Genomic DNA, 42,438 nt, shown 5'->3' with positions numbered 1-42,438 from the left:
CGCAGTTCTACTTCCGCACGACCGACGTGACGGGCATGGTGAAGCTGCCGGAAGGCACCGAGATGGTGATGCCGGGCGACAACATCTCCATGGAAGTCGAGCTGATCGCTCCGATCGCCATGGACGAGGGTCTGCGCTTCGCCATCCGCGAGGGTGGCCGCACCGTCGGTGCCGGCGTCGTCGCCTCCATCATCAAGTAAGTCCGTGTTTCGCGAGAGGGGGCCGGCCTGCGGGCTGGCCCCTTTTTGCATGGCCGACCGACGAAAAGAACGGTGCGACGCGCCGAACCGCCCCATCCGTGTCATCCCCCTGTCACAAGGGGGAAAATGTGGGTTGACAGCAGGGCGGCTTGGGCATACACGTTACGCCCTCTGGAATTGGGGTTGGTAGTAGGCACGTCCGGCCTAGACGCAGCCCGATCACGAACGGCACCGCAAGTTCCCCCTTGCACTGGTTGCTGCCCGGAACATCCATCCGCATTGCGATGCGGGGGATGTTCTTTTTCGTATCGGCCGTCAGACCGGACAGGACAAACCACCGCCCACCGCTTCGGTGAACCGGCGCAGGGTTGCCTGTCGCTGCCGGTGCCCGGAGAAGGTTTTGGGGTACCGGTGGCGCAGTGGCGCCACCGAAACGAGGTGCAAGGGACGTTTGGACATGGACAGCCAGAACATCCGCATCCGCTTGAAGGCGTTCGATCATCGCGTGCTCGACCAGTCGACCAGCGAGATCGTCAACACCGCCAAGCGGACCGGTGCTCGGGTGCGGGGCCCGATCCCGCTGCCGACGCAGATCGAGAAGTTTACGGTCAACCGCTCGCCGCACGTCGACAAGAAGTCGCGCGAGCAGTTCGAAATCCGCACCCACAAGCGTCTGCTCGACATCGTCGATCCGACGCCGCAGACGGTGGACGCGCTGATGAAGCTCGACCTCGCTGCCGGTGTGGACGTCGAAATCAAGCTCTAAGTCGTTGCCGTTGAGGGACCTCTCCCTCTGAGGATGTCCCTGGTCAGGAGATAAAGAACAATGCGATCCGGTTTGATCGCGCAGAAAGTCGGCATGACCCGCGTCTTCACGGACGATGGGCAGCACGTGCCGGTGACTGTGCTGAAAGTCGATAGCTGCCAGGTCGTCGCCGTTCGCACCGAGGACAAGGATGGCTACACCGCCGTCCAGCTCGGCGCCGGCGCCATCAAGGTGAAGAACGTCACGAAGCCGCAGCGCGGGCATTTCGCCAAGGCGCGCGTCGAGCCCAAGCGCAAGCTGGTCGAGTTCCGCGTCGATGCCGACGCGCTGATCGAGGTCGGTGCCGAGCTCTCGGCTGCGCATTTCCTTCCGGGCCAGTTCGTCGACGTCACCGGCACTTCCATCGGTAAGGGCTTCGCCGGTCCGATGAAGCGCTGGAACTTCGGTGGTCTGCGCGCGACGCACGGCGTGTCGGTGTCGCACCGCTCGCACGGTTCGACGGGTAACCGCCAGGACCCCGGCAAGGTCTTCAAGAACAAGAAGATGGCCGGTCATCTCGGCGACGAGAAGGTCACGGTTCTGAACCTGAAGGTCGTGTCGGTCGATGAGGACCGCGGTCTGATTTTCCTCAAGGGTGCCGTTCCGGGCGCCGAGGGAGCTTGGCTCCGCATCCGCGACGCGGTGAAGAAGAAGGCTCCGGAAGGTCTGCCGTTCCCCGCCGGGATCAAGGCTGCGCCGGCCGCTGAAGCCGCCGCCGAGCCGCAGGAGTGATGGCCATGAAGGCGACCATTAAGAACCTGAACAACGAGACCGTCGGCGAGATCGAGCTGGCTGACGACGTCTTCGGCCTTCCGTCCCGCACGGACATCCTGGCCCGCATGGTCAACTGGCAGCTGGCCAAGCGCCGCGCCGGTACGCACAAGACCAAGACGGTCAGCGAGATTTCCGGCACCGGCAAGAAGCCGTACCGGCAGAAGGGCACCGGCCGCGCCCGTCAGGGCTCCATGCGGTCCGCCCAGTTCCGTGGCGGCGCGACCATCTTCGGCCCGGTCGTCCGCTCGCACGAGCACGACCTGACCAAGAAGGTCCGCAAGCTGGCCCTGAAGACCGCGCTGTCCACCAAGGCCGCGGAAGGCAAGCTCCTGGTGCTCGACGCCGCTTCGGCCGAGACGCACAAGACCAAGGAACTGGCTGCCCGTCTCGCCACGCTCGGCCTGACTTCGGCCCTGATCATCGATGGTGCCAACCTGAACGAGAACTTCGCTCGGGCCTCGCGCAACATCCCGCTGATCGACGTGCTGCCGGAGCAGGGCGCCAACGTCTACGACATTCTTCGCCGCGATACGCTGGTCCTGACCCGCAACGCGGTCGAGCAGCTGGAGGCTCGCCTGAAATGAGCAAGCAGTCGAAACCTGCGGTGAGCCAGGAGCGGATGTACGACCTCATCCTGGCTCCGGTGATCACCGAGAAGTCGACGATGGCGTCGGAGCACAATCAGGTGACGTTCCGCGTGCCGCTGTCGGCGACCAAGCCGGAGATCAAGGCGGCTGTCGAGGGTCTGTTCAACGTGAAGGTGACGGCGGTCAACACCCTGGTTTCCAAGGGCAAGACCAAGCGCTTCCGCGGCACCATCGGCCGTCGCTCGGACTTCAAGAAGGCCGTCGTGACCCTCGCCGAGGGGAACAAGATCGACGTGACCACGGGCATCTGAGCGGGAGTGTGATCCGATGGCTCTGAAGCAATATCGCCCGATTACGCCGTCGCTCCGCCAGCTGGTCATCGTCGACCGCTCGGAGCTGTGGAAGGGCAAGCCGGTCAAGTCCCTCACTGAGGGTCTGACCAAGTCTGGCGGCCGCAACAACACCGGCCGCATCACCGCGCGCCGGATGGGTGGCGGTCACAAGCGCGTCTACCGTCTGGTGGACTTCAAGCGCCGCAAGTTCGACGTTCCGGCGACGGTTGAGCGCCTGGAGTACGATCCGAACCGGTCGGCCTTCATCGCCCTCATCAAGTATGAGGACGGCACCCTGTCCTACATCCTGGCGCCGCAGCGCCTGAAGGTGGGCGACACGGTGGTGGCCGGCGAGAAGGTGGATGTGAAGCCCGGCAACGCCATGCCGCTGAAGAACATCCCGGTCGGTTCGGTGCTGCACAACGTCGAGCTGAAGCCCGGCAAGGGTGGTCAGTTGGCCCGGTCGGCCGGCACCTACCTGCAGTTGGTCGGCCGCGACGGCGGTTACGCCCAGCTCAAGCTGCCCTCGGGCGAGCTGCGCGTCGTCCGTGGCGAGTGCATGGCCACCCTCGGTGCCGTGTCCAACCCGGACAACATGAACACCAACAAGGGCAAGGCCGGTCGCAGCCGTTGGCTGGGCATCCGTCCGTCGGTCCGTGGTGTCGCCATGAACCCGATCGACCACCCGCATGGTGGTGGTGAAGGCCGCACCTCGGGTGGCCGTCATCCGGTCACGCCGTGGGGCAAGCCGACCAAGGGCAAGAAGACTCGTCACAACAAGAAGACGGATGGCCTGATCCTGCGCCGCCGTCATTCGAAGTAAGGAGGGCGGACGATGGCACGCTCCGTTTGGAAGGGCCCGTTCGTCGACGGCTACCTGCTCAAGAAGGCGGACAAGTCGCGGGCCTCGGGCCGCAACGAGATCATCAAGATCTGGTCGCGCCGCTCGACGATCCTGCCGCAGTTCGTGGGTCTCACGTTCGGCGTGTACAATGGCCACAAGTTCCTGCCGGTTCTGGTGACCGAGAACATGATCGGCCACAAGTTCGGTGAGTTCGCTCCGACGCGCACCTTCTACGGGCACGCGGCGGACAAGAAGGCGAAGAGGAAGTAAGCCATGGGCAAGCCCTCCAACCCCAGCCGTATCGCGGAGAACGAGGCGATCGCCTCCAATCCGATGATCCGCACCAGCCCGCGCAAGCTGAACCTCGTCGCCCAGCTCATCCGGAACATGGATGCCAGCAGCGCCGTGGCCGAACTGACCTTCTCCAAGCGCCGCATCGCCGGTGAGGTGAAGAAGGTCCTCCAGGCCGCGATCGCCAACGCCGAGAACAACCATCAGCTCGATGTGGACCGCCTGTACGTCTCCTCGGCGACAGTCGGCCGCGCCCTGGTGATGAAGCGCTTCCACGCCCGTGCCCGTGGGCGCGGCGCGCGGGTCGAGAAGCTGTTCTCCAACCTGACGATCATCGTGCGTGAGCGCGACGCCGCCGCTGCCGAAGGGGCCGAGTAAGATGGGTCAGAAAGTCAATCCGATCGGGCTGCGCCTCGGCATCAACCGGACCTGGGACAGCCGTTGGTTCGCCAAGCGCGACTACGCCAACCTGCTGCACCAGGACCTGAAGCTGCGCGGCTACCTGCAGGGTCGCCTGCAGCAGGCCGGCTGCTCGCGCGTCATCATCGAGCGTCCGGCCAAGAAGGCCCGCGTCACCATCCACTCGGCCCGTCCGGGCGTGGTGATCGGCAAGAAGGGCGCGGACATCGAGAAGCTGCGCACCGAGCTGTCGAAGATGGCCGGCGGCGAGGTGAGCCTGAACATCATCGAGATTCGCAAGCCGGAGATCGATGCCAAGCTCATCGCCGAGAACATCTCCAACCAGCTCGAGCGCCGTGTCGCCTTCCGCCGCGCCATGAAGCGCGCGGTCCAGTCGGCCATGCGTCTGGGCGCCCAGGGCATCCGGATCAACTGCTCCGGTCGTCTCGGCGGCGCCGAGATCGCCCGCCTGGAGTGGTACCGCGAGGGCCGTGTTCCGCTGCACACCCTGCGTGCGGACATCGACTACGGCACCGCGACCGCGAAGACCACCTACGGCACCTGCGGTGTCAAGGTGTGGGTCTTCAAGGGCGAGATCATGGCGCATGACCCGATGGCCCAGGACAAGCGCATGGGCACCGAGCCGGTGTCGACCGATGGCGAGCCGCGGCGCGAGCGTCGCGAGCGTGGTGACCGTGAGGAGCGTGGGGGCCGTGGTCGCGGCGACCGTGACCGCTCCGAGCGGGCTGACCGCTAGTAAGGGGCACGAGCGATGCTTTCTCCGAAGCGTACCAAGTACCGTAAGGCCCACAAAGGCCGCATCCACGGCAACGCGAAGGGCGGCACCCAGCTGAACTTCGGTTCCTTCGGCCTCAAGGCCCTGGAGCCGGAGCGCATCACGGCCCGTCAGATCGAGGCGGCCCGCCGCGCGATCACCCGCGCCATGAAGCGTCAGGGCCGGGTGTGGATTCGGATTTTCCCGGATCTGCCGGTCTCCACCAAGCCCGCCGAAGTCCGCATGGGTTCCGGTAAGGGCACGCCCGAATACTGGGCGGCCCGCGTCCATCCCGGCCGCATCCTGTTTGAGCTGGACGGCGTGCCCGCCGATGTGGCAAAGCAAGCGTTCGCCCTGGCGGCCGCCAAGCTGCCGATCAAGACCAAGCTGGTGACCCGCCTCGGTGGCGGTGAGGAGGTGGCGGCATGAAGTCCGTCGATGTGCGTGCGAAGAGCACGGAGGAGCTGAACGATCAGCTCCTCCAGCTCAAGAAGGAGCAGTTCAACCTGCGTTTCCAGCGGGCCTCCGGCCAGTTGGAGAACACCGCGCGGGTGCGGGTGGTGCGTCGCGACATCGCGCGCATCAAGACGATCCTCGGTGAGCGTTCGCGCTCGGCCGAAGCCGGCAAGTAAGGAGGGCTACCTATGCCTCGCCGCGTTCTGCAGGGCACGGTGGTCAGCGACAAGGGCGACAAGACGGTTATCGTCCTGGTCGAGCGCCGCGTCATGCACCCCGTGTACAAGAAGTTCATTCGTCAGTCGAAGAAGTACGCCGCCCACGACGAGGGCAACCAGTTCAAGGTCGGCGATACCGTTTCGATCATCGAATGCCGCCCGATCTCCAAGCGCAAGCGCTGGACGGTCGTGCTTGAGTCCGCCGCCGTTAGCGGCGCCGCGTAAACGGAAGGGTACAAACCATGATCCAGATGCAAACCAACCTGGAAGTCGCCGACAATAGCGGGGCGCGCCGGGTGCAGTGCATCAAGGTGCTTGGCGGGTCCAAGCGGAAGGTGGCCACCGTCGGCGACGTCATCGTCGTCTCCGTCAAGGAGGCCATTCCGAAGGGTCGCGTCAAGAAGGGCGACGTGCATCGCGCCGTCATCGTCCGCACCGCGAAGGAACTGCGCCGGGAGGACGGGTCCGCGATCCGTTTCGACCGCAACGCCGCCGTGCTGATCAACAAGCAGGGCGAGCCGATCGGCACGCGTATCTTCGGGCCGGTCACTCGTGAGCTTCGCGGCAAGAAGTTCATGAAGATCATCTCGCTGGCGCCGGAGGTGCTGTGATGGCCGCGAAGATCAAGACCAAGGACAAGGTCGTCATCCTTGCCGGCAAGGACAAGGGCAAGACCGGCGAGGTCCTCAAGGTCATCCCGGCGGAAAACCGTGTCGTCGTGCAGGGCGTGAACGTGGTGAAGAAGCACCAGCGTCCGAGCGCCACCTCGCAGGGCGGCATCGTTGAGTTCGAGGCGCCGATCAACGTCTCGAACGTTGCTCATGTCGACCCCAAGGACGGCAAGCCGACCCGCGTCGGTTTCAAGATCCTTGAGGATGGCCGCAAGGTGCGTGTCGCCAAGCGGTCCGGCGAAGTCATCGACGTGTGAGGACCGGACCAATGGCTGCACGTTTGAAGGAAGTGTACGACTCCAAGATCCGCGCCGCTCTCAAGAGCGAGTTCGGCTACGCGAACGACATGGAAGTTCCGCGGATCGAGAAGATCGTCATCAACATGGGTGTCGGCGAGGCCGTCGGCGACTCGAAGAAGATCCAGAATGCGGTGAGCGAGCTCGCGGCGATCACCGGCCAGAAGCCGGTCGTCACGAAGTCCCGCAAGTCGATCGCGCAGTTCAAGCTGCGTGAGGGCATGGCGATCGGGTGCAAGGTCACGCTCCGCCGCGACCGCATGTACGAGTTCCTGGATCGCCTGGTCACGATCGCTCTGCCGCGTGTCCGCGACTTCCGCGGCATCCCCGGCAACAGCTTCGACGGCCGTGGCAACTACGCCATGGGCGTCAAGGAGCAGATCGTTTTCCCGGAGATCGACTACGACAAGATCGATCAGATCCGCGGCATGGACATCATTTTCGTCACCTCGGCGAAGACCGACAAGGAGGCCAAGGCTCTCCTGAAGGCCTTCGACATGCCGTTTGTGGCCTGATTGGCTGGAGCACGACCCCATGGCTAAGACCAGTGCCATCGAGAAGAACAAGCGCCGCGCCAAGATGGTGAAGCAGTTCGCCAACAAGCGCGCCCGCCTGAAGGCCATCGCTACCGACCGCTCCCTCCCGCAGGAAGAGCAGTTCGCCGCCCGTCTCAAGCTGGCCGAACTGCCGCGCAACTCGTCGAAGGTGCGCATCCGCAACCGTTGCGAAATGACCGGCCGTCCGCGGGCGTTCTATCGCAAGTTCAAGCTGTCCCGCGTCACCCTCCGTGAACTGGCCTCCACCGGCCAGATCCCGGGGATGGTGAAGTCGAGCTGGTAAGGAGGGTCGGAGAATGTCTTTGAGCGATCCGCTCGGCGATATGCTGACCCGCATCCGCAATGGTCAGCACGCCCGTATGTCTGTTGTGCAGAGCCCGGCGTCGAAGCTGCGCAGCAACGTGCTTGAGGTTCTCAAGCGCGAGGGGTACATCCGCGGTTACTCCGAGGAGGAGCTGCGTCCCGGCATCAAGAACCTGAAGATCGAGCTGAAGTATCACGAAGGCGAGCCTGTCATTAAGCAGATCGCCCGCGTGTCGAAGCCCGGCCGCCGCGTCTATTCGAAGATCACCGATCTGCCCCGCGTCTTCAACGGCCTGGGCATCGCGATCCTCTCCACGCCGCGCGGCGTGATGTCGGACAATGAGGCCCGCGCCGCCAACGTCGGCGGTGAAGTCCTCTGCCGCGTGTTCTAAGGGGGACCCTCTGATGTCGCGCATTGGCAAGCATCCCGTGCCTGTTCCCGCTGGTGTTGACGTTGCCGTCAACGGCCAGCAGGTGACGGCCAAGGGCAAGCTGGGTTCGCTCAGCCTGACCCTTATCGACGACATCACGGCCAAGCTGGAAGACGGCAAGGTCGTGGTCACCCCGGCGAACGACAGCAAGCGCGCCCGCGTCATGTGGGCAACCTCGCGCACCCTGATCAACAACATGGTCACGGGCGTCAACCAGGGCTTCACCATCAACCTCGAGATCAACGGCGTCGGTTACCGTGCCGCCGTGCAGGGCAAGGAGCTGGTCATGCAGCTCGGCTACTCGCACGACGTCAAGTTCCCGATCCCGGAGGGCATCACCATCAAGTGTGACAAGCCCACGGCGATCTCGGTGTCGGGCTTCGACAAGCAGAAGGTCGGTCAGGTCGCCGCGGAGATCCGCGGTTGGAAGAAGCCGGAGCCCTACAAGGGCAAGGGCATCAAGTACGAGACCGAAACCCTCCTCCGCAAGGAAGGCAAGAAGAAGTAAGGTCCGCCATGCTCAAGCCAAAGCAACTCCACGAGCGCCGCAAGCAGCGCGTGCGCGCGCAGATTGCCAAGAAGGCCGGCGGGCGGGCTCGCCTCTCGGTTTTCCGGTCCAATCTGCACATCTACGCCCAGATCATCGACGACGAGAACGGCCGCACGGTCGCCTCGGCCTCGTCCGTGGAAAAGGAGCTGCGCGAGCAGCTCAAGCACGGTGGGAACGTCGAAGCCGCCAAGAAGATCGGCGCGCTCATCGCCGAGCGCGCCAAGGCGGCGGGCGTCACCGAGGTCGTGTTCGACCGTGGTGGCTACATTTACCACGGCCGGGTCAAGGCCCTGGCCGACGCCGCCCGCGAGGGCGGGCTGTCGTTCTAAGGAGGCTCCGAAATGGCACGTGAAAGAGGCGAGCGGAGCGACCGTGATCGGCAGCCGCGCGATCGCGATCGGGAAGAGAGCGAGCTGATCGAAAAGCTCGTCGGAATCAACCGGGTCGCCAAGGTTGTGAAGGGTGGCCGTCGCTTCGGCTTCGCCGCCCTGGTGGTGGTCGGTGACGGCAAGGGCCGCGTCGGCGTCGGATCGGGCAAGGCCCGTGAGGTGCCGGAGGCGATCCGCAAGGCGACCGACCAGGCGAAGCGCGGCATGATCCGCGTTCCGCTCCGCGAAGGCCGCACGCTGCACCACGACTCCAACGGTCACTTCGGTGCCGGCAAGGTCGTGCTGCGCACCGCCCCGGCCGGTACCGGCATCATCGCCGGCGGTCCGATGCGCGCGATCTTCGAGGCGCTGGGTGTGCAGGATGTGGTGACGAAGTCCATCGGCACCTCGAACCCGCACAACATGATCAAGGCGACCTTCGACGCCCTGTCGCAGGTGTCCAGCCCGCGCAGCGTTGCCGCCCGCCGCGGCCGCCGCGTGAGCGACATCCTCGGCAAGCGTGAGACCGGCGCCGCCGGTGCGCAGGAGGCTTGATCATGGCCGAGAAGAAGACCGTCATCGTCACCCAGACCGGCAGCCCGATCGGTCGTAAGCACGACCAGCGCGAGACGCTGGTCGGTCTGGGTCTCAACAAGCTGCACCGGACCCGCGAACTGGAGGACACTCCGGCCGTGCGGGGCATGATCGCCAAGGTCGCGCACCTGGTCCGCGTCGAGAACGAGGGCTGAACTCATGACGAAGCTGAACGATCTCCGGGACAACCCCGGTGCCCGTAAGGAGCGCATGCGCGTCGGCCGCGGTATCGGTTCGGGCAAGGGCAAGACCGGCGGCCGTGGCGTGAAGGGTCAGACCTCGCGCACCGGCGTTGCCATCAACGGCTTCGAAGGCGGCCAGATGCCCCTTCACCGCCGCCTTCCGAAGCGCGGTTTCCGCAACATCTTCGCGAAGGAATACTCGGTGGTGAACCTGGGCCTGGTCCAGAAGTTCATCGACGCCGGCAAGCTCGACGCCAGCCAGACCATCGACGCGGTGGCTCTGGAAGCGGCGGGCGTGACCGGCAAGGTGAAGAAGGACGGCGTCCGTCTGCTGGGCAAGGGCGCCCTGACGACGAAGGCCAGCTTCACCGTGGCCGGCGCCTCCAAGTCGGCTGTGGAAGCGGTCGAGAAGGCGGGTGGCAGCGTCACGCTGACCGCGTCCGCCGCCGAAGCCGCCGAGTGATCGGAAGCCCGCGCTTGCGCGCGGGCGCCTTCCGGCACTAAATGAAGCGAAGTTGCGAGGGGCGGCCTGCATCCTGCAGGACCGCCCCGTTCGCACATTTGGGACAGGGATACGACCCATGGCATCAGCGGCCGAGCAGCTTGCCGCGAATATTAATTTCGGGGCCTTCTCCAAGGCGACCGAGCTGAAGAAGCGGATCTGGTTCACCCTTGGTGCCTTGATCATCTACCGCCTGGGCACCTACATCCCGCTTCCGGGCGTCAACCCGCAGATCCTGGCCGACATTTTCCGGCAGCAGGGCGGGGGCATCCTGGGCATGTTCGACATGCTGGCCGGCGGTGCGCTGAGCCGCATGACGATTTTCGCCCTCAACATCATGCCGTACATCTCGGCCTCCATCATCGTGCAGCTCCTGACCGCGGTGTCCCCGCAGATGGAAGCGCTGAAGAAGGAAGGCGAGTCGGGCCGGAAGAAGCTCAACCAGTACACCCGCTACGGAACGGTTCTGCTGGCCACGGTCCAAGCCTATGGCCTTGCGGTCGGGCTTGAGGCGATGAGCGGGTCCGGCGGAGCGGCGGTGGCCGATCCCGGCCTGTTCTTCCGCATCGCCACGGTCATCACGCTGGTCGGCGGCACGCTGTTCCTGATGTGGCTGGGCGAGCAGATCACCGCGCGCGGCATCGGCAACGGCATTTCCCTCATCATCTTCGCCGGCATCGTCGCCGAACTGCCCCGCGCCCTGGTCAGCACGTTGGAACTGGGCCGCACGGGTGCGCTGTCCACGCTGTTCATCGTCTTCATGCTGCTGATGGCGGTTGGCGTGGTGTTCTTCATCGTGTTCATGGAGCGTGCCCAGCGCCGCCTGCTGATCCAGTATCCGAAGCGGCAGATGGGCAACCGCGTGTTCGGGGGCGAGGCGTCGCACCTGCCGTTGAAGCTGAACACCGCGGGCGTCATCCCGCCGATCTTCGCGTCGTCGCTGCTTCTGCTTCCGCTGACCGCGGTCGGCTTTGCGGGCGGCGAGGGGCCGGAGTGGCTGCAGGCCGTTTCGCGTTACCTGGCGCACGGCACGCCGCTCTACATGATCCTGTATTCGGCGCTGATCGTGTTCTTCTGCTTCTTCTACACGGCCATCGTCTTCAACCCGGCGGAGACGGCCGAGAACCTGCGCAAGTATGGTGGATTCATTCCCGGCATCCGTCCGGGCAAGAACACCGCCGACTACATCGACTACGTGCTTTCCCGGCTGACGGTGATCGGCTCCGCCTACCTTGTGGCGGTTTGTCTCCTCCCCGAAATCCTGATTTCCCAGCATTCGGTTCCGTTCTATTTTGGCGGCACCAGTCTGCTGATCGTGGTCACGGTGACGATGGACACGGTCGCGCAGATTCATTCCCATCTGCTGGCCCACCAGTATGAGGGGCTGATCAAAAAAGCGAAGCTTCGGGGGAGAAAGTAATGAATCTCATTCTGCTCGGACCGCCGGGCGCCGGGAAGGGGACCCAGGCGCGGCGTCTCGAAGACACACGCGGGCTCGTCCAGCTTTCCACGGGCGACATGCTCCGCGCGATGGTTGCCGAGGGCGGTCCTCTTGGGCAGCAGGCGAAGGACATCATGTCCGCCGGCAAGCTGATGCCGGACGAACTGATGGTCCAGATGATCGCCGAGCGCATTTCGAAGCCGGACGTCAAGAACGGCTTCATCCTCGACGGCTTCCCGCGCACGGTCGCCCAGGCCGAGGCGCTCGACAGCATGCTCGCCGACAAGGGCCTGAAGCTCGACCATGTGATCGAGATGAAGGTCGTCGACGACATTCTGGTGGAGCGCATCACCGGCCGATACACCTGCGCCAAGTGCGGCAAGGGCTATCACGACAGCTTCGAGAAGCCGAAGGTCGAGGGTGTGTGCGACGCCTGCGGCGGTACGGAGTTCAAGCGCCGGGCCGACGACAACGCCGACACGGTGAAGACCCGCCTGGCCCAGTACCACGAGCAGACCGCGCCGATTCTTCCCTACTATCAGAGCCGCGGCGTTCTGAAGACGGTGGACGGCATGGCTGAGATCGACGACGTGACCAAGCAGATCGAGGGCATTCTGACCGCGTGACCGCGGTCACCGCCATCGGCTGAAAAGAAAAAGCCGCCGGGTTCGATGGAACCCGGCGGCTTTTTCGTGCGCCGTCTGTCTTTACGGAGGGGTTCCGGCGTTGGGGCGGGACAGGTCCTCCGCCTTCCGGCTCAGGTCGTTGTAGCGGTCGAGCACCCAGCCGAGGTGATCGGCGGCGGCGGCGGCGGCGGCATCGGCGTCGCGGCGCTTGATGGCCTCGTAGATGGCGCGGTGATGGTCGATCATCAGCGCCTCCTTGCCCAGCGCGAAGGGCTCGGTGTGGTGATACTCCATCATCTGGCCGAGGATGTCGCGGATCGTCGCCAGCAGATGCAGATAGACGGGGCTTCCCGCCGCCTGGGCGACAGCGAGGTGGAAGTCCATGTCGTCCGCGGCCTGCTTGCCGTCGCGTCCCGTCTCGCCCATCGCCGCGAGGACCCGCCCGATGTGGTCGATCTGCTCTTGCGACGCGCGCTCCGTGGCGCGGCGGGCGGCCCAGCTTTCGAGCGCCTGCCGGATCTCCACGAGATCGCAGAGATTGCCGTGCTTGACCCGGACCATCTCGGTCAAGGCACCGTCCATCGCGCCGGCGGAGGACACCACCCGCGTGCCGCCGCCCTGGACGGCGGTCAGGAAGCCCTGCGTCTTCAGCTTCTGCAGGGCGGCGCGCACCGACACGCGGCTGACGTGGAGCTGCTCGGCAAGCTGGCGCTCGCCGGGCAGGCGCTCCCCCGGAACCAGCTCGCCACGGGCGATGCGTTCCAGAATCCGTTCGGCCACCCATTCGGAAATGCGCTGGGAGGAGGCCGGTACGTGGTGGGGTTCTTCGGTGTCGGACACGGTGTCATGCCCTTTCATCAGCAGTCGGTCATAGGTCGTACCCGAGTCGGGCAAATCACGTCAATGTGCATCCGGATGGCTGCGCATGGGCCGCCTCATCGGCTGCCGCGGCGCGCCATCAGGATGCCCGCCAGCACCACGGCACCGCCGACGGCTTGTAGCGCGCCGAGCGGTTCGGCGAGGAGCGCCCAAGCCAGAATCGCCGCCGCCGCCGGCTGGAGCAGCAGGCTGACGGAGGAGAAGGCGGCGGGCAGATGGGCCAGGGCGTAGGCGATCAGGCTCTGACCACCGGCGTGGCTGACCAGCGCCAGCCCCAGAAGCACCGCCCAGCCGCCGGCCGACCCGGCGATCAGGCTTTCCCCGGACAGCAGGGCGATCGGCAGCAATGCCAGTCCGGTGACGATCCCGCTCCAGGTCATGATGGTGGCCGTGGAGAACTCCGCCCGCAGGCGGCCCACCGCGAGGATGTAGCCGCCGTAGAAGACCGCGGTCAGCAAGCCCAGGGCGTCGCCGAACAGATGCTCCGGGCTCAGCTTCAGGCTCTGCCCCATCAGCACCACCGCACCGCACAGCGCCAACGCGAGTCCCGTCAGGAAGGTGCGGCTGAACCGCTCCTTGAACACCAGCCACGACACCAGAGTCACGAAGATCGGCGCGAAATTGGCGAGCAGGGTGGAATTGGCGACGGAGGTGTAGCGGATCGACCAGTGCCAGATGGCGAGGTCGCCTGCGAAGAACAGGCCGGCGGCGGTCAGGCGGGCATAGTCGGACAGGGAGGAGGGCCGGCGGGGACGGTTCGTTCCCTTCGCCTCCAGCGCCATCCACAGCCACAGGGCGGGGATGGCGAAGCCCAGCCGCCAGAAGGCGGTGGCGCTGGGCCCCAGCTCGGAAAGGCGGACGAAGATCGGGGCGAAGGCGATAGCCAACGCCCCGGTGAGCAGGGCGGCGAGCGCGGCCCGCTCAGTGGCGGCGCTGCGCGCTCCGGTTGTGAGGCTGCTGGCGTCGGACATGCGATCCTTATAGCGGCGGTATCCTGGCGGCACCACGCCCGCCGGCCGCATGGCTCACCTGCACGGGCTCCCTCGGGGAACGGACGCCCTCACGCACCGCGGGGGACGGTCAATCCTGGCGCGGGCGCAGCCGCTTGGGCCACACCGCCTCGTCCTCGTCCTCATCATAGCCCTCGTAATGGATCGGGCATCGGCCGTCCGGACGCAGCGGGCCGGTGACCACGGCTTCGTACCAATCGTCCTCGTAGAGGACCTCCACCTCCTCGCCGGTCTGGCACAGCGGGGCGTGCGGGGCGGCGACCCTGGCGGGCTTCGGCGAGTAGGGGAGGGCGGCGGGTTGCGGCGGGATCTGGTCGCAGCCCATGGTGCAGACCTCCCGTGCGATCACCTGCCCGCCGCAGTCGCGGTAGCATTCGCGGCGGTCGGATTCGCAGCGGCTCTCGCAACTGCTGGTGCCGCAGGCGTAGCTCCGGTCGAAGTCGCTGGGATTGCGCTTGATCGGCTTCTTCTCGGCGTTCTGGCGCCGCACATAGGCGCGGTAGTCGTCCATCGCGCGGTCGCGGGCGTCCTGGACGCAGGCGTGCTTGTCCATCTGGCAAAGATGGCGGCAATAGGCCCGTCCCTGCCCGCAGGACTGCACGCACATCCGGCCTTCCGCCGATTTGGGCGGAACGAACGAGTACTCCGTGGTGTATATCGGACCGCAGGCCGACAGAGGGAGCAACAGGGCGAACAACAGGAGCCAGAAATTCTTCGTCATTGCCGTACTCGCCAGAAAGGTCGGCGACTCTGAAGCGGCTTTCAGCCCTCCTCAGACCCACATCACCTCGTTCGCCAGGGGCGTGGTCCAAGGCTGATTGCAACCCGATTTAACATTTCACGCCCGCGGGCTACCACTTTTTTGTCGGCTTCCGGACCGTCCCATCTCCTGCGATAGTGTTCGACGATGACCCAGCCATCCTCCGAATCGCGTTCCCGGCAGCCCGCCGAGCATTCCCGGCCGGTGACGTCGCCGACTCCGCCGCGCGCCGCCCCCGCCGCACCGCTGCTGGGACCCGGCGACCCGCCGCCGGTCACGGTGCTCAACCCCGACTCCGAACGCCCGCTGATCCTGGTCTGCGACCACGCGGCCCGCGCGATTCCGAAGGCGCTCGGCGATCTGGGGCTGAACGACGCGCAGTTGTCCCGCCACATTGCCTGGGACATCGGGGCGGCGGCCCTGACCCGCCGGCTGGCCGGGCGATTCGGGGCCACGGCCGTGCTGTCCGGCTATTCGCGGCTGGTCATCGACCCGAATCGGGCGCTCGACGATCCCACCGCCATTCCGGTGGTCAGCGACGACGTGGTGATCCCCGGCAACCGCGCGCTCGATGCGGCGGAGGTGCAGCGCAGGGTCGAGGCCATCTTCGCCCCCTACCAGTCGGCCATCGCCGCGGAGGTCGCCCGGCGCCGCGGGCGCGGCCAGGTGCCCGCCATCGTCTCGATCCACAGCTTCACCCCGTCCATGCGTGGCGTCGCCCGGCCCTGGCACGTCGGCATCCTATGGGATCACGATCCGCGCATCCCGGTCCCGATGATCGAGCGGCTGCGCGCCGATGGGCGCTGGTGCGTCGGCGACAACGAACCCTATTCGGGCCGGACGACCCTGGGCGGCACGGTGGAAACCCACGCCACACCCGCCGGCCTGCCCAACGTGCTGGTGGAGGTGCGCCAGGACCTGATCGCCCTGCCGGAGGGCGCGGCCCTTTGGGCCGACGTGCTGGGGGACGCGCTGGAGCCGATCCTCGCCGACCCCGGTCTCTACCAAGTCAAACTGTTCCCGCGGGAGTGAGCGTTCATGGAGCCGGCCTTCACGCTGGGGCTTGAGGAAGAGTATCTGCTGGTGGACCGCGCTTCGCGGGACATCGCGCGCAACCCGCCGGACGAGATGCTGGCCGCCTGCCAGGAGCAGGCGCCCGGCCAGATCCACCCGGAATTCCTGCGCTGCCAGATCGAGGTCGGCACGCCGGTCTGCTCCACCCTGAAGGAGGCGCGGGCGGAACTGGCCCGGCTGCGGCGGACGGTGGCCGGGGTGGCGCGCGCCCACAACCTCGCCCCGATCGCGGCCTCCACCCATCCCTTCGCCGCGTGGGAGCCGCAGAAGCACACCAACCGCGACCGCTACAACATGCTGGCCCGCGATCTGGGCGCCCCGGCGCGGCGTCTGATGATCTGCGGCATGCACGTCCATGTCGGGATCGAGGACGACGACCTGCGGATCGACCTGATGAATCAGGTCCGCTATTTCCTGCCGCATCTGCTGGCGCTGTCCACCTCCTCTCCCTTCTGGCGGGGGCAGGACATGCAGCGGAAATCCTACCGTCTGGCAGTGTGGAACGAGCTGCCGCGCACCGGCATGCCCGACGGCTTCCAGAGCTTCGGTGAGTACCAGCAGCAGGTGAACGTGCTGGTCGACGCCGGCATCATCGAGGACGCGAGCAAGCTGTGGTGGGACATCCGCCCGTCGCAGCGTTTCCCGACCCTGGAGATGCGGATCACCGACGTCTGCACCCGGCTGGACGACGCGGTGACGGTGGCGGCCCTGTTCCGCTGCCTGCTGCGGATGCTGTGGCGGCTGCGGCTGAGGAACGTCACCTGGCGCCCCTACAAGAACCTGCTGATCGAAGAGAACCGCTGGCGCGCCCAGCGCTATGGCCTGGACGACGGGCTGGTCGATTTCGGGCGCGGCACCATCGTTCCCTACACCGACCTGATGGAAGAGCTGATCGAGCTGACCCGCGAGGACGCGGAGCGCTTCGACTGCGTGGCGGAGGTCGCCCACGCCCGCGACATCATCCGCCGCGGCACCAGCGCCCACCGTCAGGTCGCCATCTACCGCGAGGCGCTGGAGCAGGGCGCCACCGGCTGGGAAGCCCTGGCCCAGGTGGTGGACTGGCTGGTGGAGGAAACGATGGTGGGGATCGGGTAGGGCCGTTCGGAATCATGTGGTTCGAATTTCGGGGCAACTTTCGGAAAGCCGCTACTTGACCTTTGCGTCATCCAGCCATACCCTCGCCGCAAATCAGCTCACCACGTTGAGCAGGGCGAGTTGAGCAGGGCAGGCATAAAAACGAAACAGCAGGGGGCCGCTCGCACCACGGGCGGCCCTTACCTTTTGCAGGGGAGGGGAAGGGAATGGCGGACGCCAAGTTCCTGAAGTTCGACACGCTGAGCCTCCACGCCGGCCAGCGGCCCGACCCGGCCACCGGGGCGCGGGCGGTGCCGATCTACCAGTCCACGTCCTACGTCTTCGACGACACCGACCACGCGGCCTCGCTGTTCAACCTGGAACGGCCGGGGCACATCTATTCCCGCATCTCCAACCCCACGGTGGCGGTGCTGGAAGAGCGGCTGGCGGCTCTGGACGGCGGCGTCGGCGCGGTCTGCACGGCCAGCGGTCAGGCGGCCCTGACGCTCGCCATCATGACGCTGATGGACGCGGGCGGGCACATCGTCGCCTCCTCCTCGATCTACGGCGGCAGCCGCAACCTGCTGGCCTACACGCTGCCGCGATTCGGCATCACCACGACCTTCGTGAACCCCCGCGACATCGACGGCTTCCGCGCGGCCATCCGGCCCGAGACGCGGCTGATCTTCGGCGAGGTGCTGGGCAATCCGGGGCTGGAGGTGCTGGACATCCCGCGGGTGTCGGCCATCGCGCACGAGGCCGGTCTGCCGCTGCTGGTCGACGCGACCTTCGTCACGCCCTATCTGTGCAAGCCGCTGAGCTTCGGCGCCGATCTGGTCATGCATTCCTGCACCAAATGGCTGGCCGGGCACGGTGTCGCCATCGGCGGCGTGGTGATCGACGGCGGCACCTTCGACTGGGAGGCGTCGGGCAAGTTCCCGACACTGACGGAGCCCTACGCCGGCTATCACGGCATCGACTTCGCGGAGGAGTACGGGCCGGCGGCCTTCGTCATGCGCGCCCGCGCGGAGGGCCTGCGCGACTTCGGCGCCTGCATGAGCCCGATGAACGCCTTCCAGATCCTTCAGGGGGTGGAAACCCTGCCGCTGCGCATGAAGGGCCACATCCACAACACCCGCAAGGTGCTGGGCTTCCTCGAATCGGAGGCCTATGCGGAGAACGGCAGCGTCGCCTGGGTCACCCATCCGGAACTGGCCGACCATCCCGACCACCGGCTGCGCGCCCGGCTTCTGCCGCACGGCGCCGGCTCCATCATCTCCTTCGGCATCAAGGGCGGGCGGGCGGCCGGGCGGCGCTTCATCGAAAAGCTGTCGCTGTTCTCCCACCTCGCCAACGTCGGCGACGCAAAGTCGCTGGTCATCCACCCGGCCAGCACCACCCACGCCCAGCTCGACGCCGAGGCGCTCGCCGCGTCCGGGGTGGGGGAGGACATGATCCGCCTGTCCATCGGGCTGGAGGATTGCGACGATCTGATCGACGACCTGCGCCAGGCGCTGCGCGCCGCGACCAAGGCGTGAGGAGGACGCAGCCATGGAACTGACCGTCAACGGCCAGACCGTCTACGCCCACACGGGCGGGCGGCCCTTCGACCCGGCGCGGCCGGCGCTGGTGCTGATCCACGGCGCCGGTATGGACCACACGGTGTGGAGCCTGCAAAGCCGCTACCTCGCCCATCACGGGCGGTCGGTGCTGGCGGTGGATCTGCCGGGCCATGGCCGCTCCGGCGGCGCGCCGATTCCCTCCATCGAAGAACTGGCGGACTGGGTCGCGGCGCTTCTGGACGCGGCGGGTGTGGCGAAGGCCGCGCTCGCCGGCCATTCCATGGGCGCGCTGGTGGCTCTGGAAACCGCGGCGCGGCATGGGAGCCGCGTCGAGTCGCTGGCCCTGCTGGGCGTCGCGGAGACGATGCCGGTGCATCCGGACCTGCTGGCCGCGGCGGCGCTCAACGACCCGTCCGCCATCGAGCTGGTGGTCGGCTGGGGCCACGGGCCGCGCGGGCATGTCGGCGGGGCGGCGGCTCCCGGCCTGTCGCTGGTTCCCGGCGGGCGGCGGCTGATGCAGCGGGCGCGGCCCGGCGTGCTGGGCGTCGATCTGGGCGCCTGCAACGCCTATGTGCGCGGCGGCGCGGCGGCGGCGGCGGTGTCCTGCCCGGCGTTGTTCCTTCTGGGCGGAGTCGATCGCATGACTCCGGCGAAGGCCGGCAAGGCGCTCGCCGCGAAGGTCCGAGGATCGGAAGTCATCCTTCTGTCCGGCATAGGCCATATGGTCATGACGGAAGCGCCGGACGCGACCACGGATGCTTTCGCCGCCCGATTCGCAGCGCTCTGACGTCACTGTTTCTTTCCCGATTACAACCGCGTCATCAATCGTTAACGGATTGCCGTCTTACTGGTCTGTGTCGTGCCGTCGATGCGGAAGGGTGGATTGTGCGAAGTCTTGAACGGTGCGTGCACGCCCTGATGGCGAATTCGGGCGATGTGGTGGCCCTGGTGTCGTGCGACGGACGGTTCGTCGAGGTGGGAGCGGGTTCGCTCCGCGTCTTGGGGATGCCGCCGGAGTCGCTGCGGGGCACGCCCGCTCTGGATTGCCTTCATCCGGACGACCGGGAGGACGCCGCCCGGCGCCTGACGAACCGCGAAGCCGGTGCGCCCACCGGCGCCATGGGACCCTTCGTCTGCCGGGTGCGTCATGCGGCGGGCGGCTGGCGCCATGTGGAGGTGACGGCGCTGAGCCTGCTCGACGACCCGGACATCCGGGGCTTTGCGATCAACGCCCGCGACGTCACCGACCGGGTGGAGGCCGAACAGCGGGCGCGGGCGAGCGACGCGCTGTATCAGACGCTGGCCCGGTCCGCCCCCGTCGGCATCTTCCAGACGGACCGGGAGGGCCGGCTCGTCTTCGCCAACCCCCGTTTCGCCGCCATCGCCGGGCTGGCCCCCGACGCGCTGTCCGGCCATGGTTGGCGCGGTGCCCTGCATCCGGACGACCGCCCGCGGCTGGAGGCGGAATGGGCGCGGGCGACGGCGGAGGGGACGCCGGTGCTGCTGAACCTGCGTTTCTGCGGGGCGGACGGCGGGATTGCCTTTACCCTGTGCCAGGGATCGCCGCTGATCGACCCGGACGGGCGGGTCCAGGGTTGCGTCGGCACGCTGACCGATATGACCGAGTATGTGCGGACCGCCGACGCCCTGCTGGTGGCGGAGGCGCGGACCAACGCCATCGTGGACGCCGCCGCCGACGCCATCGTCACCATGGATGGGGAGGGCATCGTCCACAGCGTCAACCCGGCGGCGGAGGCGATGTTCGGCGTTCCGGCGGCGGACATGCTGTGGGGCCGGATCGACCGGCTCATCCCGGACATCGGGCGGCTGTTGCAGGACGGCGGGCTGGCCGTCTACCAGCCGGGAGGCGAGACCCGCGGTGCCGGGGCCGTGCGCGAGGCCATGGGCGCGCGGGGGGGTGACGGCGCCCGCTTCCCCATCGAATTGTCGGTCAGCGCGGTGGAGACGGGCGGACGCCGGGTCTTCATCGGCATCATCCGCGACATCACCGCGCGCAAGCGGACCGAGAGCGACCTGATCGCGGCGAAGGAGGCCGCCGAGTCGGCGGACCGCGCCAAATCGACCTTCCTCCAGGTCATGAGCCACGAACTGCGGACCCCGCTGAACGCGGTCATCGGCTTCGCCCAGGTGATCGAGATGCGGCTGCTGGGTGGCGGGGAGGTGGACCGCTACACCGATTACGCCGGGTCGATCCGCCAATCGGGCGAGCATCTGCTGGCAATCATAGACGATATCCTGGACATCACGACCATCGAGGCCGGCGGGCTGCGGCTGAGCGAAGGCATCGTCGATCCGTCCGACCTGATGGGGGAGGCGCTGAACCTCGTCGCCATCCAGGCGGGCAAGCGCGGCGTGCCCATCCATATCGAGATGGAGGACGGCCTGCCGCCGCTGTCGGGCGACGCGCTGCGGCTGCGGCAGGTCCTGGTGAACCTTCTGTCGAACGCGGTCAAATTCTCCCGTCCGGGCGAATCGGCAACCATCCGCGCGTGCCGCGGGAAGGATGGCGGCGTCGAGCTTTCCGTCGCGGACGCCGGAATCGGGATCGCGGGAGAGGACATACCGAAGGCGCTGACCCCCTTCGTCCAGGTGGATCAGTCGATGTCGCGGCGCTACGAGGGGATGGGGCTCGGCCTGTCCATCTCCAAACGGCTGGTCGAGGCGCATGGCGGCACGCTGCGCATCGACAGCGCGCCGGGGCAGGGGACCACGGTGACCGTGAGCCTGCCGCCGGAGCGGATCGCGACCGGCTTGGAATGAACCGTTCCGTGCGGACGCGGAAACGGCGCCCCGGTTTCCCGAGGCGCCGTGCGAAGGTCCGGCGCGGTCTTCGGCGCGGTGCCGTTACGCGGCCTGCTGAGTCAGCGCGGGCTTCGGCGCGCTGCTGGTGCCAATTTGAATGGTCCGCGGCTTCATCGTCTCCGGCACCTCGCGCACCAGATCGATGTGGAGCAGCCCGTTCAGCAGATTGGCATTGCCCACCTTGATGAAGTCGGCAAGCTGGAAGCGGCGCTCGAAAGCGCGACCGGCAATACCCCGGTAGAGGAATTGGCCGGTCTCCTGTTCCTTCTTAGCTTTTCCTGTGACCACCAGCGAGTTCTGCTGGGCGGTGATTTCCAGGTCCTCCGGGCCGAAGCCGGCAACGGCCATGGTGATCCGGTAGGCGTCGTCGCCCGTCTTCTCGATGTTGTAGGGCGGGTAGGACGCGGCGGCCTCGTCGCCGGTCATCGCGTTCTCCAGAAGACGCGAGAGGCGGTCGAAACCGACGGTCGAACGGAACAGGGGCGAAAGGTCGTAGGAGCGCATGACATATCCTCCGAAAGAGCGATACAGCGGTCGGGGACCACGATCATCGTCAGTCCCCCGGCTTGCGGTTCCGGCGAACCCCGACTGGGCGTCCGCCTTCACCGCGTCAGATAAGCGAGCGTTCGGGCCGTTCAAGAGGCCGTTTTTCGAAAATCGCCGGACCACGCAACCGCCCGCCACCGGGCCGGAAGCGGGGCTCCACATCCACTCACCGATTGTTAATCAGTTGCGGCGAGGCTCGGAATCGGGCCATCCGGCCGCGGGAGGGGTGCGGCCGTGATGGAAACACCGACCTTCTTCAACGGTACCTATGACGAGACGATGGCGCTGCTGATCGAGGCGCGCAATTACATCGCCTATCATGATGCCGTCAGCCACCGCGCGCTGCCGCCGCATGTCCGGCTTCAGATTTCGTACGAATCGATGCGGGTGACCAGCCGCCTGACCCAGGTCATGGCCTGGCTTCTGGCGCAGAAGGCCGTCCATGCCGGGGAAATGTCCCGCGAGCAGGCGGCGGGCGACGATTTCGCCCTGTCCGGCGGCGAGATCTGCACCGATCCCTCCGGTCCCGACAACGAGGAACTGCCGGAAGGTTTGCGCAGCCTTCTGGAGCGCAGCCACCGGCTCTACATGCGGGTCGCCCGGCTGGACGAGCGCGCCCGCGACGCCGTGGCGATGGTTGGCTGACGCGGTTCCGGCGCTGACGCGGTTCCGGCAAAGCGCGCAAACACGAAAAGGGCGCCCGGCGAACCGGACGCCCCTTTTCGTTTTGCGGACGAAGAAGATTACTTCTTCAGGCCGAAGTTCGCGAAGCGCTTGTTGAACTTGGCGATCTGGCCGCCCGTGTCCAGCAGCTTCTGCACGCCGGTCCAAGCCGGGTGCGACTTCGGGTCGATGTCGAGGCGCAGCGTATCGCCCGGCTTGCCCATCGTGGAGCGGGTCTTGAACGTGCTGCCGTCGGTCATCACCACGTTGATCTCGTGGTAGTCGGGATGGATATCAGTCTTCATGGCCGGGGTTCCTGCAAAGCGAGCGCGGTCTATAGCAAAGCGGGCGGCATGATGCAACCGCGTTCCTTTGCCGGGAAAGCCCCCGGGTCTGAATGGCCGCCGTTCCGGTAGAGCGCGGCATTATTCACCACAGAGACACGGAGGCACAGAGGATTCGGGCGCCGGAAAGCCAAGCCTCCGAGCCGGGGCGCCACAGGCCGGTTCTCCGTGTCTCCGTGTCTCTGTGGTTCAACCGGCAATCGAGCCGCGCCTTGTTCGAGGGGAACCGCCTCGCTATATGCCGGCTTTGCCCCCGTGCATCGCCTGCACGTCGTCCCGCCGTCCGTCCTGCCGCTGGGGAGCCCCGGTGTCCCGTCACTTTTCGAAGTCCGTACCGGTGTCCGAAGGGACGCCCTCCGCCGCGCCGCGCCGCCGCAACCTGTCGCCGCTGCGCCGGCTGTTTCCCTTCCTGTGGCCCTACCGGCTGCAAATCCTCGGTGCCGTCCTGGCCCTGACCGTGGCCGCCGGGACCGTGCTGGGGCTGGGGCAGGGGATGCGGGTCCTGGTGGACCAGGGCTTCGTCGCGGGCGATTCGGCGCTGCTCGACCGGGCGCTTCTGGTCCTGCTGGCGGTGATCGTGCTGATGGCCGCCTCCACCTTCGGGCGCTTCTATCTGGTGAGCTGGATCGGCGAGCGGGTGGTGGCCGACATCCGGCGCGCCGTCTACGGCCATGTGGTGAAGCTCTCCCCCGGCTTCTTCGAGACCACCAAGACCGGTGAGATCCTGTCGCGCCTGACCACCGACACCGAAGTGCTCCAGGGCGTGGTCGGCTCTTCCGTCTCCATCGCGCTGCGCAATCTGCTGATGTTCGTGGGCGGCACGGTGATGCTGCTGGTCACCTCGCCGAAGCTGGCGGGGCTGGTCTTCCTGGGTGTGCCCGTGGTCATCCTGCCGATCATCGTCATGGGCCGGCGGGTGCGCGCCCTGTCGCGGGCCAGCCAGGACAAGATCGCCGATCTGGGCTCCTTCGTGGAGGAGACTCTGGGCGCCATCCGTACCATGCAGGCCTACACGCACGAGGCCATCGACCGCAGCCTGTTCGGCGCGCGGGTGGAGGACGCCTTCGCCACCGCGCGGCGCCGGGTGACGGTGCGGGCCATCATGACCGTGATCGTCATCGTGCTGGTCTTCGGCTCGGTCGGCCTCATCCTGTGGATCGGCGGGCACGACGTGCTGGCCGGGCGGCTGACGGTGGGGCAGCTTTCCGCCTTCGTCATCTATTCGGTGGTCGTGGCCGGCTCGGTCGGTGCGATCAGCGAGGTGGCCGGCGACCTCCAGCGCGCCGCGGGCGCGACGGAGCGGCTGTTCGACCTGCTGGACACCGAATCGGAGATCCGCGCCCCGGCCAGCCCGCTCGCCCTGCCGGAGCCGCCGCAGGGGGCGCTGTCCTTCCGCGACGTCCGCTTCCACTACCCGTCGCGCCCGGACTGGGCGGCGCTGAAGGATTTCTCGCTGGACATCCAGCCGGGGGAAACGGTGGCCCTGGTCGGCCCGTCGGGCTCCGGCAAGTCCACGGTGTTCCAGCTTCTTCTGCGATTCTACGACCCGCAGGCCGGGACGGTGGCCCTGGACGGCGTGGACATCCGCGAGGCCGATCCGGTGGAGGTGCGGCGGCGGCTGGGCCTCGTGTCGCAGGACCCCGTCGTCTTCTCCGCCAACGCCTGGGAGAACATCCGTTACGGACGCCCCGACGCCACCGACGAGGAAGTGCTGGCCGCCGCCGAGGCCGCCCACGCGCTGGAATTCCTGGAAGCCCTGCCGGAGGGGCTGGGCACCTTCCTGGGCGAGAAGGGCGTGCGGCTGTCCGGCGGGCAGCGCCAGCGCCTGTCCATCGCGCGCGCCATCCTGCGCGATCCGCCGGTGCTGCTGCTGGACGAGGCGACCAGCGCGCTCGACGCGGAGAGCGAGCGCATGGTGCAGGACGCGCTGGACAAGCTGATGACCCGGCGCACCACCATCATCATCGCCCACCGGCTGGCCACCGTCCTGAACGCCGACCGGATCGTGGTGATGGAGCAGGGGCGCGTCGTCGCCACCGGGCGGCACGCCGATCTGGTCCGCGAGGGCGGCCTCTACGCGCGTCTCGCCGCTCTCCAGTTCGATCAGGCGGCGGGGGAGAAGGGGCTGGTCGGGGGATAGGCCGCTCCGGCCTTTTCCGGAGCTCCTTTTCCGGAACTCGGCCCGGCGGGCGGCGGTTGTCCGTCCATGTCCACAGACTCGGCACACCTCCATTCACCGGCGGCAACCACGGCTGAGCTTCCTTGGGCAGGGCTTCCCTGGGCGGGGTATCTGCTGGGCTTCGGCCTTGGCGGCTTCTTCGATGGGATACTCCTGCATCAGGTGCTGCAATGGCACCATCTGCTGTCGGCGGTCGAGTCATCCGCCGTGCAGGACATCCGCGTCCAGATCCTGGCGGACGGCCTGTTCCACCTGATGATGTACATCGTGGCGGGCGGCGGTCTCTGGCTGCTGTGGCGCAACCGCCGCGCCTTCGCCGGACCGGGGGTGGACCGCCGGCTGTTCGCAAGCGCGCTGATCGGGTTCGGCGTCTGGCACATCGTGGACGGCATCCTGTCCCACTGGATTCTGGGCATTCACCGAATCCGCATGGACGCGGCGAACCCGCTGGTCTGGGACCTGCTGTGGTTCGTCCTGTTCGGCGTCGTCTTCGTCGCGGCGGGCTGGTGGCTGCGGCGTGGCGGAGGAGGGGCGGGCTCCGGCACTGGCCGCGCCGCGCCGGTCGCCTTGACGCTCGCGGTCCTGGTCGCCGGCCCGGTCGCCGCCTTGCCGCCGCCCGGCGTGACCACGGTCATGGTGCTGTTCAAGCCGGGAACGACTCCGCCGGACGTGTTCGCCGCCGTCGCGGCGGTGGACGGGCGGACCGTCTGGCAGGACCCCTCCGGCCAACTCTGGGCCATCGACCTGGGCGAGGGCGGCAACCCCATGGCGTTGTACCGGCATGGTGCCCTTCTGGTCAGCAATGGGCTGCTGCCGACCGGTTGCTTCGACTGGTTCCGGACCTGAGACGCCGGTTTCCCGTCAGACCACGCCGAGGCGGTTCAGCGTCGGCAACCGCAGGCGGGTGAAGCGGTCGAAGCGGGCGCGCAGCTCCGCAAGATTCGCCTCGTCGCCGTCGAGACGTTCGCCGTCGCGCGACAGGGCGAGGCCGTCCGCCGACAGAGCCTCCCAGGCGGTGGCCGCGGGGTCGGCGCCGGTGCGCCCGGCCAGGAGGAACAGCGCCTCCAACCGCGACACCGCCACGCCGGAGCCGAGAAGGGGGGAAGCCAGCGTGTCCAGCGCGTCGCTGCGCCGGTTGCGCTCCAGAACGGCGGCGTTGAAGCGGTCGGCCTGGAGCGCGCGCGCCGCGTGACAGGCCTCGGGCAGGGCGGGGGAGACCAGCGCCAGACTGGTCAGGATCATCAGCGCGCGCAGCACCGCCTCCTCCCCATGCGATTTCAGGGCGGGGAGGGCGGCCAGTTCGGCCAGGGTGGGCGTGCCGGCGGCCAGCGCCTCGGCCAGCGGGCCATGCAGATCCGCCGGCAGGGGAACGCGCCCGACCGGCGCAAGAACCACCTCCGGCAGATCGTCCGGCGGCACCAGAAGGGCGAAGCGGGTGGCGCGCAGCCGCTCCCGCCGCTCCGCCGCGGTCAGCCGCTCCGCTCCCTTCACGAACAGGTCGCGGCGGAAGGCGCGGTTGGTCAGCAGATCGCGCAGGGTTTCGCGATAGGCCGGGTCGCGCGCCTCGGCCAGCAGGGGCATGGCGTCCGGCGGCAGGGACAGCTCGTCCATCTGCTCCATCGGGACGGCGGGGCCGGCGAAGTCCAGCTTGGCGGCGGCCAGTTCCCGCGCCACGTCGGCGTGGTAGAAGGCGGTCCAGTCGCGATTCAGATACTCGTGGGCGATGTAGTTGGGCGACTTGCGCTTCAGCGAATCCAGGCGCCCCGGCAGCGCGTCGGCCTGGGCGAACCAGCCGGCGTTGAGGGCGGTCAGGCGGCTGGCGAAGGCCACGGCCTCCTCGATCCGCTCCGGCAGGGGGCCGGTGCGGTCGGCGCAATGCTCCACCAGGACGCGGCGCAGCGGCATGTAGGCGAGCGTGCCGGGCAGGGCGTTGTAGCTGACGAAGACCAGCCCGCCGGGCTTCAGCCGCCGCTTCAGGACGTCCACCAGGATCGCCCGGTTCTCCGCACTGACCCAGGACCAGACGCCGTGCAGCGTCACGATGTCCAGGTCCTTGGACTCGCGGCGGGCGTAGTCGGCGAAGCTTTCCTCCAGGAAGGCGGCGTTGGTCAGCCCGGCCTCGGCGGCCAGACGCTGGGCACCGGCGATGTGGCCGGGGTTGAAGTCCACCGCCTCGAACCTTGCGTCCGGATGGCAGCCGGCCAGCACGGCGCTGCTCACCCCATGGCCGCAGCCGATCTCCGCGCAGGCGAAGGACCCGGAAAGCTCCACCGGAGAGCGCCAGCCCCGCAGGGTCAGCGCAAAGGACAGCAGGGCCGGTGACAATTCCCGGTAAAAAGCCTGGATGTAGCCGATCCCGCCCACATACCCCTCGGTCCAGCCCTGCATGATCCCCGCTCCTCCGCCGTCCGCCGCTGAGGAAGGGTGATAGCGCCGGCCTTGGGAGCCTGTCAAAGAAGGCGGTCAGGAAGGCCCATTGGAAGGGTGGATGCGGAGCCGGAACGAGCAGTGCAAAAAAATGCGGCCCTATCCATTTTGGTATCGACAAGCCCCGGACCCTTCGTTATAAACCGCGCCACACCGGCCGGGACGACGGCTTGGCCGGACAGGAACCCTAGTCGATACGGTCAGGCGCTCCCTGACGCAGAGACGATGGCTCCGGTGCCGGTGTGAACGCGAAGTGATGGGCGCATAGCTCAGTTGGTAGAGCAGCTGACTCTTAATCAGCGGGTCCAAGGTTCGAGTCCTTGTGCGCCCACCATCACTTTCCGGATCGAAAGGGACCGCTCCCAGGCCCCTCTCACGCCGCCGGGTGCTTCGGTGTCCCGATGGGAATGGGCGCATAGCTCAGTTGGTAGAGCAGCTGACTCTTAATCAGCGGGTCCAAGGTTCGAGTCCTTGTGCGCCCACCATTCCCTCCTAGCGGTAACAAATCGATGCACACAAAAAGGCTGCCCTCGGGCGGCCCTTTGTGCGTTCGGCTTTGTGCATTCGGGGGATCAGTCCGGATCGGCTCCGGGGCGGCGGGGGACGAGCAGGTTGGCGGTCATCTGCTGCACCGTCTCGCCGTTCTGATTGAAGGTGGTGGTGCGCACGCGGGCGATCCCGCTCCCGGGGCGCTTGGCCGACGCCCGGACCTCCAGGATTTCGCTTTCGATGCGTAGCGTGTCGCCGGGGCGGGTGGGTTTGGGCCAGCGGATGTCCTCCACCCCCATCCCGACGAAGCCGCCGGCCAGGGCGCCGTCGCCCGTGACGATCATCCGCATGGTCAGCCCGGCGGTGTGCCAGCCGCTGGCCGCCAGCCCGCCGAACAGGCTGTCCTTCGCCGCTTCCGGGTCGAGATGAAAAGGCTGCGGGTCGAACTGGCGCGCGAAGGCGACGACGTCCTCCTCCGTCACGGTCACGGGGCCGCCGGTGAACCGGTCGCCGGGAGTCAGATCGTCGAGATAGCGCATCGGCCGTCGTCTCCCGTGGCTGGGTTTCCCTGTCGCCCCTGGGTTAACCTTTGGCGGGCAGGAACGAAAGCGATACCTGCCACGTAAAAATTGCAAAGCGGGCGGGAGCCAAAACAACGGCGCCGCAGGGCGTGCCTGCGGCGGTCTGTTCCGGTCGGACGGCGAACGGGAAAACGCCTACTCGGCGGCGGTGCTGGCCATGCGGCCGCGCACGGACGGCGGCGGCTGGTTCCCGCGGTAATCCTGCAGCCGCGTGGCGCGCAGGCCCCGCATGCCATGGCTGTCGATCAGCCGCTGCCAGGACAGGAACTCTTCCACGGACAGGGTGTAGCGGCGGCACGCTTCCTCAAGGCTGATCAGCCCCGAGCGCACGCCGGCCACGACCTCCGCCTTGCGCCGCATGACCCAGCGCTTGGTGTCCGGAGGGGGAAGATCATTTTCCGTCATCGGCCGTCCTGCTGGACCGATGACCGACGCTCCACTGGAGCCATCGTCGCTCAATTCAAGCTCGCGAGATGACATGCGCGGACGCTCCACCATCAGCAGTGTATTCCACGATTTGGTGGTAACCTACCCCTTCTCCGCTTAACAAAAGCCTAAACGATAGGGTTAATGTTTTAAGCATAAAAGGCATGGCGCACCGGCCCGTCGGGACCCGTGCGCCATGCCTTCGATGTGCGCCCGCGATGGTGTCGGCGGCGTCAGTAGACCTTGGTGAGTTTGGAGAGCGGAACTTCGACGGTGCCCACGCTGACCACCGTTTCGCCCTCCTTGTTGGAGCCGATGCCGTTGACCGTGCCGAAGGTGAAGGGGGTCGCCTTGATGATGTCGTCCTTCTTCTCGGACGCCGGGGCGATGTTCAGGCGGTACTGGCCCGGCTGGACGGCGTTGCCGCCGTCGTCCTTGAAGTCCCAGTTCACGACATGCTTGGTGCCGGCGGTGGTTTCGCCGGTCATCGACCGGACGACGCGGTTCTTGCTGTCCAGGATGTCCACACGCACCGACTTGGCGGACTTCTCCAACTCATAGGCCAGCGGGGCCGCCGTCATGCCCTGGGTGTAATCGAAGCTGTCGCCCTCGAAGGTGACCGTTCGGCCCAGATAGGCGAGGTTGGTCGAGTTGGTGGAGGCGTTCTGCAGCTTCAGAAGCTTGTCCAGGCGGCTGTTGGTCCCGATGTTCTGCTCCACGTTCGCGAAATCGACCAACTGCTTGGTCATGTCGTTCGTGTCCATGGGCTTCAGCGGGTCCTGGTTCTGCATCTGCGTGGTCAGCAGCTTCAGGAAATGCTCGAAATTGTCACCGAGCCCCTTCACCGCGGTGTCGAGCTTCTGCTCGTCGGCGGTCTTGGTGGTCTTCGCAGTGGTGTCCGTCTTCGTCTTCGTCTGGTTCAGGTTCCAGCTGCTGCCGTAGTCGGTGTTGGTGGTGGCCATGGTCGTCGTCCTTCGCTGGAATGGCTGCGGCTGGTCTGAATCAGGCTTGGATGTCGACGCGGCCTGGGGCCAGCGTCAGCGTGTAGGCGGCCTGCGCTTCCTCCACCTCGCCCGTTCCGCCACCGAGGCCTCGGCCTCGGCGGCCCGAGCCGCCCTGCCGTCCCGAGTCCTGGAACGACTGGCCGCCTTCGCCGCGCAGACTGAAGTTGAGGCTGTTTCCGTCCGCCTTCAGTCCGGCGTCTTGCAAGGCACGTTCCAGATTGCGGCTGTCGCGCTGGAGAAGTTCGAGGGTCTGGGCCTTTTCCACGGCGACCGACGCGGTGACCCGCCCGTCCTGGCCGAACTCCAGCTTGATGTCGATGCGCCCGAGTTCGGCGGGGCGCAGGTTGATGGTGAACTGGTCGTTGCCGTCCGACACGTTCCGGCTGATATGGACGGCCACCTGCTCCTGCACGCCCATCGGGAGTCCGGCGGACCCGCGGGAGGGGCGAAGCTGGGCGGTAGTCATCCCGGCCTCGACGCCGCCCGTTGCCCGTACACCCTCGATCCCGGCGAAGACCGGGTGGGTGGGGGTGGAAGCGGAGGGGTGGGCGGCGTTGTCCGGAAGCGGCGCGGCTTCCGTGGCGGCGGCGCTCAGGAACGCGCTTTGCCCGGCAGGCTTTGCCGGGTCGGCAACCGGTGCCTGCGGGGCCGGGGGCTGCATCGTGGCGGCGTTGCCGTTGGAGTCCTGGTTGCCGCGGCCGCCCGCGCTGGCCCCGGCGTCGCCATCCGCCCCGGTCCGGTTTGCGCCCTTGGCCTTGGCCGCGGCGAGGTCCGTCAGGTTCTGCGGCAGCGGCGCGCTGTCGTCGTTCGGCACGTCGGCGAAGGGGAGGGCGCCGGAGGCCAGCGCGTCGGCGGTCTTCACCGGCTTGTCCTTGGCGGCAGCGTCCTTGGCCTCGGCGTGGGGCGCCGGCTCTTGAGCGTGCGGGCCGTCCGCCGGGAGGGGCGGCGCCGGCACGGCATCGCCCATCGTCGGGGGCAATTCCTGAACCGGCTTGGTTGTGGCCGCGGTCTTCACCGATTCATCGGAGGCGGCCTTGGCCTTTCCGTCCTGATGAGGGGCGGCGGATGCCAGGGCGGCGGCCAAGCCGGCTTTGGCGGCCAAGTCGGCTTCGGCGGCCGAGGGAGCGTCCGCACCATCCGGCGGCGTAGCCTCGACCGGGGCCGTCGCGTCGCTCGCGCCGCTCGCGCCGACGGCGGCGGCGTCATCGCTCTTGTCGGCGCCACCATCCGGCGTGCCGATGGCCGCCGGTGCGATGGCCGCCGGTGCGATGGCCAGCGACAGAGCGGCCTCCACGTCGGTCAGGGTGGTGGATTGGTCGGCGGTGACCAACTCCAGGGTAGTCTCGGTCACGGTGACGGTCAGGTCGAGGATCACCGCCTCGCGGCTCCCGTCCTCCGCGGTTTGACTGCCGGTACCATCCTGAGCGGTTCCTTCGCCCGTCGCACCGCCGGTTTGCTCCGGTGGAAGCTCCTCCCCCGTGTCGCGCCGGCTGGTGGCATCGGCGGCCGTCGGCTGGGCGGCAGCGTCTTCCTGCGCGGCCTTGGCGCTGGCAGCCTTCGCGTCCTTCGATGCGGCGTGGTTTGCGGCGGCCTCCCGCCGTTCGGTGCGTGCCGCGTGTGCGTCCTCGCCGGCCTTGGCCGCGTCGGACGCGCGGGCGTCCCTGCGTTCGGCGGCGTGCTCGGCGGCGCGTTTGGCGGTGCTCTGGGGGGCGGTGCTCTGGGGGGCGGCTTCGGAGGATTGGCGCGGCTTGGCCGGCTCTGCGCGGATGGGTTCGGGGCGGGGTGGCGGGTTGCGCTCCGCGGCCTTGCGATCAGCGGTCCGGTTTGCGGCGGCTTGATCGGCGGCGTCCGCCGCGGCGTTGCGCCGCTCCAGCGCCGCGGCCTCCGTCTGGGCCTGATCGCGCTTGCGGGTGGCGGCCTCGCTGATCAGCCGGTCCACCATGGAGGCGAACTTGTCGCTTCGCGGGGCCGTGCTCTGGCCGGGGGAGGTCTGGCCCCTGACCAGGCTTTCGAACGCGGACGGCGCGATGTTCGTTTGGATGGCCATGGAACGGATTCCCCGAAGCGGACAGATGCACCCATCCGGAAGCAACTAATGGGCCAGTTCGAGACCGGCGCCGGCATGTCCACCCGCCATCCCATGCCCGGCAGTTCCGTCCGCCGGGCGGCAATTTCCGCCGGGTGCCCGGCGCTTCTTGCCGGACCCGGCAACGCCGAAGGGCCGCCCGGTCGGACGGCCCTTGCTGCGAACTCCAATGACGCCCGCGGAGGCGTCAGAGCCGGGTGTTCAGCGTGGCGGAGGTGGCCGGCCCGTGGGACGGCGCGATGTAGGTCGCGCGTGGCGGAACGGGGGCGGTGCCATAGGCGACGGTGGTAACCTGCCGGGCGCGGTTGATGGCGCCGACCACCGTGTCCACCAGGATCTTCTGCGCCGCGCTGTTCCGGCGCAGCGCGTCGGCGTTGGCGGCGGACGCCTCGTAGAGCGCGCGCGTGGCCTCGCGGAGCTGGGCCTTGGTCTCGTCCGGCAGGGCGGTCATGCCCTCGCGGTCCACGCGCAGCAGGCGCGACACCTCCTCGTAGACCAGCATCATCGGCTGCTTCTCGCGCGCCAGCCGGGCCAGCTCGGCGCTGGAGCAATGGCGCATCACCGCCTCCGTCTCGCGGACCAGATGGGCGCTCAGCCGGCCCATCAGCTCGACCAGCGCCAGGGCGCGCTCCTCGGCGTTCTTGGGCAGGTTGGCGGTGGGAGCCTTGGACGGCTGCGGGAAGCGGACGTCGACCTTATCCATGATTGCCCTCCTGTGCGCGCAGAAGCTCGCGGTAAACCTGATCGGCGATGCCGAACCCGCCGCTGCGGGACATCTGCTTGCCGTATTCGTTGGTGAGCATGGAGCGGAACATCTCCTCGCCATGGCCGCCGCCGAAGGTCTCGTCCACCTCGATCCCGTCGAACATGTGCCCCAGCATCTGGGAGACGAAGACGCTCTCGAACTCGTTGGCGGACTGGCGGAGCTTGGCGCGGATGGCCGGGTCCACCCGGCTTTCCGCCGTCTTGGGATCGGCCAGATCGGTCCGCAGCGCCGTCCGGAAGCTCGCCTGGGCGCCGGGCTGGGCGTTGGCCTGGGCGCGCTCGGCGGCGGACGGCAGGCGCGGGGGCGGAAGGCCGGGAAGGGAAAGCGCCGTATCCATCAGATCACCTCGATCTCCGCTTGCAGGGCTCCGGCGGCCTTGATCGATTGGAGGATGGCGATCATGTCCCGCGGACCCACGCCGAGCGCATTCAAGGATTGTACCAACTCCTGGAGCGTCACCCCGGAATTCATCACGGCGAGGCGGTTGTTGGACTGGTCGTCCACCTGGATGTCGGTGCGCGGCACCACTGCGGTCTGGCCCTGGCTGAAGGGGCCGGGCTGGCTGACCTGCGGCGTCTCGGTGACGCGGATCGTCAGGTTGCCCTGGGCGATGGCGACGGTGGAGATGCGGACGTTCTCGCCCATCACGATCACGCCGGACTTTTCGTCCACGACCACGCGGGCGACCTGATCGGGGGTGACGCGCAACTGCTCGATCTCGGTGATCAGGCCGACGATGTCGCCGCGCCGCGCCTCCGGAACGCTCAGCAGGACCGAAGCCGGATCGGTGGCCTGCGCCCGGTTGCCGCGAAGCTGGATGTTGATGGCCGTCGCCACCCGCTGGGCCGTGGTGAAGTCCGGGTTGCGCAGCGACAGGCGCAGCACCGGCAGCTCGGCCAGCGTGAACTGGATCTCGCGCTCCACGATGGCGCCGGAGGAGATGCGGCCGGAGGTGGGAACACCGCGCGTCACGCTGGCGCCCTGGCCCTGGGCGGAAAAGCCCGACACCGCGATCGGCCCCTGGGCCACGGCATAGACCTCGCCGTCGGCGCCCAGCAGCGGGGTGACCAGCAGCGTGCCGCCCAGCAGGCTCTTCGAATCGCCCATCGCCGACACGGTGGCGTCGATGCGCGTGCCCTGGGCGGAGTAGGGCGGCAGGGTCGCCGTCACCATCACCGCCGCGACGTTCTTGGTGCGCAGGTTGGTGCCGCGCGTGTTGACGCCCATCCGCTCCAGCATGCCGACGAGGCTCTGCTCGGTGAAGGGCGAGTTGTTCAGGCTGTCGCCCGTCCCGTTCAGGCCGACCACGAGGCCGTAGCCGATCAGCATGTTGTCGCGCACGCCCTCCACATCCACCACGTCCTTGATCCGCGCCGACGAGGCCGATGCCGGCATCGACAGCGCGAGCAGCGCGGCGGCAAGGGCGGCCAGCATCGCGACCGCGCGGAGCAGAGCGGCGGCGCGGGGCAGGACGGCGGGATGCAGCGTGGTGGCGGTCATGGCGGGGACACTCCTGGACGGCTGTCCCTTCCTATACAAACGGCGTGCCAGAGCGGCTGGCGGCAGGCGACGGGCAGGAACGGCAAGCGGAAATGGCCGCGCGGATGAAGAAGGCCGGAAATTGGCACCGCGTCCGACCGCTTTATGTCACGCAAACGGGGCAATTTTTGCCCGATTGCGGCAAGCCTTGACCAGATGTTAAGGTGCTTCCATCTAGAGTGTCGCGCTTTTCCGAAACCGGTTGCACGGAACATGAAAGTCGAAGGCCCCGGAAATCTTCGCGGCAGCAGCTCGGTCCGGCGCACGGGGAAGGCCGAAGGCTCGTCCGGTGCGTCCTTTTCCAAGCAGCTCGTCGGCGAGACCAACAACGCGCAGGGCGTCCATGCCGCGGCACCGCTGGCCGGCATCGCCAGTGTGCTGGCGTTGCAGGAGGTGGACGACGCCACGGCCCGCGCGTCCCGCGGGAAGATGCGCGCCGAAGAGATGCTCGACAAGCTGGAGGAGATCCAGCACGGGCTGCTGGCCGGCACGCTTCCGGCGCAGAAGCTGATGGACCTCGTGAAGGTGGTGCAGTCGCGCCGAGTCCATGTGGACGACCCGCGTCTGGCCGACATCCTGGACCAGATCGACCTGCGCGCCCAGGTCGAGCTGGCGAAGCTGACCCCCTGACCCTCCTTTCCGGCCTCGCCGCCCGTTCCCCGGGCCATAGGACCGGCTTTTCGGCATCGGCCATCCGGCCATGGCCGGGCGTTTCACAAAACTTTGCTTCTCCAAGGGCTTGTTCGCGCTTCGATAGGCAAAGCGCGGGGTTGCGGTTGCTGTTGCGCCTACCTATACTCCGCGCCGCCCGGATCACCCTTTTGCGTTGGATGCTCTCGGATGTCGTCTCCGCTTCTGCCTAAGAACTACACCCCGTCGGAAGACGAGGAGTTCATGAATCCCGTCATGCGGGAATATTTCCGCCAGAAGCTTCTGCGCTGGCGCGCGGAGCTGCTGGCCGAATCCAGCGAGACCCTGAGCAGCCTTCAGGAAGGCGGCATCCAGGAACCGGACATCGCCGACCGCGCGTCGGCGGAGACCGACCGGGCGCTGGAACTCCGCACCCGCGACCGCGAGCGCAAGCTGATCTCCAAGATCGACGCGGCGCTGGAGCGGTTGCAGGACGGCTCCTACGGCTATTGCGAGGAAACGGGGGAGCCCATCTCCGTCCGCCGCCTCGACGCCCGCCCCATCGCGACGCTGAGCCTGGAAGCCCAGGAACGGCACGAGCGCATGGAGCGCACCCAGCGCGACGACTGATACGGCGGGCCCCTTCCGCGTACCGGACAAGCCCCCTCCGATCCCGGTGGGGGCTTTCGCCCGTCAGGAGCCGGCGTCGCGGCGGTGGATCACCGCCAGCCCGGCCATGCGCTCCGACCCGACCAGTTCGCTGACGCTGTCGTACAGCTCCACGCGCCCGATCGCCGACTCGAGGGCGCGGCGGTCCTCCGCCCCGATGTGCGGGCTGTCGAATCGGCCATCGTCCATGAACCCGCGCAGGACATCCAGCGTGGGGCGGTCCTCCGGGCGTTCGATATCCGGCGGCTGCCAGTTCAGATCCTCGATGATGTAGAGCCCACCGGGGCGCAGCCGTCCGAACAGGGCGGCCAGCGTCATCTGCTGGTGGCGCGAGGCGTGGGACCCATCGTCGATGACGATGTCGAACGGGCCGTCCTTCTCGGCAAGGCGCCGCAGCGCGTCGGGGTCGCCCTGATCGACGCGCCGCGTCTCGACCCGCCCGCCGTCGAAGGCCGAGAAATCCTCGATGTCCGCGCCGATGACGGAAGCGTTGGGGAAGTAGCGCTCCCACATGCGCAGGCTCGGCACATCGTCCTGCCGCCAGCCCTCGACCCGGCCGCGGCACAGGCCGATCTCCAGAATGCGCAACGCCTCGAACCGCCGCGGCGCGAACAGCGCGTCGTAGACCCGCGTGTAGTGATGCCCCAGATGCTCGGCGCCCAGGCGGGGACCCTTGTCGGAATGGAAACGGACGGCGAGGGCCGACAGTCCGCCTTCCGGATCGTGCAGGGCGGCCAGCCGGCCCAGCACCGACTCCGCGTCGGCGTCCTCCACCGGCGGACCGCCGGGACCCCACATGCCGTTCCACAAATGCACCCCGGCGACCCGCTCGTCCGACAGCAGCGCCAGCGCCCGTCCGCCGGTCTCGGCCAGCCAGGAATGCTCCGTCCAGTCGACGGCGTTGAAGACCGTGGGCGGCAGCACGCGGTCCAGAAGCTCCCGGCCCGGCCCAGTCAGCAGATAGCGGCTGAGCAGCAGCGGGCCGACCGCTCCGAACCGCCGGTCGCTGCCGCTCGTCAGGATGCGCATCGACTCCTCGTACAGGCGGCGCATATGGACCGACCCCCGCGGCGCGCGGATCGCGTCCCCGACGAGGGCATGGCCGGCGTCCAGCCCGTGCCATTGGGAGCAGAACAGGTGACCGGGACCGAAGCTCAGGGGCTTCAGCAGGACGACGTCGGTGTCCAGCCACCAGCCGCCGAAGGCGTGCAGGGCGGCATAGCGGAAGATGTCGCTGAAATAGCGGACCTCGGCGCTGCGGACGCACAGGTCGTAGACGTGGCGCGGCACCACCGTCCCGGCGTCCTCCACCCGCACGCCGTCCGGCACCCGGCCCAGCAGGGCAGGGTCCCCGTAGCTGAAAAGATGCACCGGGTGCCCTTGCGCCACCATGGAGCGCAGCGCCAGCCGCGCCCCGGCGTTCAGCGGCGCGCCCGACCAGAAGGCGGTGATCCGGTCGCGGGTCTCGGTGTCGTGGTGGCGGACGCGCAGATGCGGATTGAACGCCCGCGCCGCCGCGTTCCGGCGATCGGGAAAGGACGCTTCGGCCAGGAAGGGCATGGCGTCGCCGGTCGCCCGGACCAGAGCGTCCAGATCGTCGTCGCCCCCGGCGGCGGGGCCGTCCGTCAGGCGGCGCATCCGGCGGTGCAGGGCGCCGGCGGCGAAGGGATCGCCCCGCCGGCTCAGCAGGACCGAGAGGGTGGCCAGCGCTTCCGCCGCCGCGGGATCGAGCGCCAGGGCGCGCCGTCCGTCCGCGTCGGCCTTTTCCGTACCGCCGGCTTCCATCCGGCAGACCGCGCGCGCGCTCCAGCCCGCGGAGTCGGTGGGGGCGCGCTCCAGGTGGGTGGTGTAGAGCGCGTCGGCCTCGGCAAGGCGGCCCTGGCGGAAGCGCGTCGCGGCGAGGTTGCACAGCGGCTCGGGCCGGTGCGGCTCCAGCGCCATCGCCCAGCCCAGCCGCCGGGCCGCGTCGTCGGGATCGTCCCCGCTGTCCGGCGCGCGGGCCAGAATGCCGAAAAAGGCCGGCGCCAGCGCCAGAGCACGGCGGCGTGCCGCTTCGGCTCCAGCGGCATTCCCCGACCGCGCGCGGGCGTCCGCGAGGTGATACCAGGACTCCAGCAGAGTCGGATCGGCACGGACCGCGCGCTCCAGGACAGCCGCGGCTTCCGCCGCGTCGCCACCGGCGAGCAGAAGCCGGCCGAGGTTCTTGGCGGCCCGGGCATGGCTGCCCGCAGCGTGGTTGCCCGCAGCGTGGTTGCCAGTGGCGTCCAGGGCGTTCCGGTAGGCATTCAGAGCGTCGCCGCTCCGCCCCAGCCGCTCCAGCAGGATGCCGGCGTTGAGAGATGCGTCGGCCAGGGCAGGGTTCAGCCGTGCCGCCTCCCGGTAGTCGGCGACCGCGCCGTCCAGGTCGCCGGCTTCCTGCCGGGCCATGGCGCGATGCAGATGGACGTCCGGCCCCGGCGCCCGCGCCACCGCCTCGCCGAGCAGGCTTGCGGCCTCGGCGAAGCGCCCGTCCTGCGCGTGCAGGATACCGAGCAGATGCCAGGCGGCGGCCTGATCGGGGTCGGCGTCGAGGATGCGCTGGCACAGAATCTCCGCCTCCATCGGGCGTCCAGCCTGATGATGGTCCAGCGCGATGGTCAGCGCTTCTTGAATGGTTGCCATGATGCCAGTGGTCTTCAACCCCACGGCCTTGTCAACAGAAGAGTGGCGCTGGAAGAGTGGCACCGGCACCCGAGCGCCCGGCAGGGAGGGCGCGGCAAAAGGCGCCAGGGGCCTCCACCCTCATCCAACGTTCCTCGTGCCCGGCGAAGGTTGCGCATGGGTTCGTCGAATCTACTGAGCCAGACCAGAGCGCGGGATCACAGCGCGGGCGGCTTCCGCTAAACCGTGAGACATCACGAGACCTTACCAGACTGCCGCAAGTCATAAACTCTTTAGATTTCCTCCGCATACTCGCCTCGGTAGTGTTCGATAGAATGCGCGCATGCGCGAGTATGTGGAGTGGGGAATGAAGGGAATTGGTGTTGCGGTCGCCACTGTCGTTGCCGTTTTAGTATCCGGGTGCGCCCCGCCAGCCAGCGCTCCTTTCAACACGACCGCTGGCATAGCCTCAACTGAAGTCGCTCGCGTCGAGGTGAAGGACGACTCGTTCGAGAAGCTGGTCAAGTTCCAGGGGCCAAGGTTATCGCTTGGCTATCAGCCCTACGGTATCCTCGTGAACGCCGCGAACCTGCGGAGCTGGGTGGATCGGGCATCAGGATCGGCCAGCCATCAACTCTACGTCGTCGATTATTACGAGGGCAGTGGATGGAAGTTCTGGAGCCGGGTGAACGGGCAAGGCGGGGACCAGCTTGAGTTCGTGAGTATCAACCGAGAGGTTGGCTCATGCGGGCGCTACACTGGCTGTGGGCATTACGAGACATTCGGGGCGACCATTCCCGATAAGGTCCTCCGCGACCACGCCTCCACAGGCTACAGCGTAAAGTTCTTCGCGAAGAACGGTGAGGAGAAGGTGGTCACTATCACGCCCCAGATGATCTCGCTTCAGATCGAGGCCATCGACAAGCGGTTCCCCCCGAAGGTTGAACCGGCCAAGACGGAAAGCGCCCCCGCGGCATCAAAGAAGCCTGCGAAGCGGTAATCGTAGGGTCCGGGGTCAAGCCACTAAGCCCGCGTGGTTGAGGTGAGGGAGGGGTAATCAGTGAAACCAAGCGACATTACGAACTTCTTATCGTCTGTTAATGCAAAATCCGATTGCCCAAGCTGCGGGAGGAATGATTGGATGATACCCGATGATGAGGCCCAGTTTTCATCATCCATCCCTCTCGGGCATGTTGGTGGTAATATTGTAATTGGTGGGCCTTCTGTCCCTGTGATTATAATGATTTGCCTTAATTGTGGCTTCTCAAGGCAGCATGCAAAATTGCTTATTGAGCATTTTATGAAGAAAGGCGGATAAGAAATGGCGGGGTTCAATGTCGCTCCACATCCGGCCCGGACCTTGCTTGTCGAGGAGGTCACACAAGAGGTTATTGCCCGAGGCGGTGGCGGCGGCCATATTGGTGGCATGGACGACGCATGGCGCACCAAAGTTGATGACCGGCTTCTTGGGCTTGAGAAAGGGCTTCTCGAGCTAAAGGGGGATGTATCCGGTTTAAAGATCGCGGCAAGCGTTCTGGCTTCAGCCATAGCCATCGGTGCAGCAGTATTAGGGGCGGTGACCTATTCCACCCAAAGTAAGGTCGATGCGCTCGCTCCGCGCCTCGCTGACGAGTTTCGCGCGATGCGCACGGAACAGGCCGCGACCACAAGCGCCATCGCCAACTCGATTACGGCGACCAAACAGCAGGCGCCACAGGTAATCCTAGTGCCGGCTCCGCAGGTTCAACAGCCGACCCAACCTCAACATTAACCCGCTCCGTCAGCGCCGCGTCACCAGGGCGCCTTCGGGCGCCCTTCGCGTTTCCGGGCCTATTGCATCCATTCGATCTCGAACCAGACCCATCCCTTCATCCCACACTGAGCACGGCGGAGAAGCGGTTCGAGTCGGCGCAGGTTCGCGTCCGTCTCGGCGCTGGCAGCCATGGCAAACGGATCGGTCTTGGTCTTATGCTGACACGCCTCAGAGACAACCGTCAGCACCGCCACCGGACGCACGAGGCTCCGCAGCCGAATCGCGTAGAAGGGCAGAACGGTTCCGATGTTCTTACTATGCTCTCTCGCGAATTTGAGGATGGGGCTGACATAGCCAGCGGTAAAGCAGCGCTCAGGTCGTTCCCGGTCCGAGGCTGATCAGTGGCGAACTGGCCCCGAGTCATGACTGCGCCGGAGGGGATAGCCGTACCTCCCCATGCACCATGCTGATGCAGCCGGTTTGTATGTGCCCGGCGCCGCAGAAGCATATGCGCGCCGCCCTGTAGGCTTAAGCGCGCGGGGCGCGCCTCATGGCTATCGGCGCGGACATGGAAAAGACGAGCTCCGAATGGGCAAGGAACGGCACGGCAAAAGGCGCCGGGCGGCAGGAAATGCCCTCCCGACGCTCTTGTCCGTCTCGTCCCCCGGTCAGGCGACCGTCATCAGAAGGGCATGATGATGTCGAAGAGCTGCTGGCCGTAGCGGGGCTGCTGCACGTCGGTGATCTGGCCGCGTCCGCCGTAGGAAATCCGGGCCTCGGCCACCTTCTCGTAGCTGATGGTGTTCTGCGCGGTGATGTCCTCGGGCCGGATCACGCCGGTGATGATGAGGTCGCGCACCTCGTAGTTCACGCGGACCTCCTGCCGGCCCTGGATCACCATGTTGCCATTGGGCAGGCTCTGGGTGACCAGCGCGGCCACCTTCAGGGTGATCTGCTCCTTGCGGTTGATGGCGCCCTTGCCGGCGTTGGAGGTGGTGCTGGACAGGTCGATCAGGCTGTCGGCGCTCACCCCGTCGGGCAGGGCGCGCTGCAGCGCCTTCCCCTCGAAGCCGAGGAAGCTCGGCATGCCCGCGGTTTCGGAGTTGTCGCGCGTCCGGGTGGTCTGGTTGTTGAGCTGGGCCTGGTCGTTGATCTGGATGTCCACGGTCAGCAGGTCGCCCACCTTGGCCGCGCGCTGGTCCTTGAAGAAGGCCTTGGCGCCGGTCCGCCACAGGGAGTTCGGGTTGCGCTCCGTCGGCAGGGGGGTCGGCATCGGCAGGCTGACGGGCTGGTAGCCGGGCTGGGCCTGCGGGTCCTTGATCTTGGTGAGTTCGGGGGCGGAGCCGATGTCGCCCACCCGCGACATGGCGTTGCAGGCGGGAAGGCCGGCGGCGACGGCGGCGAGCAGCGCGAAGCGGAAGGCCGTGCGGACGGTGTACGTGGCGGCGGGCATCATGTGGGTGGCCATGGAGCTTTCTCCTTACTTCGCGATGAAGCCGGGCTTTGCCACGGCGACGGTGTTGGGGCCGGCGACCGTCGCCTCGACGATGCGGTTCGATTGGGTGTTGACGACGCGGATCACGTCGCCCTTGCCGCCGTCCTGCAGGGCCTTGCCCTGGGCCGACAGGGTCAGGTTCTCGGTGGCCAGCGTGATGGTGACCAGCGAGCCCTTGTCCACGACCCGCGGCGACTGGAGGTCGCGCAGCCGTACGGGCTGGTTCAACGGAACGCCGCGCCGGGGCGTCATGCCGATGAGCTGGGCGTCGGTGGCGGCGACGTCGCTGCCGGTCAGGTCGGCGCGCACGTCCTGCCAATCCACGTCGCCCGGGCCGATCACGTCGCCAGGCGCGATGCGCCGCGCCAGGACCGGCACCTGAACCACGCCGTAGGCGCGGCCCGAGACCGGAAGGCGCACCGTCGGACGGGTGTCGGCGACGACCAGTTCCGCGGCGAAGCGGCCCTGCACCGGGTTGAAGTAGAGGTTCTCCACCGTCAGGCCGCCGGCGCCCGCCGGGGCGCGCAGCTCCGTCGCGCGGTTGTCCAGCTCCATCTGCAGGCGGCCCACGGTGACGTGGCGGGACAGCGCGTCGGACAGGACCGCCTCGACATGGGCCGGGCCGTACACCACCGCCTGGGCGGGCGCCGCGGAAACCGTCGCGTCCGGCCCGTCGTAGGTCTGGGCACCGTAGGTCTGCGCCAGGGCGGAAGACCCGCCGAGGAGGGCGGCGGCGAAAAGGGCGGTGCCGAGGATGCGGAGGGCGGGGCGGGGCATGGCGGGCGTTCCTTCCTGGGATGCGCTTCAGGAGCCTGGA

51 protein-coding genes, 2 tRNA genes and 1 pseudogene are annotated in these 42,438 nt (G+C 67.6%); 38 read left to right on the top strand and 16 right to left on the bottom strand.

The window, feature by feature from the left end; genetic code table 11:
* From DS843_RS04570 to DS843_RS04455, 24 genes and pseudogenes are all read left to right on the top strand, one after another.
* On the top strand, window positions 1-200 hold a 200-nt coding region (locus DS843_RS04570; RefSeq protein WP_475849042.1), incomplete at its 5' end, for an EF-Tu C-terminal domain-related protein.
* A gap of 457 nt (window positions 201-657) precedes the next feature.
* Window positions 658-966: a 30S ribosomal protein S10 gene (gene rpsJ, locus DS843_RS04565; protein ID WP_014241039.1), complete on the top strand. Its 309-nt coding sequence runs from the start codon at window positions 658-660 to the stop codon at window positions 964-966.
* Between the two features lie 60 nt (window positions 967-1,026).
* On the top strand, window positions 1,027-1,737 hold the full coding sequence (rplC, locus tag DS843_RS04560; RefSeq protein WP_035675049.1) for a 50S ribosomal protein L3: 711 nt from the start codon (window positions 1,027-1,029) through the stop codon (window positions 1,735-1,737).
* 5 nt (window positions 1,738-1,742) lie between these two features.
* A complete protein-coding gene (rplD, locus tag DS843_RS04555) occupies window positions 1,743-2,363 on the top strand; it encodes a 50S ribosomal protein L4 (protein WP_149467690.1) in 621 nt (206 codons plus the stop codon).
* Between the two features lie 20 nt (window positions 2,364-2,383).
* Window positions 2,384-2,677, top strand: a complete 294-nt coding sequence (locus tag DS843_RS04550) for a 50S ribosomal protein L23 (protein WP_475849043.1) — start codon at window positions 2,384-2,386, stop codon at window positions 2,675-2,677.
* Between the two features lie 16 nt (window positions 2,678-2,693).
* The gene (gene rplB, locus DS843_RS04545) at window positions 2,694-3,521 is read left to right on the top strand and encodes a 50S ribosomal protein L2 (RefSeq protein ID WP_149467689.1); all 828 of its coding nucleotides are present in this window, start codon (window positions 2,694-2,696) and stop codon (window positions 3,519-3,521) included.
* A 12-nt stretch (window positions 3,522-3,533) separates the two neighbouring features.
* Window positions 3,534-3,812 (top strand): 30S ribosomal protein S19, encoded by a 279-nt coding sequence (rpsS, locus tag DS843_RS04540; RefSeq protein WP_014241034.1) that lies wholly within the window; start codon window positions 3,534-3,536, stop codon window positions 3,810-3,812.
* A gap of 3 nt (window positions 3,813-3,815) precedes the next feature.
* Window positions 3,816-4,211 (top strand): 50S ribosomal protein L22, encoded by a 396-nt coding sequence (gene rplV / locus DS843_RS04535; RefSeq protein ID WP_149467688.1) that lies wholly within the window; start codon window positions 3,816-3,818, stop codon window positions 4,209-4,211.
* A 1-nt stretch (window position 4,212) separates the two neighbouring features.
* Window positions 4,213-4,863 (top strand): annotated as a pseudogene (gene rpsC, locus DS843_RS04530) (30S ribosomal protein S3); the annotation flags it as partial.
* A gap of 141 nt (window positions 4,864-5,004) precedes the next feature.
* The gene (gene rplP, locus DS843_RS04525; protein ID WP_149467687.1) at window positions 5,005-5,436 is read left to right on the top strand and encodes a 50S ribosomal protein L16; all 432 of its coding nucleotides are present in this window, start codon (window positions 5,005-5,007) and stop codon (window positions 5,434-5,436) included.
* Window positions 5,433-5,639: a 50S ribosomal protein L29 gene (gene rpmC, locus DS843_RS04520; RefSeq protein ID WP_014241030.1), complete on the top strand. Its 207-nt coding sequence runs from the start codon at window positions 5,433-5,435 to the stop codon at window positions 5,637-5,639. The genes rplP and rpmC overlap by 4 nt, the downstream gene beginning before the upstream one ends.
* Before the next feature lie 12 nt (window positions 5,640-5,651).
* The gene (rpsQ, locus tag DS843_RS04515) at window positions 5,652-5,906 is read left to right on the top strand and encodes a 30S ribosomal protein S17 (RefSeq protein WP_014241029.1); all 255 of its coding nucleotides are present in this window, start codon (window positions 5,652-5,654) and stop codon (window positions 5,904-5,906) included.
* Between the two features lie 17 nt (window positions 5,907-5,923).
* The gene (gene rplN, locus DS843_RS04510) at window positions 5,924-6,292 is read left to right on the top strand and encodes a 50S ribosomal protein L14 (RefSeq protein WP_012973215.1); all 369 of its coding nucleotides are present in this window, start codon (window positions 5,924-5,926) and stop codon (window positions 6,290-6,292) included.
* On the top strand, window positions 6,292-6,609 hold the full coding sequence (gene rplX, locus DS843_RS04505; protein ID WP_162600040.1) for a 50S ribosomal protein L24: 318 nt from the start codon (window positions 6,292-6,294) through the stop codon (window positions 6,607-6,609). The genes rplN and rplX overlap by 1 nt, the downstream gene beginning before the upstream one ends.
* Before the next feature lie 11 nt (window positions 6,610-6,620).
* Entirely contained in the window at window positions 6,621-7,163 is a 543-nt protein-coding gene (rplE, locus tag DS843_RS04500) for a 50S ribosomal protein L5 (protein WP_149467686.1), read from the top strand.
* Window positions 7,164-7,182: 19 nt separating this feature from the next.
* The gene (gene rpsN / locus DS843_RS04495) at window positions 7,183-7,488 is read left to right on the top strand and encodes a 30S ribosomal protein S14 (protein WP_149467685.1); all 306 of its coding nucleotides are present in this window, start codon (window positions 7,183-7,185) and stop codon (window positions 7,486-7,488) included.
* Between the two features lie 13 nt (window positions 7,489-7,501).
* Window positions 7,502-7,900 (top strand): 30S ribosomal protein S8, encoded by a 399-nt coding sequence (rpsH, locus tag DS843_RS04490; RefSeq protein ID WP_035675041.1) that lies wholly within the window; start codon window positions 7,502-7,504, stop codon window positions 7,898-7,900.
* A 13-nt stretch (window positions 7,901-7,913) separates the two neighbouring features.
* On the top strand, window positions 7,914-8,447 hold the full coding sequence (rplF, locus tag DS843_RS04485) for a 50S ribosomal protein L6 (protein WP_149467684.1): 534 nt from the start codon (window positions 7,914-7,916) through the stop codon (window positions 8,445-8,447).
* 8 nt (window positions 8,448-8,455) lie between these two features.
* Complete coding sequence (rplR, locus tag DS843_RS04480) at window positions 8,456-8,818, top strand: 50S ribosomal protein L18 (RefSeq protein WP_149467683.1); 363 nt, start codon at window positions 8,456-8,458, stop codon at window positions 8,816-8,818.
* A 12-nt stretch (window positions 8,819-8,830) separates the two neighbouring features.
* Window positions 8,831-9,412 carry a 30S ribosomal protein S5 gene (gene rpsE / locus DS843_RS04475; protein ID WP_035675037.1) on the top strand — a complete coding sequence of 194 codons (582 nt, stop codon included), beginning with the start codon at window positions 8,831-8,833 and terminating at the stop codon, window positions 9,410-9,412.
* A 2-nt stretch (window positions 9,413-9,414) separates the two neighbouring features.
* Entirely contained in the window at window positions 9,415-9,606 is a 192-nt protein-coding gene (rpmD, locus tag DS843_RS04470; protein WP_014241022.1) for a 50S ribosomal protein L30, read from the top strand.
* Between the two features lie 4 nt (window positions 9,607-9,610).
* A complete protein-coding gene (rplO, locus tag DS843_RS04465) occupies window positions 9,611-10,096 on the top strand; it encodes a 50S ribosomal protein L15 (RefSeq protein ID WP_149467682.1) in 486 nt (161 codons plus the stop codon).
* Between the two features lie 118 nt (window positions 10,097-10,214).
* Window positions 10,215-11,555: a preprotein translocase subunit SecY gene (secY, locus tag DS843_RS04460; RefSeq protein WP_149467681.1), complete on the top strand. Its 1,341-nt coding sequence runs from the start codon at window positions 10,215-10,217 to the stop codon at window positions 11,553-11,555.
* Window positions 11,555-12,202 carry an adenylate kinase gene (locus DS843_RS04455; protein ID WP_149467680.1) on the top strand — a complete coding sequence of 216 codons (648 nt, stop codon included), beginning with the start codon at window positions 11,555-11,557 and terminating at the stop codon, window positions 12,200-12,202. Before secY ends, DS843_RS04455 begins: the two co-directional genes overlap by 1 nt.
* A gap of 81 nt (window positions 12,203-12,283) precedes the next feature.
* Here the strand turns inward: DS843_RS04455 and DS843_RS04450 are convergent, their stop codons facing one another.
* From DS843_RS04450 to DS843_RS04440, 3 genes are all read right to left on the bottom strand, one after another.
* Window positions 12,284-13,042 carry a FadR/GntR family transcriptional regulator gene (locus DS843_RS04450; RefSeq protein WP_286191927.1) on the bottom strand — a complete coding sequence of 253 codons (759 nt, stop codon included), beginning with the start codon at window positions 13,040-13,042 and terminating at the stop codon, window positions 12,284-12,286.
* Between the two features lie 95 nt (window positions 13,043-13,137).
* Complete coding sequence (locus DS843_RS04445; RefSeq protein WP_149467678.1) at window positions 13,138-14,052, bottom strand: DMT family transporter; 915 nt, start codon at window positions 14,050-14,052, stop codon at window positions 13,138-13,140.
* Between the two features lie 109 nt (window positions 14,053-14,161).
* Window positions 14,162-14,812, bottom strand: coding sequence for a hypothetical protein (locus DS843_RS04440; RefSeq protein ID WP_149467677.1), 651 nt, complete (start codon window positions 14,810-14,812; stop codon window positions 14,162-14,164).
* 186 nt (window positions 14,813-14,998) lie between these two features.
* Between DS843_RS04440 and DS843_RS04435 the strand changes: the two genes are divergently transcribed.
* The 5 genes from DS843_RS04435 to DS843_RS04415 all read left to right on the top strand — a co-directional run bounded on the left by DS843_RS04435 (window position 14,999) and on the right by DS843_RS04415 (window position 21,342).
* Window positions 14,999-15,883 (top strand): N-formylglutamate amidohydrolase, encoded by an 885-nt coding sequence (locus tag DS843_RS04435; protein ID WP_149467676.1) that lies wholly within the window; start codon window positions 14,999-15,001, stop codon window positions 15,881-15,883.
* 6 nt (window positions 15,884-15,889) lie between these two features.
* Window positions 15,890-17,020 carry a carboxylate-amine ligase gene (locus tag DS843_RS04430; protein ID WP_149467675.1) on the top strand — a complete coding sequence of 377 codons (1,131 nt, stop codon included), beginning with the start codon at window positions 15,890-15,892 and terminating at the stop codon, window positions 17,018-17,020.
* A gap of 206 nt (window positions 17,021-17,226) precedes the next feature.
* Window positions 17,227-18,537, top strand: coding sequence for an O-acetylhomoserine aminocarboxypropyltransferase (locus tag DS843_RS04425; RefSeq protein WP_149467674.1), 1,311 nt, complete (start codon window positions 17,227-17,229; stop codon window positions 18,535-18,537).
* A gap of 13 nt (window positions 18,538-18,550) precedes the next feature.
* Window positions 18,551-19,348: an alpha/beta fold hydrolase gene (locus DS843_RS04420; protein WP_149467673.1), complete on the top strand. Its 798-nt coding sequence runs from the start codon at window positions 18,551-18,553 to the stop codon at window positions 19,346-19,348.
* A 131-nt stretch (window positions 19,349-19,479) separates the two neighbouring features.
* Window positions 19,480-21,342 carry a sensor histidine kinase gene (locus DS843_RS04415; RefSeq protein ID WP_149467672.1) on the top strand — a complete coding sequence of 621 codons (1,863 nt, stop codon included), beginning with the start codon at window positions 19,480-19,482 and terminating at the stop codon, window positions 21,340-21,342.
* A gap of 84 nt (window positions 21,343-21,426) precedes the next feature.
* Here DS843_RS04415 and DS843_RS04410 read toward each other — a convergent pair whose 3' ends face one another.
* Window positions 21,427-21,888, bottom strand: coding sequence for an Hsp20 family protein (locus DS843_RS04410; RefSeq protein ID WP_149467671.1), 462 nt, complete (start codon window positions 21,886-21,888; stop codon window positions 21,427-21,429).
* A 279-nt stretch (window positions 21,889-22,167) separates the two neighbouring features.
* On the opposite strand from DS843_RS04410, the gene DS843_RS04405 reads away from it, so the two are divergent.
* On the top strand, window positions 22,168-22,575 hold the full coding sequence (locus DS843_RS04405; RefSeq protein WP_149467714.1) for a DUF1465 family protein: 408 nt from the start codon (window positions 22,168-22,170) through the stop codon (window positions 22,573-22,575).
* A gap of 98 nt (window positions 22,576-22,673) precedes the next feature.
* Here the strand turns inward: DS843_RS04405 and rpmE are convergent, their stop codons facing one another.
* A complete protein-coding gene (rpmE, locus tag DS843_RS04400; protein ID WP_145626362.1) occupies window positions 22,674-22,898 on the bottom strand; it encodes a 50S ribosomal protein L31 in 225 nt (74 codons plus the stop codon).
* 376 nt (window positions 22,899-23,274) lie between these two features.
* Here rpmE and DS843_RS04395 point away from each other — a divergent pair, with 376 nt between their 5' ends.
* On the top strand, window positions 23,275-25,077 hold the full coding sequence (locus DS843_RS04395) for an ABC transporter transmembrane domain-containing protein (RefSeq protein ID WP_286191926.1): 1,803 nt from the start codon (window positions 23,275-23,277) through the stop codon (window positions 25,075-25,077).
* A gap of 66 nt (window positions 25,078-25,143) precedes the next feature.
* Window positions 25,144-25,962 (top strand): DUF2243 domain-containing protein, encoded by an 819-nt coding sequence (locus tag DS843_RS04390; RefSeq protein WP_149467669.1) that lies wholly within the window; start codon window positions 25,144-25,146, stop codon window positions 25,960-25,962.
* Between the two features lie 15 nt (window positions 25,963-25,977).
* Here the strand turns inward: DS843_RS04390 and DS843_RS04385 are convergent, their stop codons facing one another.
* Window positions 25,978-27,504 (bottom strand): class I SAM-dependent methyltransferase, encoded by a 1,527-nt coding sequence (locus tag DS843_RS04385; RefSeq protein ID WP_149467668.1) that lies wholly within the window; start codon window positions 27,502-27,504, stop codon window positions 25,978-25,980.
* Between the two features lie 297 nt (window positions 27,505-27,801).
* Between DS843_RS04385 and DS843_RS04380 the strand changes: the two genes are divergently transcribed.
* Window positions 27,802-27,877 (top strand) — tRNA-Lys (locus DS843_RS04380).
* 75 nt (window positions 27,878-27,952) lie between these two features.
* Window positions 27,953-28,028 (top strand) — tRNA-Lys (locus DS843_RS04375).
* Between the two features lie 87 nt (window positions 28,029-28,115).
* Here the strand turns inward: DS843_RS04375 and DS843_RS04370 are convergent.
* From DS843_RS04370 to DS843_RS04340, 7 genes are all read right to left on the bottom strand, one after another.
* Window positions 28,116-28,571 (bottom strand): MaoC family dehydratase, encoded by a 456-nt coding sequence (locus DS843_RS04370; protein ID WP_149467667.1) that lies wholly within the window; start codon window positions 28,569-28,571, stop codon window positions 28,116-28,118.
* A gap of 177 nt (window positions 28,572-28,748) precedes the next feature.
* Window positions 28,749-29,093, bottom strand: a complete 345-nt coding sequence (gene sciP, locus DS843_RS04365; RefSeq protein WP_149467666.1) for a CtrA inhibitor SciP — start codon at window positions 29,091-29,093, stop codon at window positions 28,749-28,751.
* A gap of 179 nt (window positions 29,094-29,272) precedes the next feature.
* Window positions 29,273-30,001 (bottom strand): flagellar hook assembly protein FlgD, encoded by a 729-nt coding sequence (locus DS843_RS04360; RefSeq protein ID WP_149467665.1) that lies wholly within the window; start codon window positions 29,999-30,001, stop codon window positions 29,273-29,275.
* Window positions 30,002-30,041: 40 nt separating this feature from the next.
* Entirely contained in the window at window positions 30,042-32,090 is a 2,049-nt protein-coding gene (locus tag DS843_RS04355) for a flagellar hook-length control protein FliK (RefSeq protein WP_149467664.1), read from the bottom strand.
* 226 nt (window positions 32,091-32,316) lie between these two features.
* A complete protein-coding gene (locus DS843_RS04350) occupies window positions 32,317-32,832 on the bottom strand; it encodes a flagellar basal-body protein (protein WP_149467663.1) in 516 nt (171 codons plus the stop codon).
* Window positions 32,825-33,232, bottom strand: a complete 408-nt coding sequence (locus DS843_RS04345; protein WP_149467662.1) for a rod-binding protein — start codon at window positions 33,230-33,232, stop codon at window positions 32,825-32,827. Before DS843_RS04345 ends, DS843_RS04350 begins: the two co-directional genes overlap by 8 nt.
* Window positions 33,232-34,395, bottom strand: a complete 1,164-nt coding sequence (locus tag DS843_RS04340) for a flagellar basal body P-ring protein FlgI (RefSeq protein ID WP_149467661.1) — start codon at window positions 34,393-34,395, stop codon at window positions 33,232-33,234. Before DS843_RS04340 ends, DS843_RS04345 begins: the two co-directional genes overlap by 1 nt.
* 252 nt (window positions 34,396-34,647) lie before the next feature.
* Between DS843_RS04340 and DS843_RS04335 the strand changes: the two genes are divergently transcribed.
* Window positions 34,648-35,064 (top strand): flagellar assembly protein FliX, encoded by a 417-nt coding sequence (locus DS843_RS04335; protein WP_149467660.1) that lies wholly within the window; start codon window positions 34,648-34,650, stop codon window positions 35,062-35,064.
* Window positions 35,065-35,274: 210 nt separating this feature from the next.
* Window positions 35,275-35,694, top strand: coding sequence for an RNA polymerase-binding protein DksA (gene dksA, locus DS843_RS04330; protein WP_035675009.1), 420 nt, complete (start codon window positions 35,275-35,277; stop codon window positions 35,692-35,694).
* Window positions 35,695-35,757: 63 nt separating this feature from the next.
* Here the strand turns inward: dksA and DS843_RS04325 are convergent, their stop codons facing one another.
* Entirely contained in the window at window positions 35,758-38,394 is a 2,637-nt protein-coding gene (locus DS843_RS04325) for a tetratricopeptide repeat protein (protein WP_149467659.1), read from the bottom strand.
* 322 nt (window positions 38,395-38,716) lie between these two features.
* Here DS843_RS04325 and DS843_RS04320 point away from each other — a divergent pair, with 322 nt between their 5' ends.
* Complete coding sequence (locus DS843_RS04320; RefSeq protein WP_149467658.1) at window positions 38,717-39,373, top strand: hypothetical protein; 657 nt, start codon at window positions 38,717-38,719, stop codon at window positions 39,371-39,373.
* A gap of 321 nt (window positions 39,374-39,694) precedes the next feature.
* A complete protein-coding gene (locus DS843_RS04315) occupies window positions 39,695-40,144 on the top strand; it encodes a hypothetical protein (protein WP_149467657.1) in 450 nt (149 codons plus the stop codon).
* Between the two features lie 664 nt (window positions 40,145-40,808).
* On the opposite strand, the gene flgH is transcribed toward DS843_RS04315, so the two are convergent.
* Window positions 40,809-41,594, bottom strand: a complete 786-nt coding sequence (flgH, locus tag DS843_RS04310; protein ID WP_286191925.1) for a flagellar basal body L-ring protein FlgH — start codon at window positions 41,592-41,594, stop codon at window positions 40,809-40,811.
* 12 nt (window positions 41,595-41,606) lie between these two features.
* Window positions 41,607-42,398: a flagellar basal body P-ring formation chaperone FlgA gene (gene flgA, locus DS843_RS04305; protein WP_149467656.1), complete on the bottom strand. Its 792-nt coding sequence runs from the start codon at window positions 42,396-42,398 to the stop codon at window positions 41,607-41,609.
* Window positions 42,399-42,438: the final 40 nt, after the last annotated feature.

This window comes from Roseomonas genomospecies 6 (genome assembly GCF_008365375.1).
GTDB lineage: Bacteria > Pseudomonadota > Alphaproteobacteria > Azospirillales > Azospirillaceae > Azospirillum.
The sequence above is the reverse complement of the archived record's forward strand: the minus strand, read 5'-3'. Positions and strand labels throughout refer to the sequence as shown.

Excerpts from the sequence above, each read along its gene's own strand:
- rpsJ (WP_014241039.1), top strand. The coding sequence starts at position 658 with ATGGACAGCCAGAACATCCGCATCCGCTTGAAGGCGTTCGATCATCGC.
- rplC (WP_035675049.1), top strand. The coding sequence starts at position 1,027 with ATGCGATCCGGTTTGATCGCGCAGAAAGTCGGCATGACCCGCGTCTTC.
- rplD (WP_149467690.1), top strand. The coding sequence starts at position 1,743 with ATGAAGGCGACCATTAAGAACCTGAACAACGAGACCGTCGGCGAGATC.
- rplB (WP_149467689.1), top strand. The coding sequence starts at position 2,694 with ATGGCTCTGAAGCAATATCGCCCGATTACGCCGTCGCTCCGCCAGCTG.
- rpsS (WP_014241034.1), top strand. The coding sequence starts at position 3,534 with ATGGCACGCTCCGTTTGGAAGGGCCCGTTCGTCGACGGCTACCTGCTC.
- rplV (WP_149467688.1), top strand. The coding sequence starts at position 3,816 with ATGGGCAAGCCCTCCAACCCCAGCCGTATCGCGGAGAACGAGGCGATC.
- rplP (WP_149467687.1), top strand. The coding sequence starts at position 5,005 with ATGCTTTCTCCGAAGCGTACCAAGTACCGTAAGGCCCACAAAGGCCGC.
- rpmC (WP_014241030.1), top strand. The coding sequence starts at position 5,433 with ATGAAGTCCGTCGATGTGCGTGCGAAGAGCACGGAGGAGCTGAACGAT.
- rpsQ (WP_014241029.1), top strand. The coding sequence starts at position 5,652 with ATGCCTCGCCGCGTTCTGCAGGGCACGGTGGTCAGCGACAAGGGCGAC.
- rplN (WP_012973215.1), top strand. The coding sequence starts at position 5,924 with ATGATCCAGATGCAAACCAACCTGGAAGTCGCCGACAATAGCGGGGCG.
- rplX (WP_162600040.1), top strand. The coding sequence starts at position 6,292 with ATGGCCGCGAAGATCAAGACCAAGGACAAGGTCGTCATCCTTGCCGGC.
- rplE (WP_149467686.1), top strand. The coding sequence starts at position 6,621 with ATGGCTGCACGTTTGAAGGAAGTGTACGACTCCAAGATCCGCGCCGCT.
- rpsN (WP_149467685.1), top strand. The coding sequence starts at position 7,183 with ATGGCTAAGACCAGTGCCATCGAGAAGAACAAGCGCCGCGCCAAGATG.
- rpsH (WP_035675041.1), top strand. The coding sequence starts at position 7,502 with ATGTCTTTGAGCGATCCGCTCGGCGATATGCTGACCCGCATCCGCAAT.
- rplF (WP_149467684.1), top strand. The coding sequence starts at position 7,914 with ATGTCGCGCATTGGCAAGCATCCCGTGCCTGTTCCCGCTGGTGTTGAC.
- rplR (WP_149467683.1), top strand. The coding sequence starts at position 8,456 with ATGCTCAAGCCAAAGCAACTCCACGAGCGCCGCAAGCAGCGCGTGCGC.
- rpsE (WP_035675037.1), top strand. The coding sequence starts at position 8,831 with ATGGCACGTGAAAGAGGCGAGCGGAGCGACCGTGATCGGCAGCCGCGC.
- rpmD (WP_014241022.1), top strand. The coding sequence starts at position 9,415 with ATGGCCGAGAAGAAGACCGTCATCGTCACCCAGACCGGCAGCCCGATC.
- rplO (WP_149467682.1), top strand. The coding sequence starts at position 9,611 with ATGACGAAGCTGAACGATCTCCGGGACAACCCCGGTGCCCGTAAGGAG.
- secY (WP_149467681.1), top strand. The coding sequence starts at position 10,215 with ATGGCATCAGCGGCCGAGCAGCTTGCCGCGAATATTAATTTCGGGGCC.
- DS843_RS04455 (WP_149467680.1), top strand. The coding sequence starts at position 11,555 with ATGAATCTCATTCTGCTCGGACCGCCGGGCGCCGGGAAGGGGACCCAG.
- DS843_RS04445 (WP_149467678.1), bottom strand. The coding sequence starts at position 14,052 with ATGTCCGACGCCAGCAGCCTCACAACCGGAGCGCGCAGCGCCGCCACT.
- DS843_RS04440 (WP_149467677.1), bottom strand. The coding sequence starts at position 14,812 with ATGACGAAGAATTTCTGGCTCCTGTTGTTCGCCCTGTTGCTCCCTCTG.
- DS843_RS04435 (WP_149467676.1), top strand. The coding sequence starts at position 14,999 with ATGACCCAGCCATCCTCCGAATCGCGTTCCCGGCAGCCCGCCGAGCAT.
- DS843_RS04430 (WP_149467675.1), top strand. The coding sequence starts at position 15,890 with ATGGAGCCGGCCTTCACGCTGGGGCTTGAGGAAGAGTATCTGCTGGTG.
- DS843_RS04425 (WP_149467674.1), top strand. The coding sequence starts at position 17,227 with ATGGCGGACGCCAAGTTCCTGAAGTTCGACACGCTGAGCCTCCACGCC.
- DS843_RS04420 (WP_149467673.1), top strand. The coding sequence starts at position 18,551 with ATGGAACTGACCGTCAACGGCCAGACCGTCTACGCCCACACGGGCGGG.
- DS843_RS04415 (WP_149467672.1), top strand. The coding sequence starts at position 19,480 with ATGGCGAATTCGGGCGATGTGGTGGCCCTGGTGTCGTGCGACGGACGG.
- DS843_RS04410 (WP_149467671.1), bottom strand. The coding sequence starts at position 21,888 with ATGCGCTCCTACGACCTTTCGCCCCTGTTCCGTTCGACCGTCGGTTTC.
- DS843_RS04405 (WP_149467714.1), top strand. The coding sequence starts at position 22,168 with ATGGAAACACCGACCTTCTTCAACGGTACCTATGACGAGACGATGGCG.
- rpmE (WP_145626362.1), bottom strand. The coding sequence starts at position 22,898 with ATGAAGACTGATATCCATCCCGACTACCACGAGATCAACGTGGTGATG.
- DS843_RS04390 (WP_149467669.1), top strand. The coding sequence starts at position 25,144 with ATGTCCACAGACTCGGCACACCTCCATTCACCGGCGGCAACCACGGCT.
- DS843_RS04385 (WP_149467668.1), bottom strand. The coding sequence starts at position 27,504 with ATGCAGGGCTGGACCGAGGGGTATGTGGGCGGGATCGGCTACATCCAG.
- DS843_RS04370 (WP_149467667.1), bottom strand. The coding sequence starts at position 28,571 with ATGCGCTATCTCGACGATCTGACTCCCGGCGACCGGTTCACCGGCGGC.
- sciP (WP_149467666.1), bottom strand. The coding sequence starts at position 29,093 with ATGTCATCTCGCGAGCTTGAATTGAGCGACGATGGCTCCAGTGGAGCG.
- DS843_RS04360 (WP_149467665.1), bottom strand. The coding sequence starts at position 30,001 with ATGGCCACCACCAACACCGACTACGGCAGCAGCTGGAACCTGAACCAG.
- DS843_RS04355 (WP_149467664.1), bottom strand. The coding sequence starts at position 32,090 with ATGGCCATCCAAACGAACATCGCGCCGTCCGCGTTCGAAAGCCTGGTC.
- DS843_RS04350 (WP_149467663.1), bottom strand. The coding sequence starts at position 32,832 with ATGGATAAGGTCGACGTCCGCTTCCCGCAGCCGTCCAAGGCTCCCACC.
- DS843_RS04345 (WP_149467662.1), bottom strand. The coding sequence starts at position 33,232 with ATGGATACGGCGCTTTCCCTTCCCGGCCTTCCGCCCCCGCGCCTGCCG.
- DS843_RS04340 (WP_149467661.1), bottom strand. The coding sequence starts at position 34,395 with ATGACCGCCACCACGCTGCATCCCGCCGTCCTGCCCCGCGCCGCCGCT.
- DS843_RS04335 (WP_149467660.1), top strand. The coding sequence starts at position 34,648 with ATGAAAGTCGAAGGCCCCGGAAATCTTCGCGGCAGCAGCTCGGTCCGG.
- dksA (WP_035675009.1), top strand. The coding sequence starts at position 35,275 with ATGTCGTCTCCGCTTCTGCCTAAGAACTACACCCCGTCGGAAGACGAG.
- DS843_RS04325 (WP_149467659.1), bottom strand. The coding sequence starts at position 38,394 with ATGGCAACCATTCAAGAAGCGCTGACCATCGCGCTGGACCATCATCAG.
- DS843_RS04320 (WP_149467658.1), top strand. The coding sequence starts at position 38,717 with ATGCGCGAGTATGTGGAGTGGGGAATGAAGGGAATTGGTGTTGCGGTC.
- DS843_RS04315 (WP_149467657.1), top strand. The coding sequence starts at position 39,695 with ATGGCGGGGTTCAATGTCGCTCCACATCCGGCCCGGACCTTGCTTGTC.
- flgH (WP_286191925.1), bottom strand. The coding sequence starts at position 41,594 with ATGGCCACCCACATGATGCCCGCCGCCACGTACACCGTCCGCACGGCC.
- flgA (WP_149467656.1), bottom strand. The coding sequence starts at position 42,398 with ATGCCCCGCCCCGCCCTCCGCATCCTCGGCACCGCCCTTTTCGCCGCC.